Below are 57,671 nucleotides of genomic sequence, written 5' to 3' on the forward strand. Positions count from 1 at the left end.
GCATTCAACATCATGATTTACTTTACTAATTGTGATAAATCTCACATATCTAACCAATGGTAACTTTAAATATCGTTTTATACCCTGATAATGATGCGCGTAGAGTTTGTTACGGTTGAATAGGGAGCGTTCAAATAGTGATTTCTAAATTGATCTTTTTCAATTGTTGACACGATTCCGCTTGACGACTGACAAGATTTTGGTAACTTTAGAAACAACTTTTAATTCACTAAAAAATAGCTGGTGGAATACTATGACTATCAAAGTAGGTATTAACGGTTTTGGTCGTATTGGCCGTATTGTTTTCCGTGCTGCACAAGAACGTTCTGACATTGAAATCGTTGCAATCAATGACCTGTTAGATGCAGATTACATGGCTTACATGCTGAAATACGATTCAACCCACGGCCGCTTCAACGGGACTGTTGAAGTTAAAGACGGTCATCTGGTTGTTAACGGCAAAACCATCCGCGTTACATCTGAGAGAGATCCAGCTAACCTGAAGTGGGACGAAGTAGGTGTTGATGTAGTTGCTGAAGCAACTGGCATTTTCCTGACTGACGAAACTGCACGTAAGCACATCACTGCTGGCGCGAAAAAAGTTGTTCTGACTGGCCCATCTAAAGACAACACGCCAATGTTTGTTATGGGTGTCAATCACAATGCCTATGCAGGTCAGGATATCGTTTCCAACGCATCCTGCACAACCAACTGCCTTGCTCCGCTAGCTAAAGTTATCAATGATAAATTTGGTATCGTTGAAGGTTTGATGACAACTGTTCATGCAACAACTGCAACTCAGAAAACGGTTGACGGCCCTTCTGCAAAAGATTGGCGCGGTGGCCGTGGGGCGGCACAAAACATCATTCCATCTTCTACCGGTGCTGCAAAAGCAGTAGGTAAAGTTATTCCAGAACTGAACGGCAAACTGACCGGTATGTCTTTCCGTGTGCCGACTCCTAACGTTTCTGTTGTTGACCTGACTGCTCGTCTCGAAAAACCAGCGACTTATAAAGAAATCTGTGAAGCAATCAAAGAAGCGGCTGAAGGCGAACTGAAAGGCATTCTGGGCTACACTGAAGATGACGTTGTTTCTACCGATTTCAATGGCGAAAAACTCACTTCTGTATTCGATGCAAAAGCAGGTATCGCTCTGAACGACAACTTCGTAAAACTGGTTTCTTGGTATGATAACGAAACGGGTTACTCTAACAAAGTTCTGGATCTGATTGCTCATATCTATAACTAATTGAACTTTAAGAAGTTATTCAATAAGCCACCTTTACAGGTGGCTTTATTTTCCCTCTCTACCACAATAAGCTATCCTTGCCTTCACCAATTATCCAATTCAGGTTTATATAAGGTCATGTAGATGCTTGATAAAATTTTCTCATTACCGGTTGTAAAACAGATATCTCCTTATATCAGTCAAAGGAGCATTGATGGATTTCCACTGATTGTGGTTTCCCACCCCAAAATCTGTGGTGCAATCAGTATCCAGGGCGCACATCTTATGGCATGGCAACCCTGTGGTGAAAAACCTGTATTATGGTTAAGCGATAATACAAAACTCCGGGAGGGTACAGCCATTCGTGGCGGTATTCCCATCTGTTGGCCTTGGTTTGGCTCTCTGAGCACACCAAATCATGGTTTTGCCCGGATATTACCGTGGGAATTCAAGGCCCATCATGAAAATGAGAATGGTGTGATTTTGATGTTCACACTACAAGATAGCGCATACACAAAACAGTTGTGGCCACATGAATTCACACTTATTGCCCGCTTTAAATTGGGGGAGACTTGCGAAATAGAGCTGGAATCCCATGGAGATTATCAGGTCACTTGTGCCCTACACTCTTACTTCAATGTCAGTAACATCCATCAAATCCGGATCAGCGGGTTAGGTCATCACTTTATTGATACTGTTATAGACAGAGAGCAATACACTGATGAAGACCTCATTTTTCAAGGAAGAACGGATCGCATTTATACAGAGCCAGAAAATTTCAGTCTGATTAGAGATGAGTTATGGAAACGTACCATTGAAATCCATCATTATCATCATAGTGATGTGGTCTGCTGGAATCCCGGTGCTGAGCTAGCGAGTAGCATGCAAGATATCAGTAAAGAAGGTTACAAGAATATGGCCTGCGTTGAAACCGCACGTATCAATACCCCTCTATATTCTAAAAATGGAACTCCTGGCAGGCTTGCTACCGTTATTCGTTGTCGCCAAAATAAAAGTTGAGTCGGTGCTGTGCGGAGGCTGGACAGGCATTTATTTCGTACAGAGCTTCCATACAGAATGCTGTACGAAAAAATGCCTGAAAAGACAGAAAACAGCGTCATTCCACAACTACCGGAACACGTTTGGCCAAAGCACACAGTAGCTCATAACCAATTGTTCCTGCTGCTTCTGCAACTTCATCCACCGGTAATTTTTCTCCCCATAATTCGACTGAACTGCCAACTGTAGCCAGTGGGCATGGAGTCAAATCAACCGACATCATGTCCATTGATATAGCCCCCAACAAGCGAGTACGAATACCATCGACAATAATCGGCGTTCCTGTTGGCGCATGTCGTGGATAACCGTCAGCATAACCACACGCCACTGTTCCTACACGCGTGACATATTGGGTGGTATAGCGACTGCCATAACCAATGTTCTCTCCTTTGGGAAGATCATGAACCGCAATGATTTCACTTTTTAAACTCATCGCTGGTTTTAAGCCTACATCCGCAATATCACGCCACTTTCCACTGGGAGAGGCACCATACAGAATAATTCCAGGCCTGACCCAATCTCCGTGTGTTTGCGGATGCCATAAAACTGCCCCAGAATTAGCCAGACAGTGAAGGAGTGAGTTCATATTCAGCCGGTTAACAACGGTGAATTGCCCATCAACACCAATTTCATTATCGGAATTAGCGAAATGCGTCATTAAAGTGACTGAATGAATGTTTTTTATCCCATTTGTCATTGAAACTACCTGCGGATATTCGTTTGGGGTAAATCCCAGACGATTCATGCCACTATTCAGTTTCAAATAAATATCAATGGGATTATTTAATTCCGCTTCTTTTATCGCCTTGAGTTGCCAATGGCTATGCACTGTGGTTGTCAGGTCATATTGATTAATTATCTGCAAATCTTCAACATTGAAGAAACCTTCCAATAACAGGATTGGCCCCTGCCACCCCTGCTCTCTCAAATAAGTAGCTTCATTCATATCAAGCAGTGCAAATCCATCCGACTGTTTGAGTGATTGCCATATTCTGTCCAACCCATGCCCATATGCATTCGCTTTCACTACCGACCAAATTTTACTATTACCGACTTTTTGGCGGATAACCGCCAAATTATGACGAAGTGCGTTGAGATGGATGGTTGCCAAAATAGGACGTGGCATGATGGCCTCTTCTAATTTACTTTACGCAGTATGTAAACGATGCTTCATCCGAAGCACTTTTGTATTAAATCCATTGATATATCTGAATACAGAGAGATCATCTGCTGCAATTTCGGGCTTTTTACCAGAGATTAAATCAGATAATAACTTTCCTGAACCACAGGCCATCGTCCAGCCTAATGTTCCATGCCCGGTATTTAAATAAAGATTAGGATATTTGGTCGGACCAACAATGGGAGTGCCATCCGGCGTCATCGGCCGTAATCCAGCCCAGAATGAGGCTTCAGCAATATTGCCACCATTAGGGTAAAGATCCTCTACTACCATTTTGAGTGTTTCACAACGGTTTTTCAGCACATTCAGGTTAAAACCAACGACTTCTGCCATTCCTCCAACACGAATTCGATGATCAAAACGGGTAATGGCTATTTTGTAAGTTTCATCCAATACTGTTGAAACAGGTGAGCGTGTTTCATTCATTATCGGCATGGTTAGCGAATAACCTTTCATTGGATAAACCGGAATTGTGACAAGATCTTTCAATAATTCAGTAGAATAGGCGCCCATTGCTATAACATACTGATCCGCTGCCATGATGCCATTATCACACTGAATACCTGTTATCTTATCGCCATCCACCAAAATGTGTTTAACCTGCCGGTTAAACATAAATCTGACCCCGGCTTTTTCTGCCATTTTTGCCAGTTCTTTTGTGAAAATTTGGCAATCACCAGTTTCATCATTAGGAAGCTGTAATCCTCCCGTCAATTTACGAGAAACATGGGCGAGTGCAGGTTCCGCTGATGCTAATTGTTCTGAGGTGAGTAACCGATAAGGAACGCCTTCTTGCTCTAACACCGCAATATCATTAACCGCATTATCAAACTGCTTATTAGTTCTGAATAGTTGTAGCGTACCACTTTGACGCCCTTCATATTGGATGCCTGTATCCGCTCTCAATTGTTTAATGCAGTCACGACTATATTCGGCCAGACGTACCATTCTGCTTTTGTTCATAGCATAATGATCGGCATCACAATTACGCAGCATTTGCCACATCCAGCGTAACTGAAATAGTGAACCATCAGGGCGAATAGCTAATGGGGCATGTCGTTGAAACATCCACTTTATTGCTTTTAATGGGATCCCCGGTGCTCCCCAGGGTGTCGCATATCCGGGTGAGATCTGCCCGGCATTACTTGCACTCGTTTCTTCAGCCGCACTCTGCTGGCGATCGACAACGATAACTTCATGGCCTTCCTGAGCCAGATACCAGGCACTGGTGACGCCGATAACGCCGCTACCTAAAATAAGGACCTTCATTCTGCCCCCTATTGATGAGTGATATATGCAAGCATAATATGCTAAACATGAAAATCCAATACAGAATAATAGACTATAAAATGATTAGTTGAATTTTAGGATTTAAATCACAATTTAATTACAAAACAATGACAAGCAATATCTCTCAAATCATGATAAAAATACTTAAATTATTTTAAATACAACAAATTATAAAAGAATTAAATGCTATTAATTTCTTATATTAGTATCTTAAAAAGTGTTTTTTGCGGCAAAAAATAAACAATTCGTTCACATTTTGTGAATTTATTTAAATCCTTACTTTTGTTTTATTTCAGAATAAAAATCTAATTCAACATAAACTAAACAGAATAATAATTTAAAAATTTGAATTTTACAGTTTGGGTGGGTTTTCAATGCTGATTACAAGGCAAAAATACCATGATATAGGTATGGTGATAAAATCAACTAAAAAAAGAGCGGGCTGCATACAAAGCAGCCCGCCTTTAAGAATAGCTTAGACAATGAACTAGATTGATGATGGATGTGATCAGCCCTGACGGGCTTCAGTTAACTCATTGAACATGATGCCCTGCATTCCATGCCAGATAATCCCACTCTCTTTACCATAATTGCGTACACATTCCATAATCTTGTCATAGGTCTGTTCCTGACACAGTACACTCAATTGCTGATAGAAATTTAAAGCGAGCTTACGGGCATCAGGATTCGAGAAATAATAACGGCCGACACGAGTATAAAGTCCTTTCAATCCGTTAATAATCAAACCATAAATCGGGTTCCCTGACGCAAACGCCAATCCACGGAAAATATCATAATCCACAGAACTAAAAGATTCGGCAGTATCCTCTACGTTGTTCTTTTCCGCCAATACTTCCAATGATTTTTCCGGATTGTGCCTGAACGCAGTACGAATAAAAATGGCTGCAATATTAGTACGGACTGACAATAAATTATCGACTAACTGAGGCACACGATCATGATCCAGGCGCGCCAGAGTTTCCAGAATATTAAGGCCGGATGTTTCCCAGAAGTTATTGACCTTTGTTGGTTTTCCATGCTGAATAGTCAACCAACCATCACGTGCAAGGCGTTGTAACACTTCACGTAAAGTCGTTCGGGTGACACCGATTAATTCAGATAACTCACGCTCTGCTGGCAGTATGGAGCCTGGTGGAAAGCGATTATTCCATATACTTTCAATGAGATACTCTTCCGCAAAACTCGCAGGACTCTGAGCCTTAATTACCATATTTTAACTATTCCAAAGCAGTTTTCTCAGCTAATAATAGGCACTGATCATACCAGAATGCATCTGCTCGACATAGTTACATAGTAAATAAACCACGAAAGAGTGAAAGAGGTCATAAAAAAATATAATTATTATCTGATTAATTATGAGGTTAACCCCTTAAATTAGTCCTGTTTAGAGCGTACTATGAGCCTTTAGAATCGTCCATGTATCCATGAAGAGGAATATTAATAATAATGGAAATCAGTATCCGACGCGCAGTGGTGAAAAACTTTCTCGGCAATTCTCCCGACTGGTATAAGCTGGCCATCATTGTTTTTCTTATTATCAATCCACTGATCTTTTTCTTTGTCAGTCCTTTTATTGCAGGCTGGATGCTCGTTGTTGAATTTATTTTCACGCTGGCGATGGCGTTAAAATGTTATCCCCTGCAACCTGGAGGGCTACTCGCTATTGAAGCCGTTATCATCGGTATGACTTCACCAAAACAAGTAGGGCATGAGATAGCCAACAATCTGGAAGTGATCTTGCTACTGATTTTCATGGTTGCCGGCATTTACTTCATGAAACAGCTTTTATTGTTTGTCTTCACTAAGCTGCTATTAAGTATCCGTTCCAAAAAAATGCTGGCGCTGGCATTCTGTCTGGCAAGTGCATTCTTATCCGCTTTCCTTGATGCCCTGACGGTTATTGCCGTTGTTATCAGTGTATCTGTCGGTTTTTACTCCATCTATCACCGTTATCTTTCCAGCGCCAGCCAAAACGACAATACAGACCTCAACGATGACAAGTTCATTGATAATGAAGATAAAAAGCAGACGCTGGCGCAATTCCGGGCATTTTTACGCAGTCTGATGATGCATGCCGGAGTCGGTACAGCACTAGGTGGCGTAATGACCATGGTCGGTGAACCGCAAAACCTGATCATTGCCAAACACGTTGGTTGGGACTTCATGACATTCTTTATCCGTATGTCACCTGTGACTGTCCCTGTCTTTATTTGTGGCCTGTTGATCTGCCTGCTGGTTGAACATTTCAAGTTATTCGGTTATGGCGCTGAGTTACCTGAGCGCGTCCGTTCCGTTTTGGAAGACTATGCCCAGAAAGCGAGTGAAAAACGTACATACCAAGAAAAAACTCAGCTTGTAGTTCAGGCTTTAATTGGTATCTGGCTGATTGTGGCTCTGGCTTTCCATTTAGCGGAAGTGGGGCTAATTGGCTTATCAGTCATCATTCTGGCCACCGCATTTTGCGGTATCACTGAGGAGCATGCTTTAGGCAAAGCCTTCGAAGAAGCCCTACCATTTACTGCGTTATTAACTGTTTTCTTTTCTGTGGTTGCCGTTATTATTGATCAGCAACTGTTTGCGCCGTTTATTCAATTTGTGCTGCAATCTTCACCTGCTTCGCAGCTCTCACTCTTCTATCTGTTTAATGGCCTGCTCTCAGCGGTATCTGACAACGTATTTGTAGGTACGGTTTATATTAATGAAGCCTTAAGCGCTCTCAAAAATGGTCTCATTTCGCAACAGCAATATGAATTTCTGGCTGTAGCTATTAATACCGGCACTAACTTACCCTCAGTGGCAACACCGAATGGACAGGCAGCTTTCCTGTTCCTGCTGACATCAGCCCTGTCGCCATTAATTCGTTTATCTTATGGTCGCATGGTACTCATGGCATTGCCTTACACCGTTGTGATGACATTAGTGGGATTATTGTGTGTCGAATTTTTGCTACTTCCGGTGACTGAGTATCTCGTCAAAATCGGTTGGGTTATCCCACTATAATTACTGAAATTTATTAATTAATTACTGAAATTTATTTTTTTGTGATTTGAGAAGCGGCAAAATAAGCAACTAATTGTATTCAAGATATGGGAAAAGAAGCATGTTTCATTTTTTAAAACGGAGTTCCCAAGAGCGAAGTGCTTGGTTATTGATGGCGCTAACCGCTTTTATATTAGAAGCTATTGCGCTCTATTTTCAACATGTTATGCAACTACAACCTTGTGTAATGTGCATTTATGAGCGCGTTGCTCTATTGGGTATTTTGGGGGCGGCACTATTGGGCGCTATTGCCCCCGGAACTCCGCTACGTTGGTTAGCCATTTTACTGTGGCTTTATAGTGCAGGGCGCGGATTACAACTGGCATGGGATCACACTATGATGCAGTTAGACCCTGGCCCTTTTAACACTTGTGAATTTTTTGCCAGATTCCCATCTTGGTTACCACTGAATGAATGGTTACCTTCGGTATTTCAGGCCGTTGGTGATTGTTCAATGAAACAGTGGTCATTTCTGACATTAGACATGCCACAATGGTTAATTGGCATTTTTGCCGCTTATTTACTGGTCGGTATTTTAGTTCTAATCAGCCAGTTCTTCCCGGTTCAGAATAAATATGAAGGATAAAAATGATTTTCTCCCCCATGTGGGGGAGATATAAAGCATTTTTCGCTAACTCTGATTGATAATCCCTTTTCATCCGCTATCATTGTTCCCTTTTCATGTTCTCCGCCATAAAATCATCATCATTTTTAAAAGGCATTTAGCCGAACAGCTATCAGAAACAGTAAGAACAATCAGAGATGAACACTCAAAAAGAACAGTATAATTTCAATAAATTACAAAAACGTCTGCGTCGTGATGTGGGCCAAGCTATCGCAGATTTCAATATGATCGAAGAAGGTGATCGCATCATGGTCTGTCTTTCTGGTGGCAAAGACAGCTACACTCTGCTGTCCATTTTGCAGAATCTGCAAAAAAGTGCCCCCGTTAATTTTTCCCTTGTAGCCGTTAATTTGGATCAAAAACAACCCGGTTTTCCTGAACATATACTCCCGGCTTATCTGGATGAACTGGGCATTGAGTATAAGATTGTTGAAGAAAATACCTATGGTATTGTTAAAGAAAAAATCCCTGAAGGAAAAACAACCTGCTCTCTGTGCTCCCGTTTACGCCGGGGTATTTTGTACCGCACGGCGACTGAGTTGGGTGCCACCAAAATTGCATTGGGTCATCATCGCGATGATATCTTACAAACTGTCTTTTTAAATATGTTTTATGGCGGCAAATTAAAAGGTATGCCCCCAAAATTGATCAGTGATGATGGTAAGCACATTGTGATCCGCCCACTTGCTTACTGTCGGGAAAAAGATATCGAACGCTACGCTGAAGCTAAAGCATTTCCAATCATTCCTTGTAACTTGTGTGGCTCACAACCTAACCTACAACGTCAAGTCATTAAAGATATGCTGCGTGACTGGGACAAACGCTATCCGGGCCGCATTGAAACCATGTTCCGTGCCATGCAAAATGTGGTTCCATCACATCTTAGTGACTTTAATCTGTTCGATTTCAAAAGCATTAATCATGGTAGTGAAATTATTGATGGTGGAGATTTGGCTTTTGATCGGGAAGAACTACCGATACAACCTGCTATCAGCTCCGATGAACAGATTGATTTTCAGACAGAACGATTGAACGTTATCGAAATCAGATAATGATAAAAAAATGGCCGATGCTAACATTAACATCGGCACAATACGTCAATTAATCTGTATAACCTCAATATGAGAAACACTACAACTATGGATATGGAGCACAACGTTCATCGCGCAACGTTGTATTCACCTGCACAGTTATCATGCCTTAACTGTAGGTTCAGATTATTGATATATCTCAAACTGAATGAGATTAATCGTTTGATTTAGGGAAAGTGATTTTGAAACACCGCTTTCCTTATACCTTAGAGCACCCTATAACCATTTGCTGCGTCTTAACCACCAGGTGAATGCGGCGATCAATAACGACAATAACAGGCTGAATAAACTAAACCCAAACTGATATTCATTCCCTGGGATCCCGCCAAGATTAACGCCAAACAACCCAGTTAAAAAGGTACTGGGTAAGAATATCATTGTTAATAAAGACATCATGTAGATACGGCGGTTCATCGCATCTGCCATAATAGAAGTGATCTCATCCGCAAGAACAGCCGTCCTTGCAATACAGCCATCCAGATCATCTAACCCACGCCCTAAGCGATCAGCAATTTCCTGCATCAGATGACGCTCCTCGTCACTCATCCAGGGTAATTTTTCATTGGCTAAACGCATAAAGACATCGCGCTGTGGTGCCATATAACGGCGCAGAACAATTAATTGCTTACGCAATAACACTAACTCACCGCGCCCGGGAATTTTCTGTTCCAGAATGCCATCCTCAAACTCAATCAAGTTATCATGCAACGCTTCAATAAAATCGTTCACTTCATCGGTAATAGCGTCCGCTATTTCAACCAACCAATGTCCCGTATTTCTTGCGCCTATGCCATTGTGCAAATTATCTAAGACCTGATCTATCGAATAGACTTTCCGATGACGACTGGAAATAATTATTCTGTCATTAATATAGATGCGGAATGAAACCAAATGATCAGGACGAGCATTATCATTACGGTTAATTGTCCGCAATGTCATCATCGCGCCTTCTCCAGTGCGAATAAGCTTAGGCCGGACACTTTCACCTGCCAGCCCTTCTTTTACCGGAGCGGGTAACAAATTTGTATTCATAATCCATCGATAACTGGCCTGATTTTTATAATCAAGATGTTGCCAGAAAGGTTGCTCTGCCGTTGCAAGTGAATTTTCCCCAAAGCCTGTGATACCGCCCTTACCATTCAATTGACAAGCATACACAGCATTTGAATTTTTAAATGCTGAGCCATATATCGTTTCCACACCCACTCCTGTTTAACACTTGATGTTTAATTGCATAAAATAAATACAATACATACCCAACGTCATTGAAGATACTTTGTGTCTGGATCAGTATAGTCATCACTTTAGGAAAATTTTACTGTAACCAATATAGAAAAAGGCCGAACCGAAGTTCCGCCTTGAATTCAGAATGCAAATTTAGGGATTTATTTCCAGTTCAAACAAACGTGCATAGTTTTATTTTCATGTTGTCTTATCACCTCAATTAATTTTTTTGCATCATCACTAATAGAATATGAAAACAGGTAATCATAAGGCGATGGCGAGTTGTCATCCCGCTCAGATGGATGGCCGAGATTATAATGTTTGCTATCAACCGTTACCCAAAGGTCATTATTTTGAAACAGCTCTCTTACCTTTTGATAACTTTCTTTATCTTGTCTAGTCGTTATACCTAAAAAAAACATCCTATTCCAAACATATCCATATGTGGAACAAAATGCGTATGTGTTTACAATATCTAGCTTATTTGGTCTCATATTTAAATCACCAAAAGGAGCAGCACTTAAACCCGACGTTGTGTTTGCTCCCCAAAGAGCTGAGCCTACTACAACCCAAGTGTTAACTCCCACATTAAGATCAAATTCCAACATACAATCAACAGGTTTGGGTTTAGGTTTAGATTCTGATTTCAGCAGATTCCAGTCACAAGCCATTAGATCTTCTTGTGTTGGCTGCCAATGAGCCCAATAACCCTCATTATCACTCTTTTCAATATAAGCAGCTCCATCACCTGCACTCCCCGCTTCCGATTTATGGGCAAGGCGCATGTGCTCTTTAGGGGCATTCCAGCCACTACGATACACTTGTTTCCCCAAATACACATGGCTTGACGCCCAGGCGAAAGTCCCGGCGGGGACAGTTATACTGTCTTTGCCAATCTGGTATTGTTCTGGTTTGAATGGGCAGTTGAGGTCAGCTTTTTTATCTTCTGGCTTATTAATTTCAGACATAAATTCCTCACTTATTATTTGTTAAAATTCAAGGTAATTTCATCTTACTGCCAAATAGCCAGTAAATATTACTTAAGTCAGATTTTTATCTCAATCGAGAACCGTAAAGCAGTAATAGTTTAATAACTGGTCAAACGTATAAATGCGAATTGACCAGTTTGTGATGAGTTAGCTAATTCTGAAAAATCACCGTTACCAGCCTATGCAGGCTAATGCTTAATGATATACATAGTATGACTATAAGCCACATCTTCAGGATTGGTGATCGGGTATCCTTTTAACCACTTTTTGATTAACCGGCCATTGGTATATTGATAAATCGGTACAATTGGCGCTTGCTCTTCAATCATTTTTTCTGCCTGATTGTAATCCTTATTTCTGGCTGCGCTGTCTGTTTCCTGGCTGGCTGCTTTTAACAAGGCGTCATAGGCTGGATTATAGAATTTAGCCAGGTTTCCGCTATGTGTTGATGTTAAAAGAGACAGGAAACTTGATGGTTCATTATAATCGCCAGTCCAGGACGCCCTGACAACATCAAAATTGCCGGTATTACGGTTGTCAACATAAGTTTTCCATTCCTGATTAACTAATTTCACTTCAACGCCCAGTTTTTTCTTCCATTCCGAGCTTACTGCAATGGCAATACGTTGGTTATTTTCCAGATTGTTATAGAGCAAAGAAAGTTTTAATGGATTTTCAGGGCCATAACCCGCTTCTTTTAACAGTGTTTTGGCTCTCTTATCCCTTTCCTGCTGCGTCAGCCTCTCTTGTTGACTCTTTTCTGGCTGGAACCCGGCTGTAACATCAGGCGTGAAATGCCATGCGGGCTTTTCTCCCGTTCCCAGGATTTTTTCCGCAATCAGATTCTTATCGATCGTCATAGCAAGAGCTTGCCTGACCCGGATATCATTGGTCGGTGCCCGTTGAGTATTAAATGCGTAATAATAAGTACCCAATTGATCAGGAGTAAAAACTTCTGCTGGGATATCATGCAGTAACTTGTGGTACATATTTTTAGGAAAAGATTCTGTAATATCCAAATCTCCGGCCAGATAACGCTTAACCGCATGGGACTCCTGACTGACAGGTACAAAAGTGACTTTTTTCAATACCGTATTTTTGTGATCCCAATAATAAGGGTTAGGCGTCAAAACAATTTTTTCATTGACCACCCGCCCTGTAAGCATAAATGCGCCATTACCAACCAAATGACCGACTCTGGTCCAGTCATTACCGTATCTTTCAACACACTGTTTATTGACCGGATAAAGACTAAAATTAGTTGTCATACTGGGAAAATAAGCTACAGGGCGATCCAGTGTGACTTTCAGGGTATAAGCATCAAGAGCTTCAACACCTAATTTTTCGGCTGGCAGTTTACCATCAATAATAGCCTGAGCATTCTGAATACCTGATAAAGCCGCAAACCAGGCAAATGAGGAAGCATTTTTAGGATTAACCAGTCTCTGCCAGCTATAAACAAAATCAGAAGCTGTCACTTTGTCACCATTAGACCAATGGGCATTCTGTCGCAGTGTAAATATCCATGTTTTGTTGTCTGTCGTTTGCCAGTCAATAGCAACACCGGGAATAGGTTTTCCATAAGCATCCTGATTGACGAGACCTTCCAGCAAATCACGTAATACCTGTGCTTCCGTTAAGCCAAAAGATTTAATCGGATCAAGTGACGCAGGTTCATCTTTCAAATGTCGAACCAACTCCTGATGAGGATCTAATTGAGTCCCCATCGGGATCTCCGCAGCATACACAGAAAGAGGCAAAGAAAGTCCGGTCATCAGTAATACAGAAGGGAATAAGGGAAAATTATGCATAAATTTTTTTACTCTACTGGTCTAATAATCACCCTAAAATAAATTATAAGACACTGTTAATTAAACAATAGGTGAGTATTTCTAAATATTACATCTATTTTTGTGGGCAAGATCGCACTATTCCTTTACACTGGCACCGCAGTTTACTTATATAGAGGGATAAAATTATGACACAAACCGTCAAGTTCCAAGGTAGCGATATCACCGTGAGCGGAAGTTTTCCACAAGCAGGTGAAACAGTAAAAGAATTTACGCTGGTAGCCAAAGATCTCACTGATGTGGCACTGAGCCAATACGCAGGGAAACGTAAGGTACTCAATATATTTCCAAGTATTGATACCGGTGTTTGTGCAACTTCTGTTCGTAAATTCAATCAACATGCCAGCGAACTGAACAATACCGTCGTACTTTGCATTTCAGCAGACTTACCTTTCGCACAATCTCGTTTCTGTGGCTCTGAAGGCCTTTCAAATGTCGTCACTCTGTCAACACTACGCAGCGGCGAGTTTCAGGAAAATTACGGTGTCGCAATAAGCGAAGGCCCATTGAGCGGATTGACTGCGCGCGCTGTTATTGTTCTGGATGAAAATAATCAAGTCATTTATAGCCAACTCGTGGATGAAATTACCAACGAACCTGACTATGACAACGCATTATCAGTGTTAAAATAAACAGCACTATAAAAAATTCTTTATTGGAAACAATGTGTTTTCTTGCTTCCGGGCACCGTTGATACATTGTTTTATCAATAAAGCCCACCTCTGGCGGTAATTGTTGTTTGGATAATTTCCGCCAACTTTTTTATCCCTCTGCTCCCTTTCCTCACTTTTCTTAAGCACTTCTATTTTTTATGTAAAGATAATTTTTTATCTAAATCAAAATGATAAAGACTATCCTTTATTAAAAAGAGACAAATTTGTAATTTTAAATTTTTTTTTGTAAAAAAATATAAACATAGTGATAATAACATTGAGATATAGTTTCTTTTATGAAATATTGTATTTATGAATTAAATTAATAACAAGTAACGGTCAGTAATAACAAAGGGTTTAATTTTTTATCTGGTCCTTTATTGATAGGTTCATGCGGTAGCTTTTAATTTAAAAAGGTACTCTCAATGAAAAGAAATATTATTGCGCATACTTCACTGGGTGAAGAAACTTTACTTTTTAGTTCATTAAAAGGTGAAGAAAAACTATCAACTATTTATAGCTTTGATATTGAATTAATAAGTGAAAAAAAAGATATTGATATCAAATCACTACGAGGAAAATCAATTACTATTGAAATAAATAACCCGGCTAATCCGTCAGCAAACACACGTTATCTGAATGGCATAGTCCATGATGGTATAATATGTGATTTTTATGACTCTTACTTCTATAAATATAAATTCATTCTTCAACCAAAATTATCAATTCTGCAAAAAAGCAAGGGATGTCAAATATGGCAAAAGAAAACTGCCCCTGAAATTATCAAAGATATACTGAATAAACACAGTATCAAGTTTGAAAGTAAATTAAATTCTAAATATCAACAACTTGAATATTGTACACAATATCGCGAAACTGACTTCAATTTTATCAGTCGATTAATGGAGCATGAGGGAATTTATTATTATTTTCAACATACTGCCAGTGAGCACACTCTTATATTAGCGGATTCTCCCCAATCTCATTCGGCCTTATCGGGATATTCCTCTATAGAATATTATCCAAATCATTCTCCCCCAAGAAATAAAGAGAAGCTCTATTTATATGATTGGAATGTAAGTTATTCAATAGCACCAAAGATCTATGCAATGAATGATTACAATTTCCTCAAACCACGTGCTCAGTTATTGGAAACACAACAAAACCCGGATCCTTCGGTTCCGGGCACAAAAATATATGAATGGCCGGGAAATTATACTGAAGCTTCACAAGGAAAATCTTATGTTCTGGTTTTACAACAATCCTATACCGCTCATTGCCATTATATTAAAGCCAAGAGTCTTGAAATTGGTATAGCTCCGGGGCATATCTTTACGCTTTCTAAGGCATTGAGAGACGGGGATAATGGTAATTATCTGATTGTCAGTGCCACATATGAATTTTCTGAATCCAGTTATTATACTGGTGATATTAATATCAGTGATGATAGCACCATCAAAATTGAAACCAGTTTCACTGCGATCCCGGCTAAAGTAAACTGGCGAGCTCCTTGTTTAACACCATGGCCAGTCGCTGGCATAGAAACAGCGGAAGTCGTGGGTGCAAGTGGCAAAGACATCTGGACAAATGAATATGCTCAGGTCAAAGTACAATTTCATTGGGATCAAGAAGGTGCCAAAGATGATACCAGTTCTTGTTGGATACGTTGGTCCAGCACCTGGGCCAGTACCAAATTCGGTGCAGTCCAGATCCCCAGAGTTGGAGATGAAGTTTTTGTCAGCTTTATCAACGGCAACCCTGATCGGCCACTAATAATAGGCAGTACTTTTAATAAAGAGAATATGCCTCCGTGGGAATTGCCAAAAGAAGCCACAAAGATAGGCTTTATGTCACGGAGCATAAAAGGTGGAAATAATAACGCCAGTTATTTATTCATTGATGATGCGCAAGATAAAGAATCTTTTGATATACACGCAGAAAAAGATATGAATATTTCTGTAGAAAATGATCAAAAGATAGCTATTGATGGCTCCCGCACAACAGAAATAAAGAAAAAACAAACGGATACCGTAGAAAAAGATGCACGTTTTACCTATAAGGCAAAACGTGATACGACCGTTGAACAAGAAGAAACGGCAGTTTTCAAGAATAAACAGAAAACAACGGTGACTAATGGTAAAGAAGTTGAAGTCACGAGTGGTGGTATTAAATATAATATAACTGGTGATTATCAAGCAGATATCAGTGGCAATAAAAAAGAATCAATTACCGGAAACGAAGAAGGTAGTATTACAGGGAATTGGAAAAAATCTGTCACTGGATCAGCCGAGCTGAAAGCTATTTCGACTCTCACTTTAAGTGCAACAGTAAATACTGAGATTAAAGGCACTACATGCGTTACTCTCTCTGGTGCATTAATCAAGATTGGTTGATTCCCCATTTACTGTTACCCAACAAACGACATTAATAAATATTTATCAAAATACAATTGGTTAAATTAACACCTTTTCTCATAAAAAATGAATTTTATAATCTTAAAATACTTTATATAAAAAAAATAAACACATACAAAAGGAGTTAAAATAACAAAAAACAGAAACATAAAAATTAATTACATATTACATCAACGAAATGATATTCACTGATTACAAATGGTAACCATTATGCTTAACTCAGCATTAGAAAACCAGCACTATATATTCCTCTAACTACCCTATATTCCCGAACTTACCTGGAGTATGCGGTAGCTTTAAACAAAAGCGAGTAAATCTTATGGAGAGAATGTTTATCGCACACTCCTCATCCGATGAAACTTTATATTTTAAGTCACTGAATGGAATAGAAAGATTATCGGAAGCTTACAAATTTGAGGTTGAATTACTGAGCGAAAAGAGATTATCCGACCCAATATCTCTGCATAATACCGTCCTGACTGTAGAAATAAAAACCCCGTCAAAACAGACAAGATATCTAAGCGGTTATATAGAACAGATATCTTATGACCCCTTTTATAAATATGATGACAGGCTTTATTTATATACGGCCACAGTCAAACCTAAGCTATGGGAATTGAAAAAAAAACTTGGATATAGCATTTGGCAAGAAAAGACTGTACCTGAGATTATTGCGGCTGTATTGATGGATGCTGGTATCTTTTTTGAGGATCGGCTCCTTGAAAAATATCGCACATGGGAATATTGCGTTAAATATAATGAAACTGATTTTGATTTCATCCATCGGCTAATGGCGCACGAAGGGATTTATTACTATTTCAAACACGACATAGGAAGTCATACTATGATTTTAGTCGATATGCCCCAAATGCTTGGTCCCATGCCTGGATATGATACTATCAATTATTTCAATGTCGGTAAATCATCCAAAAAACCGGGTAAAGAATATATTTATAATTGGAATATTCGCAGTATCACGATACCAAACAATTTTTGTCTTGATGACTACGATTTCCGCAAACCACGGGCTAAGTTACAAGCTGCCATTCAGACATCACTCAGTTCGGTTAATAATACAGAAATATTCATGTGGCCCGGACGCTATGTAAAAAATGGACAGGGGCAATTTTATGCTCGAGTGCTTCAACAAGCCACAGAAGCACAAAGTGAACTGATTAATGGTAAAGGTAATGTGTTGGGCATGGCTCCGGGACATACTTTCACCCTGTCACTACCTAATGATATTAAAGGTGATGACTACAATGACTATTTAATTACTGGTGCTCAATATACTTTTTATGAATCATGCTACGGCTTCGCTCTTAATTGCGAATATGACGACGATGATGATTGTGACGACGATAAACCCAATAAAGATAAAAATGTTGTCCAATTTGATGCTATCCCTGCCAATGTCCATTGGAAACCACCAGCAGTAACCCCTTGGCCAAAAGCAACAGGTCTTGAAACCGCAGTTGTAACGGGTCCTAAAGATAAACCGATATGGACTGATAAGTACGGCCGGATAAAAGTGAAATTCCGTTGGGATAAAAGCGATAAAAAAGATGATACCAGTTCTTGCTGGATACGTGTGGCAACCCGTTGGGCTGGCTGGCGGTATGGCAGTATTTATGTACCCCGTGTGGGTGAAGAAGTTGTTATTAGTTTTGTCAATGGTGACCCGGATAAGCCTTTTGTTATTGGCAGCGCCTATAACAATGAAAATATGCCCCCCTGGGAGCTTCCCAAACATGAAACCCGTAGTGGTGTGATGTCAAATACAAAGGAAGGTAAACATGAACAAGCAAATTACCTCTTTATGGATGATGCTCCAGATAAAGAGTTATTTGATCTGCATGCAGAGCGTGACATGAATATCTCCGTGGAAAAGGATAAAAAAGTCACTATCGATGGGAACCGCACGACTGAAATAAAAAAACAGCAAACGGATACAGTAACAGGTAAAGCCAGTTTCACTTATGAAGATGCTCGTGACACGGTAGTTAAAGGCAAAGACACATTATCTGTTGAAAACAGCCAGCAAAGAACCATTCAGAAAGGAAGAAAAACAGAGATTAGTGATGGGGATACTTATAAACTCAAAGGGGATTTAAGTGCTAAAATTGACGGAAACTGGACACAGGATATTACTGGAACGACGCTAATCTCCAGTCCTAATCTCATTACAATAAAGAGCGATACTCATGTCGCAATAGATTGCCCACAGTCTTTTTATACATCCAAAGATTTTAGTGTTTCTTCGGTAAAAATAAGCATAAGTTCGGTTAAGATATCATTATCCCGCACAAAATTTAGTATAAGTTCAACCAATACAAGTTTCTCATCCACGATTTTATCTGTCAGCACAACTGATATATCTCTTAGTAAAACGGGAACAGAACTTTCGCAATCTAATACGAAGTTAGCTAAAGCAGTGACTTCGATCATACAGGCAAGCGCTAACATCTTAAACAGCAGCTTACATATCATCAGTTGACTAATATATCTGGCAGAGTGTCATGAAAATTATCAAACCCCTGCGGTTAAGTGTGCTTTATCGGCCTTATCGCTGGATGCAAAAAAACCATCTCGGTATCTCTATCATGGCACTGGCTGATATGAGTCCTACCCCACGCTTGCGTCCAGAACCAGAACTTTGGCAACTGGCAGAAAAAGAACTGAAAACCTGTAATGGTATTGTTGATCTCGCGATGCCTAAATCCTGTGCAGAATTTCTGGCCACAGGCTATGCCTATACGCATCACCAAACCGATAAAACAGCCTGTACAGTACGTATTCAGGTGGATCAATTGGAAAAAACATTAGTTGCTTTCGGTGATCGTTATTGGATCGGTGATACTCCCTCAAAATCTGAGGCATTTGAACAAATGCGATTGGACTGGAGCCGGGCTTTTGGGGGTGAAGGCTATGAAGAGAACCCACACGGTATCGGTTTCAGCCCGGAATTGATGGAAAATGGCGTAAAAATCCATCACCTGCCTAATATCGAAACTTTGCACAAGCAGTTGTTATCACCAGAGGATATCCCCACTCCTGCCAGTTTTTGTCCACTGGATTTTACATGTCCGCGTCGTTTTACCCGTATTGGTAAAAAATATGACAAGGAGTGGCTGGAAAATGAATTTCCGGGGTTTGCCCATGATATTGACTGGCGACTATTTAATGCAGCTCCAAAGGATCAATGGCTGGATCAGATCACTGCCCTGCCGGTTCAGGCTGCATGGCGTATTGAGAATATGCATCCTGAAAAACCGGTACAAGAAGGCATTTTGCCTGCATGGCGGGCGCGTTGTTTTATCAAGCGCTTACGTCTTGATGAGGAGATTTTTGAAGAAATAGGCATGCGCCAGACGACGGTATGGTTCTTTCCCCATTTGGAGCAAATGATCCTGATATGGCATGGACATACCCGGATTAATGAAGATGATGCAGCGGATGTATTACAAATGGTATCGGCTCTGGAATTAAATGATAACCCCCTGGCGGAAAATCATTACTTGCAAGTGCTTAACCAACGTATGGATAAAGAAAAAGGCGTTTTGTATAGCTTCCGGGAAAAAGATCTCATCCCTGAAGAAATCATTGGCCCGTGGATAGATACGGAGCAATCTGAAAACAATCCAATACAGGAAAATGTGCTTAATCGTGAAAAACGTCTCCGTGAACAACAGAAAGAACGTTTAGCTGAATATGGTTACGATATCGATACTATCATTCCTGCTCCCCCCGCAACATCTGCACCTCCTGCCACCCCCAGATTGGATGAACTGCCTGAATTTGTGGAGAAAATAGAGCAAGATGCGACCCAAAAGCGGGCGGAAGCCGAGCTAAAGCGAGAGAATATAGCAGCCAAAGCGAAACAACTGGGTATTGATATTGATCAATCAGTGACAGAAAACCAAGCCAGAGGGCCAGAAAATCTCTATAAAATGCGGGATATATTGCAAAAGCAACAACAGCAAATAGCGTTTGATGACCCGAAATTAGCACAAATTGAACAATCACTACGTGATACGTATTTTTTTTCAGTACAATCACAAAATCCGGCCTTACGTTTGACAGGAAGTTTGTCGCAAATCATCCGTAAACGGGTGCAAAAGATCATGGAGCAAGGTGGTAATTTCAGTGGCATGGATTTTACCGGAGCAGATTTGTCAAACATGGATCTGCGCGGAGCCAATTTTTCCCAGGCATTATTGGAAAGCGCCTGTTTCAATAATAGTCAACTGGACGAAGCCGATTTCAGTCGGGCTATGCTGGCCAGAACAGAGATCTGCAACGCTTCCCTGTCCGGGGTTAAATTAGATAATGCTAACTTAATACTGGCTAAATGTGAACGGAGCGATTTTTCTGACGCTCGCTTCAAAGAAACACAATTACAAGAAGCACTGTTTGATCGTTGCCAATTCAACCGTACAACATTCACGGATTTATTCCTGCAACAGGTTTTTATTACCTATTGTAATTTTCAATATTCCCAGTGGAAAGAGTGTACCTTTGCAGAACTCGAATTACCTGCACTCAAATTCAATCACGCAAACCTGAGTAAGGTGTCTTTTCTCAAGTGTAAACTGAAACAAGCCATTTTTGACCATGCACTCCTCGAAAGCTGTGCCTGGGTAGAAACTGAAGCAAACAAGATCCGATTTCGCTCCGCTAATCTGTTGACTTGTGCTTTTGCAATGAACAGCGAACTTAACCAGGCTGATTTCAGACAGGCTACTTTAACGGAATGCAATCTACGCAAAATGCCTTTGGTGCAGTCAGTATTTCACTCTGCGACTTTGAACAACTGTGACCTGAGTGAAGCTAACTGTCAGTCAGCCGATATGCAGTATTTAAATACGATAAAAAGCCTATTTATCAGAACAGATTTTCGCGGGGCTTTGTTGAACAATGCCAATCTGATGAATGCTCTGATGCAAAAATGCAGCTTTAATGGTACGGATTTACGGGAAACCAATCTATTCCGCGCCGATATGTCCCAGTCCATCGTTGATAACTCAACCTTGTTTAAAGGTGTCTACACACAGCAGACTAAAACCTTACCCAAACGAGATAAGGAAGTGATATGAATTCGCTGTCAACAGGTGAACTGATAACAAAAATAAAACAAGGGGAAATAATTGAGAAAGTCAGCTTACAAAATATGTCGCTCACCCGACAGGATTTATCTGGTGGAATTTTCAGAGAAGTCGATTTTTCTGGTGTGGATTTTTCTCATGCTCAACTGAAAGAAACTGTTTTTACTGAGTGCCAACTCGGAGAAACCGTTTTTGATTCAGCCGTGCTTGAACAGAGTACTTTTGAACAATGCCATATGATCCGCACTGTATTCGATAGAAGTAAAATAACAAACTGCGTATTTAATCAGTGTATTTTGCAGAAAGCACGTTTTACAGAAAATAAGCAAAATGAAACTCAGTTTATATCCAGTTCACTGCAATGTGTGGAATTTAGCAATAGTGACCTTGAGCGCATAACATTTATTGATTCAACACTTAATCAAGCAGAATTAACAAATAGCTGCTTGTTTCTGGTCACTTTTTTTCGACTGGATTTACGGGAAACAAGCTTTTCTGCCAATGAATATACTAAAGCTGTTTTTTTTGAATGTGATCTACGTGGTCAGGACTATCAGAAACAACAACTCAAAGAGTGTCTGTTCACAGATTGTCAACTTGAAGCAGCAAACTTCAATCATGCAAGGTTAACTAACTGTAATTTCAAGGGTGCCACTTTACAAAATGCAATGCTATCGAATGTCAATGCAACCCAGGCTTTATTCATTGAAGCAGATTTAACCCAGGCATGTTGCAGCAATAGTCTGTTTGAACAGGCGATTTTCGTCGGTGCCTGTCTTGAATCCGCTGATTTCAGGCAAAGCAAATTAATCCAGGCCATCATGCACAAAGTACATGCAGTGAATGCACGATTTACCGGTTGTGACATGTCTTATGCCGATCTTTCCTATGCCAATGTCAGCAATAGTGACTTTCGCACAGCACACTTTATGAGAACACTTTTTCATCGTGCCCAACAGGCTGAAACACTGTTTTCTGACCGTCGTGGCATACTGGAAAATGATCCTGAACTGTTTGCAGCCGAAGAGTGGAGTATGCAACGCAAGATTTAACCGGGAGAATCAAAATGTCAAAACCTTCTTATGCGCTTTCTTCACATCCTCTTACTACCGAACAACCCTTACACCAAGTTGCAGGTCAGGTTGTTAATCATCTTCAGGATGGTAGTTTAATAGTGGAAAGTAACAACCGGGGATGGCACTGCCGACGAGCTGCCAGTTGCCTGCTGACCCCCGAACAGGGAGATACCGTTTTAGTAACGACAGTCGATAGTCAACTCTGGATTTTGGCTATATTAGAGCGAGCAGAACAGCTTCATCCGGCAGAAATCAGCGTGCCCGGTGATCTGGCTATCTCTTCTCAGGGAGATTTAAGTTTAAACAGCAACGGACTGAATATTGCTGCCAGCATTGGGAACTGCCATATCAACAAAATGCAATACAGTGGTGAATCACTGTCTGCATGGGTATCCATCACTCAATTAGTTGGCAATAAATTTGAGTCTGTCTGGCAGACAGTAACACAGCTTAGCAACCGACTATTTCGTCATACAACGCAGACAGAACAGGTTCAGGCTGGCCAATTAGATATGCAGGCTGAAAGCTATATTCGATTACATGCCCAAAACACTATGATGTCTGCAAAAGCTGTCACCAAAATAGATGCTGAACAAATTCATATTGGTTAAGGAGACATTATGTTTGCCAATACTCAAGGGGGGGGAATGGATATGGCAGCCCCTGATATTTGCCTGACCCCATGTCCCTTTCCTGTACCCGTACCTTATCCCAATATGGCACAAGGGCCTACCGGCATCACTAATGCCATGAACATTTTATTTGCAGGCTCTCCTGTACATAACATAGCGACAAACTTTCCCATGACAACAGGTGATAACGCCGGAGTTAATATGGGAGTAGCTTCAGGAACAGTAATGGGACCAGCCCGACATACATTAGGGGCCAATTCGGTCTTAATCAAAGGCTCACCGGTAACACGACTGACAAGTCTCACTATGCAGAATTCAACGAATGCCGTGGGTGCCCGCATTACTCCCAGTCAGACAAAAGTGCTCATTTCAGCGGCCTGATACACTCGACTTTTTATTTTATTCAATGCTGGCTATGCCTGAATAATTAATGAACTTTATGATATTGCGTTTTTCACTGAGAAAAACAATCTTAATCAAAACGTTATATTCAATTAATTGTTGGATTAAGAGGGCATTTTTACCGTCGCTTTTATTCACACTTCTTTTAATAATGACAGTTTTAATAATGACAGGCTGTTCATCGCAACCGGAAAAATTGCCCCCTTATAAATTAATTTTCAATATCGCATCTAATGTCAATGATTCCGCACCACTGAAAATCCACGTTTTTTTATTGCAATCGAATGAAGAATTTATGTCGGCAGACTTTTTTTCACTACAAGACAAAGCGAAAGACACACTAGGCGATAAATTGGCCAATGAAGATCGATTTTTTATACTTCCTTTCGAACGTGCACATTCTTTGTTGGAAAAGAATCAGTCAGAAATCAGCCACATCGGAATTATTGCAGAGTATAAACAATTAGATGGCAAGAAATGGCGTATTTCGTTTCCAGTCCCCGTACCAGAAAAACTCCCTTTTTACGAATTCTGGCGTTCTGCCCCCGATGAACTACAAGTGTGCGTTAAGGTTACTGGTAAAGGCTTAAGTTCCACCTCAAATTGTGCCGCAGGAAACTGAAAAATCATGAATAGATCAGAGAAAGTCATTTGGACCGAAGGCATGTTTCTGCGCCCTCATCATTTCCAACAGGCTGAAAACTATCTGGAAGCTTATGTCCGCGACTGGGGAAAATCCCAAATGTCCTATTACTGGGGTTTTCTGACACTCGAACTGGATCAGGAACTCCTCAATCAGGGTAAAGTCATGCTTTCCTCAGCGAGCGGTATTTTTCCGGATGGAACTCCATTCAGTTTTGACGGTGCACATGCCCCCGCTCCTTTGCAACTCACTGAAAATCAGGTAGATGTTAATGTAGTGCTCGCCCTGCCTCTTTTTCGGCGGGGCAGAGAAGAAATCATTTTCAGTGAAAAAAAAGACTCTTTGGCACGTTTTGTCAGCTTTGAAGCCGAAGTGAATGATTTTAATGCCATGTCAGTCGGTAGTGCCGCAGTACAATTCGGCAAAATGCGCTTGCGCCTGATGCTGGAGTCTGATTTGACACCAGAATGGACTTCATTGAGCATTGTACATGTCATAAATAGAACCAGCGATAATAAAATCTATCTTGATCAACAATTTATTCCCCCCCTGCTTAATTGTTACGCCAGCCCACAAGTGGCAGGATTTATCACCGATATCCAGGGGATATTAGAGCAACGCCGCCAACAGATAAGCCAACGTTTGTTACAATTGGGACGGCATAATGATTCCGAAATCATGGATTTCCTGTTGCTGTCTCTGGTTAATCGCTATAGTGGCCAGGTCAGCCACATACGGAATATATCGTTGCTGCATCCAGAGAGGCTATTTAGTGAGTGGCTGCAATTTGTCACTGAATTGGCAACGTTCTCCCAAAACCGGGTGCCGGAAGATATCTTTCCCCTCTATGATCACGACAATTTGACACTGTGTTTCAATCAACTCATGTTTCAGTTGCGTCAAGGGTTATCAATCATTTTGGAAGAGCATGCCATCCAGCTCCCATTGACAGAATATTCTCATGGTTTGAATATCGCCACATTACCCAATGCCAGTATGGTCAATACGTTCAGCTTTATTCTGGCTGTCTACGCTGATATCGCCAATGACACATTAATGAGTCATTTCCCGGCCCAAATGAAAATTGCCCCTGTCGGACGTATACGAGAACTGGTTCAGTTGCAATTACCCGGTATTTCAATACGAGCTCTGCCATCCGTGCCGAGACAAATCCCTTGGCACTCAGGATATATCTATTTTGAACTGGAAAAAGACGGGGATTTATGGAAACAAATGGATAAATCGGGTGGCTTTGCATTGCATTTGGCTGGTGAGTTCCCCGGTTTAAATATGGAATTTTGGGCTGTCCGTGATCAGCCTAAATAGAGGTAATGACGCCTATGATAAGACAAGAAATGCAGAAGATTGAACATTCATGGTTTTCTGGTAAATCCAATGATAATCCTCTGGTTGCTGCTGCAAATCCTCTGCTGAATACGCTTCCCCAAATCCGGCATACCACTGTTCACCCGGACCCCGCAGCCTTACGTCAAAAATTGATTGATGAAATCCGACGTTTTGAAGTCGCGTGTCAGCATGCCAAACAACCCTATGAAGTCATTATTGGTGCACGCTACTGTCTATGTACCGCACTGGACGAAGCAGCCGCACTGACACCTTGGGGAAGTCGTAGTGTTTGGTCAGGTAGTGGATTACTGGTCACTTTTCATAATGAAACCTGGGGAGGTGAGAAATTCTTCCAACTGTTGGCTAAATTATCACAGAATCCTAAAGAAAATTTATTTCTCCTGGAGCTGATTAATTTTTGTCTCCAACTTGGATTTGAAGGACGTTACCGCATCATGGACAACGGACGCTCTCAGTTAGAAACGCTAAAACAACGCCTGTTTCAGTTAATCCGCTCAATTCGCGGCAACCATCCTGCCGAATTGTCTCCCGATGTACAAATCATCACAAAACCTAACAAACTCTGGAAACCTTTTTTGCCTATGTGGATTTGTATAGCATTATTGTGTTTTCTGGGATGTATCTTGTATATCGGCCTGAATTGGCGATTAAGTGATATATCTACCCCGATTTTATCATCTATCTATCAGACCAGTCTGCCAAATGTAGCCGTCGATGATCGGATATCCCCACCTGTTCCTCCGACGCTGAATCTACAAAGCAGGTTACGGGATGAAATCTCAGCCGGGCTATTAACTGTCACCGATCTGGCTGATAGAAGCATCGTCACCTTGAAAGGAGACGGTTTATTCAAATCAGCTTCAACCCAAATCAGAAACCGTTATCTGGACGTTATCAGGCGTATTGCAGAAGCGATGAACCATTATAAAGGTGAAATTTTAGTCGTCGGATATACTGATAATATCCCCATCTATTCTCGTTTCGTCTCTAACTACGCTTTATCGCTGGCCAGAGCGAAATCTGTCCAGAGAAAACTTCAGCATTATCTGAACCAGCCTGAGCGAGTTAAAACTGAGGGAAGAGGCGCAAGTGATCCGCTTGTCCCTAATGATACTCCCAGTAACCGGGCTAAAAACAGACGAGTAGAAATCACACTGTTAGTTTCTCCAGCCGATCAAATAAAGTGAGGAAACTAAGATGTTAAGTGTACTCTTTTCTATCCTTACCAGCAGATTAATGTGGAGTTTTCTCGGTATAACGGCAATTTCTGCCATTATCTGGTTCATCGGGCCCATTATTTCTGTCGGTAACTCAGTCCCTTTTGAATCGAAATTCATACGAATCTTTACCATTATTTCACTTTTCTTAGCCTGGCTCTTAAGTCAGTTAATTCCCCTGCTATATCGGACATGGCTTAACAAAAAATTAGCGAACCAATTGAATATCATTAAGGACGATGAAAAAGAACAGAAACAGGACAAAAAACACGATGATCAATACCTCACGTTGTCAGAACGCTTTTCTGACGCCGTAAAATTATTGCGAAAAGCTTATTTTTCCGGCTATTTCTCCAGTTTAAATGGCAAACCTAAACCTGGCTGGAATGGGCTGTTTAGCCGTCAATATTTATACCAATTACCCTGGTATCTCGTTATCGGTGCCCCACATTCAGGTAAAACAACAGCGCTGGCAAATTCCGGGCTGAATTTCCCACTATCAGACTATTTCGGGAAATCTGCCCTATACAGTATGGGAGATATGAATAGCTGTAACTGGTGGTTTACGAATAAAGCCGTCCTGCTTGATACCGCAGGTCGCTATACCACTCATCATAACAACTTACACGCAGCAGACAGCAGAGAGTGGCAGGCTTTTATCAGGTTGTTAAAAAAATACCGTACACGGCAACCAATCAATGGGATCATCCTTACAATCAGTGTGGAAGACTTACTGAATCCATCAACAGAAACCCGTGATCAACACGCCTATATGTTACGCAGACGCCTGTCTGAATTACGTGAAAAACTTAAGATCCAATTTCCTATTTACATTTTCATCACTAAAACGGATTTATTAAAAGGATTTAACGCCTATTTTACCCATTTTGATAAAGCATCACGTGAACAAATTTGGGGATTAACCTTCCCACAAGACAAAAAAACTGACTGGAATATCAATTCGATATTTGAGGAGCAATACAACCAGTTACAACTGCGACTGGATGCAGAATTACCCTATATTCTCTTAAACGAGCCGAACCCGCGGCAATGTGCCGAGAGTTATCTGTTTCCACAAGAATTTGCTGCCTTACGTCCACGCATTGCGCAATATCTTGAAATTGTATTCGCAAGATCAGGATTTGAAGTCCCCAGTTACCCACGAGGACTCTATTTCACCAGTGGCACACAGGGAGGGATACCATTTGATGGTGTCATGGATAAATTTAACCGCAATTTCCAATTGCCAACAGACAATGACAGTATTTCAATGTCATGGGGAAATAATAATGATGATAAAGGAATTTTATATCAACCCCAGACTCGCCAGACTTATTTTCTGAAAAATTTACTGGACAGTATTTTTCAGGAAGCAGGACTCGCCAGCTACAACCGTTGGTGGGTATACCAAAATCGCCTGCTTAATTGGTTAGGCAACATGGCATTAATAGCAATTCTGGTCTTAGTCACCACTTTATTTCTGACCAGTTACAACAATAATAAAAATTATCTGATGGAAGTTCAGGCTAAAATTCCGACCATTTTACGTCAGGGCGCTGAATTAAATAAAAATCATGATGACACCGATGAGATAAATAACACCTATAATCTATTGCCGATTTTGAACAACCTGGCTAACCTCGCTAAAAGCCAGAACTTTTCGCTGGATGATCCCCCAATATCTTACCGCATGGGATTATATAGTGGTGAACAAGTCAGTAATGCAAGCCGTACTCTGTATATGAAAGCACTGCAAACACTACTACTGCCACAAATAACCAAGTTAATCACCAGCCAACTACACAATGCTAACGACAATAATAATGACAATACAGAGGAAATCTACAATACATTAAAAGCATATCAGATGTTATATCAGCCCAAACATTATGACGGTGAGTTTCTACGTAATTGGGTGATGCAATATCTGAAAACACACTTAGATCCAGAAACAACTCAGGAACAATTACAACAAATTAACAGGCATCTCAGTCAATTACTGGATAATCAGGTTGTCACATCACCGTATATTCGTAATGACTATCTGGTTGAACAAAAACAAGCATTAATTGGCAGCATTCCCCCTGCGCAACGTGCCTACAATATCCTGAAACACAATTTGTTACTTGACCCCAATTTAGCATCAGTAAATTTAGTCACACTTGCTGGTCCTCAAGCTGAATTAGCTTTCTCACGCATTAGTGGAGCACCAATAACCAGTGGCATACCGGGAATGTTCACCCCTGCGGGTTATAAAAAAAGTATCGGCAAAGATCTCATGACTTTTCTTGTCACTTTGAATTCACAGGATAATTGGGTACTGGATTCCTATGCGAGAAAACAGTCAGTTAAAGATCTCGAATTATCTGTCCGACAGTTTTATATCAGTGACTATATTTATCAATGGGACAAATATCTGACTGATATTCGTTTGAACAATATTAATGAATTAAATCAACGTACCAGCACAGCGCGTTTGCTCTCTTCTTCAGCTTCACCGATGCGTACTCTGCTAATCAATATCAGCAAAAATGTCACACTAACTAATAACCAACTTAACAGCCTTATGAAGAAGGCTAAAGGTAAAGTCAGTAGTAACGTAACAAACAGTAAATTAACAAATTTAGTTTCAAAACAAATCTTGCCGGATAATGGTCAACCTTCACCAGAGCAAGTGTTAGCAGAACATTTTGCACAAATTACCGCTCTGGCGAAAAGCCCTGATGGAAAAAATAAAAAAATACCTTTTGACGATATACTGAAAAAAATCGGTGACTTATATCAATATCTGGCTTCAGTGCAAAATGCCGTCAATACAGGTATGACTTTTCCTCCCAACAACATTATTACCCAGTTACAAACGGCATCTGAACGCCTGCCGATACCATTCAGAGATATGATTTCTGCCCTGGCAATTGGAGCCAGTAGTGATACACAAATCAGTGATATGAAAAATGTCGGCAAACATCTCGGTGCAGAAATAGGTGGTTTTTGCCAACAGGCTATTGCCAACCGTTATCCGTTGATGCCTAAAGCGCACAAAGACATCAAACCTGATGACATGACACGGATGTTTGCTCCCGGAAAAGGCTTAATGGACAGTTTTTTCCAAAAAAATTTAGTGGGCAAAGTTGATACAACTCAGCCAGGATGGCGATTTATGCCCGGGGTAGATGGCAAGCCTTTACCCGGTGGAGAAAAATTGCTCAAACCTTTCCAGCAAGCACAGATTATTCGCGATACTCTCTTTTCCAGTGGGGCTCTCACACCGTCATTTCATATCATGGTTCGCCCAATCAGTATGGATAATGAGATATTGAGTATGGTACTGGATGTTGATGGGCAACGACTGCAATATAGTCACGGCCCTCAACTTTCGCAGCTCATTAGCTGGCCGGGCTCTGCGGGAACCAATCAGGCCCGCATTCAATTAAATTTAGAAAATGGCACAACGGCAAACTTATCAACTTCTGGCCCCTGGGCACTGAACCGGTTACTGGATCAAGCGAAGCGTATTTGGCAAAACAGAACAGGAAGTTCAACTCAAAGTGATGATACTGGCTTACAGGCAATGTTTAATATCAAAGGGCATACGGTCTTACTGGAGTTCACACCAAATAGTATTTTCAGTCCGTTTAAACTACCTGATTTCTCCTGCCCGAACCTGAAGAGTATGAAAACACCATGAATATTGATGCTTTACTTGCGCCAATCAGTGAAGAGTCTCCTTGTGGGGAAAATCTCGAATACGATGATGTATTTCTATTATTAGAACAAAGCATTATCGGAAAAGCAGAGCAACAGTTTGGTGATTTTGTTATCCCTGCGGAACCACCCGATTGGTTAGAAGTGGAAAAACAAGCTACAACGTTACTGCTATCCCGTACCAAAGATCTGCGTATTATCATCGCTCTCATGCATGCATGGGTAGAAACTCAGGGAATATGTGGCTATGCCAATGGCCTGGCGCTACTCCGACAAACACTGGAACACTATTGGGAAGAGGTATGGCCAAGACTGGAATTTGATGGTGAATACGATCCCTTATTTCGCCTTAATGCTCTGGCAGATATTGAAGATGGCGCCCCTCTCTCAATAAAAGTGCAATATTCCATTCTGCTGAAAAGTATCTCGCAAGAATTGTCATTCCGGGAAGTTTGCTCACTGCTTGATGGTTCGATAACAGAAATCAGTGGTTACACCGGAGGGCGAACCCGCCTGCAAGATGAGTTAAAACAACAAACTGACAGCCCGGAAATATCAGCATTAGCCATCATTCGCGATCATATTACTGCTCTGCTTGATATCATTCGCCAGCACTTATCCGCCGGGCATATGCCTGAACTATCGCGATTCCTAAAAAATCTGAATACCGTTATTGAATTTAGCGCATTAAGTGGCTCCTTTATTGCCGCTTCGATAACTCCCGGCAATAAAGGAGAACCTCAATCTGCATCAGTGATAAAGCAGGCAACAACGCGATCATCAATAGACCCATCGTCTATAGAGCAATCATCAACAGATATAGCAGCGATGGCTGGTTTGTCCTCATTTAATTGGTACGGAGTAGAAGTCAATAATCGTGATGAAGCACGCATGTTATTGGAAAAAGCGAAAACCTATTTTCTGACACACGAACCAAGCCACCCTGCTCCGATGATGATTGACCGTATTCAACGCCTGATTGATCGTGATTTTATCGACATTATCTATGACCTTGCACCAGAAGGATTAAATCAGCTCGCCATCATCTTTGGCCATACTGATAATTCTGACACTGATACAAATTAGTTGTCTCTTGTACTTATCCAACCAACAAAGAGGCAACTTGAAAGACGAAGGGTATATCGCCCGTTTATCTCTTAACTTACCTATTTAGCCAGTAATGGAGAAATTGTCATGAAATCCAGTGGACAAAAGTTTATCGCCCGAAATCGTGCTCCTCGAGTCCAGATTGAATACGATGTCGAGCTTTATGGCTCAGAAAAAGTTGTCCAATTACCATTTGTCATGGGCGTTATGGCTGATTTGGCAGGAAAACCCACAGAAGCCCTACCAGACGTTAGCGACCGGAAATTTCTGGAAATTGACATTGATAATTTTGACGAACGCATGAAGTCAATAAAGCCACGAGCCGCCTTTCAGGTTGATAACACCTTGACAGGTGATGGCAAACTGAATGTCGAGTTAGTTTTTGAAAAAATGGAAGACTTTCAACCTGATGCTATCGCTAAAAAGGTAGAACCTTTAGCTCAACTGTTGGAAGCACGTACCCAACTGGCGAACCTACTGTCTTATATGGATGGTAAAAGTGGCGCAGAACAACTGATCGCTGAAATACTGCAAAATCCTGCTCTGTTGAAATCACTGGCGGAAGCGCCAAAACCTGAAGATAGCACTTCAGCTTCAGATGAAGGTGCTGAAGATAAGGAGTAATTGATGAGTACAACTGAACAAGAAAACCTGGCTCAACAAGAGCAGGCACCGAAAGAATATACGGTTGATGAATTAAGTGTATTGCTCGGTAAAGAATTCCGTCCGCAAAGTGATCAAACACGTGATGCCGTTGAAAATGCAGTAAAGACCCTGGCACAGCAGGCACTGGAAAATACCCTCACCATCTCCGGCGATACTTATCGCACTATCCAGTCATTGATTGCTGAAATTGATACCAAAATATCACAACAGATGAACCATATCCTGCATCATGATGAATTCCAGACATTGGAAGGCGCATGGCGTGGTCTGCATTATCTGGTTAATAACACAGAAACCGATGAGATGCTGAAAATCCGTGTGATGTGCCTTTCCAAAAAAGAACTAAGCAACACGCTAAAACGTTTCAAAGGCGTCAGTTGGGACCAAAGCCCACTTTTTAAGAAGGTCTATGAAGCAGAATACGGTCAGTTTGGTGGTGAACCTTTCGGCTGTCTGGTAGGCGATTACTACTTTGACCATACCGCGCCGGATGTTGAACTTTTGCGTCAGCTAGCACAAATCAGTGCCGCAGCACACTGTCCATTTATTTCAGGAGCAGCCCCAAGTGTTATGCAAATGAAATCCTGGCAGGAGTTAGCTAACCCTCGTGATCTCACCAAGATTTTCCAAAATACAGAGTACGCCCCCTGGCGTAGCTTACGCGAATCAGAAGACGTACGTTACATCGGATTAGCACTGCCCCGTTTTCTGTCCCGTTTACCTTATGGCGCTCTCACTAATCCCGTTGATAATTTCAATTTTGAGGAAAATACCGAAGGCCCCACCCATGAAAACTATACCTGGGCAAATGCCGCTTATGCTATGGCGGTCAATATCAACCGTTCCTTTAAACTGTACGGCTGGTGCACCTCTATTCGCGGTGTGGAATCTGGTGGTATTGTAGAAAATTTGCCTTGCTATACTTTTCCCTCTGATGATGGCGGAGTGGATATGAAATGTCCTACCGAGATTGCCATCAGCGATCGTCGTGAGGCTGAATTAGCCAAAAATGGTTTTATTCCACTTTTACACCGTAAGAATACCGATATGGCCGCCTTTATCGGTGCCCAATCGCTGCAAAAACCATCAGAATATTATGATCCTGACGCTACAGCAAATGCCAATCTCTCCGCCCGTCTGCCTTATTTATTTGCCTGTTGTCGTTTTGCTCATTACCTGAAATGTATTGTACGCGACAAAATTGGGACTTTTCAGGAGCGTAGTGATATGGAACGTTGGTTGAATGAATGGATCACTCATTATGTTGACGGTGACCCAGTCAATTCATCACAGCTTACCAAGGCGAAGAAGCCACTGGCAGCCGCGGAGGTTCAGGTAGAAGAAATAGAGAGCAACCCAGGCTATTATCAAGCTAAGTTTTTTCTGCGTCCCCATTATCAATTGGAAGGACTAACCGTTTCTCTACGTCTGGTTTCAAAATTACCCTCACTAAAAGGAGCGTGATACTAAAAAGTCATTTTCTCTAAGTAAAATCAGAAATCATCCCGCACAGAGGGGCTTCCAGTAACAATACACATGTATTTCTAGACGTATATACGTACTCCAATATACATCCATTGGATTCAATCATCCCATTCAACTCTATTAAGGCAAAGATTATGTCTAATAACGCATATATTACTTTTACTGACATTAAAGGTGAATCAGGTGACGATGCCCATAAAGATTGGACAGCCGTTCATGTTTTTGAACTGACAATGACTAATTCTGTTTCTACAAATACTCAGTCTAGCGGATTGAGTTCAGGTATAGTTGAAATTCCTGGTATTACTGTAGGACTCTTCTTTGATAAATCATGTATAACTTTGTCTAATTATCTGACGATAGGTAAACATATCAATGAAGTTAAAATTGAAGTATTGCGACAAGGAGGCGAAAATGTACTTTGGCATACCATAGTCATGACGAACGTTATGGTAGCAAGCACATCGCTCGGATTCTCATTTGACCAATACATTTCTACTGTTAAGTTATTCTTCCAAAAACATAAAGAAAGCTACTATCCTCTGGACTTCACAGGCAAAAAAGGCGCCGAAGTCACTTATGGATGGGATTCTTTCGCTAATAAGCCACTCTAATTTCATAATTATCCACCCCGATAACCTCCCTAAAACAGGGAGGTTATTTTTACTAACCTATCCTTATCAAAAAATAGGGATCTACGCTTATGCGATTCACCATTGTTAAAAACACCGGTACAAACCAACCCACACAATTGAGTTATGACTTTTCGCCTCCGGGGGGAACTATCGGTCGCAGCAAAGACAATAACTGGATTTTGCCCGATGAAGAGCAGGCTATTGCCCGGCTTCAAGCCATCGTGTCTATTTCTGCTGATGGTGAGTGTCGGATTACCAATCGTGGCTCTGCATCTGAGCTGTTACTAAACACAATACCATTGGCTCCGGATCGTCAGGTTGAAATCCGCGATGGTGATGTATTGAATATTGGCGACTATCAGATTCAGGCAGTTGATATCAATAAAAGTGCGCCGCCGCAAACAGTCACTCGGGTTATCAATACGGAATCCCAATCGGCTGCCAACTGCTCCGGCATTCCCAATGAAATCTGGGACGGTCTGGAACAGATTTTCACTGCACCCGATACTTCGGCCTCCCCCAACAGACATCAGACAACATCAGAGGGAAATGACAATAACCCACTACTCAAACCCCAACAACAGGAAAATGATGAACGTAACCCAATTGATCCATTAGCCCAAATTGAAAACACAACCGATCTAGAGACACTACAATTACGGGCGACAGATCCTGTGACTATGTTCCATTCAGATGCCCTCTTCCAACAGGAAGATATTCTGAATAACAATACACCCACAACATTATTCCAGTACGATGACCAGAGAATTGAACATAGTGACGACAAAGAAAAAGAAATTGATCCACTGGCATTATTTTCTGACAATTCTATAAGACAGCAGAAACACGTCAAAAATGATGACCCATTAAACTTGATGTTAGATAATGCCGTACCACTAACATCACCTGATAACCCAACAATTTCTAATTCTCAGTTTGCGCCTATATCACAGCCCATATCTGCTCAGGATAAACAATCCATTGCTCAGCCACCTTCTTTACCTCCACTCTTCACAACAGAAGAGATATCTAAGGAACTCAGCAAAGATTTAACTCAAAGTCATACAGGTATAGAAGAAGCCAGAACAGAAGAAAATATTTTTCCTCCTTTTCCTCCTGCTCCTTCAAATGAATATCCTGATTATCCGGCCAGCACCAATCACCAGCCCTCTGTTAAGCACCAAGTGAGTCACGCGAATCATTCCCTGCATATCACGCATGATAATCATGCTTATGAACGGCTTGGTATTGATCCAATAAGCTACAGTTCCAATAACCATCAAACAGACGGGATCAAACTAGAGGGGAAATTACTGGCATCGCTATTAGAGGGGATGGGACTCAAAAACCTTCATCAACCACAATTTGATGAACACCGTATGTATCAATTAGGTCTGTTTATCAGCCAGTTATCTCAAGGGATTGTCGCACTCAATGCTTCACGCACAATGCTGAAACGGGAAGCTGATGCGGATATGACTCAAATGCTACTGGATGCCAATAATCCATTTAAGCTATTACCTTCTGGTCAATCTGTTTTAGTACAGATGTTTGGTGATCATATGCCTGGATTTATGCCTATTGAGCAGGCGACCCGCGATATTTTAATTGAATTACAGGCACACCAATTAGGAATGATTGCAGGAGTACGTGCCATTACGAAAGATATCCTGCAACTCTTCCATCCCGGTATTCTTGAGCAGAAAGCGCGGGATGAAGGCGGTATGCCACGTTTGTCTTTATCGTCAACCTACAAAACATCACTGTGGGAATTTCTCACCAAATACTATCAAAAAACAGCCAATGAATTTGAGCAAAATTCAGCTCTGTTTGGTGAAAACTTTCTACAAGCCTATGAAAAAGAGGTCAATAAATATAAAAGTTCTCAAAGCAAACTAAAAAAATAGGCAAATTAAAAATAGGTTCATTGCCTCAACAATCTTTCCCCTATTGCCCATTATCAACACGACCAATAGGTACTCCATGAATGACAATATAACTTTAATGTATGGTGGTTATCATCGTCGGAGTAATGCCAAGCGTATCACTGCCAGAGACAGAATGCAGCCATCCTTGCTGGATAGGCTCACTGATAACGACCCCGATAAGAAAAAAGAGGCAATCAGCAACTATCTGATATCACACAGTACATTACGACAAAATGTTCTGCGGGATTTACAGTGGTTGCTCAATAGCATCAACTGTGAATCCGAGCAAGATCTTACCCTGTATCCGGAAATACGCCGTTCTGTTTATAACTTTGGGCTGGAACCCCTGGCGGGTAAACGTATGTCTGAAATAGAGTGGGAAGATATTCAACATAAAATCATTAAGGCGATACATGTGTTTGAACCACGCATTATTGCTGATGAACTTGAAGTGCGTTGTGTTTCTGATACGCATTCCCTGAATCTATACAATACATTATCCATTGAAATTAAAGGTTTTTTGTGGTGTGTTCCCTGGCCACTCGAATTCCTGTTCCGTAGTGATATTGACCTGGAAAATGGTTATTTCACTATCAAAGAAGCAGGATAAAAACAGATACGAGAGGATATGGATACATGGATAACAAACTACTTGAATATTACAATCGTGAGCTAGTCTATTTACGTGAAATGGGCAAAGAATTTGCTGAACGTTATCCAAAAGTCGCCAACCGACTGGGTATGCATGGTATTGATGTTGCTGACCCTTATGTTGAACGACTTATGGAAGGTTTTGCTTTTCTGACTTCCCGTATTCAGTTGAAAATGGATGCTGAATTTCCAAATTTTTCCCAACAATTACTGGAGATGCTCTACCCTAATTATCTGGCTCCTACGCCATCAATGACAATCGTCGAGCTCCAGCCTGATACCAGCAAAGGGGATATCAGCCATGGATTTTTGGTGCCACGTGGAACGCTCATGCACTGTCAGACATTGAAAAAAGATGGCATCACATTCCAATACAGCACAGCACAAGACGTTATTCTGCAACCATTAAATTTGCAGAAAGTTGAACTGGGTAAGCTGCCTGCCAACATTCCTCTGGCAACGTTAAATCTTCACCAATCCGGTGCTGTCAGTGCGCTGCGCATTCATCTTTCCTGCAAAGGCAAATTTTTCCTCAACGAACTGGATCTCAACAAACTGGTATTCTTTCTTTCAGGGCCAGATATTCAATCCCAACAATTGTTAGAATTACTCATGGAACATTGCGTCGGCATGGTATGTCAGACCCTTGGTGATACTCCTCAATATCAGGTTTTACCTGATATTTCTCCACATCATGAAGGATTTGATGATGATCAGTCATTGTTACCTAATGATCCACGTACTTTCAGTGGCTATCGTCAGCTCCAGGAATATTTTGCTTTTCCGGCACGTTTCCAATTTTTCAGCATTAGTGGCATGCAATCTCTGTTGGAAAAAACACAAAAAGAGAGTGAGTTTGAACTGATCCTGCTTTTGGACAAAATAGATACGGATTTGGAGCATCTGGTTGATGTCTCTTATTTAGCCCTCAATAGTACACCCGTCATTAATTTATTCCCTAAGTTGACTGAACGTACCACGGTAAAAGAAAGTACTAATGAGTACCATTTAGTTGTCGACAATATTCGGCCTCTGGATTATGAAATCTTTTCTGTAAAACATCTGCATGGTGCAGATATTAAACACAGAGAAACGCAGATTTTCAGACCCTTCTGGTCTACTTTCAGTGATGATAAAAGCAATTACGGTGCCTATTTTTCTGTGCGCCGTGATCCCCGCATTTTATCTGAACATGCCCATCATTACGGCACCCGAACCAGTTATGTCGGTACAGAATCCTTTGTTTCTATTGTTGATGAACATCATTCCCCTTGGCCGAACGAACTCAAATTCCTGACTGCCGATGTCATGTGCACTAACCGCGATTTATCTGCAATGTTGCGTCAACAAGATCTTGATAACTTCGTTATGCTGGATTCTATCCCCATCAACCAGATTGTGTTTCTTAAAAGACCAACCATACCACGCCCTGCCTTAGCACAAGGCTCAATATCGTGGAAATTAATCAGTCACCTCCAGCTCAATTATCTGAATTTTATGGATAAAAATGATGAACAAGGGACTCAGGCATTACGGCAATTACTCAGCCTGTATGCCAATCTTTCAGAGCCAGCTATCACCCGTCAGATTAATGGTATTCGCCATTGTTCATTAAAAACGATTTATCGGAGGGTTCCTGAACCCGGCCCGATCGTTTTTGCCCGTGGAGTCAGCATTGAACTGGAAGTGGATGAGCAGGAGTTTGCCGGCAACAGCCCCTGGTTACTGGGAAGTGTTCTGGAAAAATTATTCTCGCGTCTGGTCACCATGAACTCTTTTACTGAAATGACTCTCTATAGCCAGCAACGGGGCAAGATCGGTTTTTGGCCGGCCCGGATGGGAAAAAAGAAACTGATATAGCCAGTAATTACAGACAAAAATGAATATGAGCGAAACAAGTGCTATTTCCATACATCGCATATGTCACCTGCCGGATAATTTTTGGCAACAACTCACCCAGACACCGTGGCAATTCGATCTATTTCAGACCCTGCGCCGAATAGACGCCCAGTCCGGGGAGTATTATATGCTAGGTTCAGCCCCATTGCCGCGATACGACCTGCTGCGGCTAGGTCAAAAAGCGTCAATGATATTCGCCCCATCGACCATTGCTGAAGCCAAAAAACGCGAAAACTCAAAACTGTATGACATACTGATTTACAGTTTTGGCTTGTTCGGCCCAAATGGGCCATTGCCGCTCCATATCACCGAATATACTTATGCGCGACAATATAACTATCAAGACCCAACACTGAACGCATTTGCTAATTTATTTCACCATCGGCTAATACTGCTGTTCTATCGTGCCTGGGCTAATTCCCAATCAACAGTATCGCTTGATCGTCAGGATAACCAACGCTTCTGTCATTATCTTGCTTGTCTGATAGGTATGGGGTTACCTGCTCAACAACAATCAGATTCAATTAGTGAACACGCCCGCTATTCGTTATCAGGCCATTTATCCCGACAGGGACATGGCGCGGAAGGGTTGGCAAAAATATTATTCAGTTACTTCAATATTCCGTTAAAAGTTATACAAAATATTCCCCAATGGTTGAAAATTGAAGCTCAGGATCAGGCACGGTTAAAAGCCGGACGCAATATGCCTCGTTTGGGTGAATCGGCCTTTTTGGGAACAGCATTATATGATGTTCAATATAAATTCCGCCTTGAACTCGGCCCGTTAACCCTGGCTGAGTATGAAGCGTTTTTACCAAACCAACCAAAGTCCCTACAGCTACGTGATTGGGTATATCAATATTTCGGGATCGAATACGCATGGGATATCCGCCTGATACTTGATCGAGCCGATATAAAAGGTATTCACCTGTCAGAGCCCGTAAAATTAGGATTAAGTAGCTGGCTTGGCAACATTGAACAGAAATCCCATTGTGGTGACTTAATCTACAATCCAGAATTTCACTGAACAGCAATTTCATTGAACAATAATTCCATCGAATAACAATTCCATAAACAACAATGTAATCACTCTCTACAAAACACTATCAACGATAACATCACGGATTACACGTTATGTCAGAAATCAGCCGCTCTGTACTATTTGGTAAGCTTAACCGTACATTATTCACATCGTTAGAAGGTGCCACTGCTTTTTGCAAGTTGCGGGGTAATCCTTATGTTGAGTTAGCGCATTGGCTACATCAAATCATGCAGCAACAAAACTGTGATTTACAGAAACTTCTCCATCACTTCGGGCTGGATGAATCTGCGTTGACCAAAGACATCGTTACCGCACTGGATCGCCTGCCACGTGGTGCCAGCGCCATTTCTGACCTCTCAGAACATATTGACAGTGCCGTTGAGCGGGCTTGGGTTTATGGTTCACTGAAATTCGGTGTTGATCAAATTCGCAGTGCCCATTTACTGATAGGCATATTGAAAACTTTCAATCTACGCAATGTCCTGAAAACCATTTCTCCCCTGTTTGATCGCATTAATACAGATGTCCTGATCGATAATTTTCACGCAATATTCGATGGCAGTGATGAAGCCCAGGAGATAACAACATTATCAACAGGTACACAAGGGGCAACAACACAAACTACAACAGGCTCAGCACTACAGCAATATGGTCAGGAATTAACGGCACGGGCCCGTAATGGTGAGATTGATCCTGTGTCTGGACGTGATGAAGAAATCCGCCAGATCATTGATATCCTGATGCGCCGCCGTCAAAATAACCCATTACTGACAGGTGAAGCTGGTGTCGGTAAGACTGCGGTAATTGAAGGGTTAGCACTGAGGATTGCCGCAGACGAAGTTCCACCTCCTTTACGGAATGTTCAGCTTTGGTTGCTAGATATTGGCATGTTACAGGCTGGAGCGGGTGTTAAAGGAGAATTCGAATCCCGTTTGCGCAAAGTGATTGAAGAAGTGCAATCCAGTCCAACCCCCATCATTTTGTTTATTGATGAAATCCATACTTTAATTGGTGCTGGTGGACAACAAGGAACAGGTGATGCCGCCAACTTATTAAAACCGGCCTTAGCGAGAGGTCAATTACGTACACTTGGTGCGACAACCTGGTCAGAATATAAAAAATATATCGAAAAAGATCCTGCCTTGACCCGTCGTTTTCAGGTTGTTCAGGTTCATGAACCGGACGAAACCAAAGCTCTGATAATGCTACGTAGTCTGGTCAATACACTGGAAAAACATCATCGTATTCTTTTATTAGATGAGGCAGTTGAAGCAGCCGTGCATCTCTCCCACCGCTACATCCCTGCCCGTCAGTTACCAGACAAAGCCATCGCATTACTGGACACAGCCTGTGCCAGAGTTGCTGTCAGCCAACATGCAGAGCCTCCTCAGCTAGAAAACTGCCGTCATCAGATAGATGCCCTGAATGTTGAACTGGAAATTGTGGAGCGGGAAGCAAAAGTCGGTATGGGTGACTCTCAGCGAACAGAAAATATCTTCAATCAACTCGCCACTCTGGCAGAACAAAAAGCGCAGCTAGAAGCACGCTGGCAACAAGAACTTTCCCTGACAGAGAAAATTATTCAATTACGCATCCAATTGAATGAAGACCAAAATAATGATACCGCTACTCTCCATACCGAATTAACTGATCTGCAACAACAATTGAAAACTTTACAGGGGGAAGAACCTCTCATTTTTGCGGCAGTAGACAGTAACGTTGTTTCCGCTGTTGTGTCAGATTGGACCGGCATTCCTCTAAGCCGCATGATGAAAGATGAAATTGAAGCTGTATTGCAGTTGGCTGATACACTCAGTCAGCGGGTGATTGGTCAATACCACGCATTGGAAATAATCGCAAAACGGGTACGTACTTCACGGGCAAAATTAGATGATCCCAATAAACCAGTTGGCGTTTTTCTATTATGTGGCCCTTCTGGTGTGGGTAAAACGGAAACAGCACTCGCTCTGGCTGAAACACTATATGGTGGTGAGCAAAATCTCATTACCATCAATATGAGCGAATTTCAGGAAGCACACACCGTATCAACCTTGAAAGGAGCCCCTCCCGGCTATGTTGGCTATGGTGAAGGAGGTGTATTAACTGAAGCTGTTCGCCGTCGTCCATACAGTGTTGTATTGCTGGATGAAATCGAAAAAGCGCACCCTGATGTTCATGAGATTTTCTTTCAGGTATTCGACAAAGGCTGGATGGAAGATGGTGAAGGCCGACACATTGATTTTCGTAATACCATTATTATCCTGACATCCAATGTGGGAGCCGATTTAGTCAGTTCATTATGCCGCCAGCATCCCCAACAAGATAATAGCGTACCAGAACCGGAACAGCTCAGTTCTGCATTACGTAAGCCATTATTGGACACATTCCCTGCGGCTTTATTGGGGCGTTTGTTAGTTATTCCCTACTATTCATTGAATGACGAAGTGATGACTAATATTGTCCATTTACAATTAGGACGAATTCAAAAACGCTTACTGGAGAACCATGGCATTGCTGCAACATTTGATGACGCTATGATTGAAAATATTGTCAGTCGTTGTACTGAGGTTGAATCAGGTGGTCGTACGGTGGATGCTATCTTGACTAACACTATATTGCCACAAATCAGTCAACGGCTGCTCTCTGCCAGTGCCCAGGATGAACAATATAACCGGTTACAAGTATCACTCGAACAAGGGGAGCTTGAATTCCAGTTTTCGAATGATAATCAATAGATCCTGCGTAACATCGTGTGTATACCCTATGGATTTCAAGATGCAGCCAACCAAAGAGGGAACTTGAAAAGTAAAGAGGATAAAACAGAGGTTCAAGAGGCCATCTCCGATGCAGAATTCCGACTATAGCTACTTTAATAACAGGCACCCATTATTGCAGGCATTACCTATTGGGTACTGCTTCAAGGAATTTGAAATTGAGAAAGTTGTGGGTAAAGGTGGATTTGGCATCGTATATAAGGCTTGGGATCACCGTAAAAAATGTGCTGTTGCCATTAAAGAATATCTGCCATCAGCAGTTGTGCTCCGTCGCAACGATTTAAAATTAAATCTGCGTTGCTCAAGTCTGCAAAAGAAATTCAAAATTGGTCTTCATAGTTTTATGCGTGAAGCCCATATAATGTCTTGCTTTAATCATCCATGTTTGCCCCGTTTCTTACGTTTTTGGCAACAGAATAGTACAGCTTACATTGCCACTCCGTTTTACAGGGGTATAACACTAAAACTGTTACAGCTAAAACACCCAAAGATCATTACGCAGAGCTGGCTATGTCGTATTTTGTTTCCCTTGTTTGATGCTCTTAATACGTTTCATCAAGCAGGCTATCTGCACTGCGATATTTCTCTCGATAATATTTTAATTCAGAACAATCAGTTACCAATACTGCTTGATTTGGGATCGGCCCGAAAAACAACAGAACATTTGTCTGATGATGAAGAAATCACTGTCAGGCCTGGTTTCACACCTTGCGAACAATACACCATCAATGAAGAAGGACAGCAAGGCCCCTGGACTGATATCTATGCTTTAGGGGCTGTATTACATACTTTGATTGTCGGGAGGCCACCACCCGTCAGCATTGTGCGCAATATTGAAGATCATTATCAACCTTTAACCAAACAGTGCCCTACAGGTTATTCCTTATCATTTCTGCATGTCATTGATTGTATGCTGGCAATAAAAGTGTCAGACCGCCCGCCTTCCATTTTAAAATTAGCTGCGATGATAAAACACTCTCTCATACAAGCCTGTAAAACTCCCGCATCGCACCTCCCATTCCTTTATCAGATCTCCTGACATGCCTGCTTTCAGGAGATCTGCGCCAGGAATAACAACCGAAGATACATCTCCTGAAAAACATTATCCCCCGGAAAAAACCTGTCGTTTGCACAAGCAGGTATTATTCATCATTCGAATCTGATCCCACTGTCTGTTTTTTTCCACTCAATCCATATTCACGCAGTTTATTAGCAATAGCGGTATGAGAAACACCAAGTCGTTTTGCCAACTTACGGGTACTGGGATAGTGGCGATAAAGACGGGTCAAGACAGAACGTTCAAAACGCTTACTGATTTCATCTAAAGAGCCAACCAGAATATCTTCATTGATAAAGGCGGTTTCTGTTTCTAATTCCGGTAACTGAATATCTTGTGGGCTTAATTGGTTACCTTCAAGCTGCGTTAATGCCCGGTAGATGGCATTACGCAACTGCCTCACATTTCCGGGCCAATAATAGTTACACAAGAATTGTTCCAGATCAGGTGAAAATTTGGGTTTTTCTACACCTTGCTCTCTAGCAAAACGGGTTACAAAATAATCCGTCAATGGAATGATATCAGCCCGCCGCTCCCGTAAAGGTGGCAAAGTGATTGTTAATACATTGAGCCGATAGTAGAGATCTTCCCTGAATTCCCCTTTTTGCACCAACTCAACCAAATTCTTCTGAGTAGCACAGATGATCCTGACATTCACTTTAACTTCGTTATCCTCTCCAACACGACGAAATGTTCCATCATTGAGGAAACGGAGTAATTTGATCTGCATTTGTGGCGACATTTCACCAATTTCATCTAACAGAACTGTGCCGCCATTCGCCTGCTCAAAAAAGCCTTTTTTACCTTCCAGTGCATTCGGATATGCACCCGCAGCATAACCAAACAGTTCACTTTCTACTACGTCATCCGGCATAGATGCACAATTTAGTCCAAGAAAAGGTTGTTTTCCTCTTGAACTTCTCAGATGACACGCTTTGGCAAATTCATCTTTCCCTGTTCCTGTATCACCAATAAGCAACAAAGGCAGATCCAACATAGCCATTTTACGGGCCTGTTCAACGACATGAACCATCTTCGGACTGACAGCAACAAGATCCTTAAAAGCCTGATCGTCATTCACTGTCAATTTTTTCTGCGCAGGTTCCGCATAAACGGATACACGTAGCATAATCACCGCTCCCACACATTTAACCTTCTGATTTTCATCAGTCAGTTGCATGGGTGTCATATCCATCAAATAAGATTTTCCTTTGATAGTTAACGTTGCCGAGTGAGGCTGATGATGATCGCTTTCCAACCAACGGAGGAAATTGTAATTACTGATAAGTTGGCTGATATTTTTTTGGCTGATTTTTTCTTTACTGATACCAAACAATGTCTGGGATGCCAGATTAGCCAAATCGATACTTCCTTTCATGTCAATGGACAAGATAGGCTCAGGCACAGACTCCAGTAATGTCCACATAGCTCTGTGCTCTTTTTCTGACGGCATAAAAGCCACTGTCCTCACATCTATCACGCCATTAATGCGGCGGATTTCTGCCATCAGCAAGCGAAAGGTATTGAAATCAATTTGAGTAAAACTAAGGTAAATACGACGTTCAGGAGAGATCTCAATTCCTTTCAGGTCAATATTTCTTAAAACCAATAAATCAAGTAACTCGCGAGTCAGCCCAATTCGATCCTGACAAGTAACTTCCAATCGCATTTATTCCGACCTTATTTACACGATGTTCATAACCGTCTGAAATATTACTCGTTACTGTGCAATAGATGAAGCCCCTTGTCAGCTAAAGTTGACAATAAAGCAAAGTGTCAAATTAAAGTGACAGTCGCTTCTAGTTGGTGATGGTTTCTAACTGGTTACAGTCCTGTTTTTTTAACTTCACTCTTGGACTTAGCCGCCAACGTACTTTTAATCTGGTTAATCAGCTGATAACGGAAATCTCCCAATTTGGGTTTATCGTCATCAATCCAGGGTAAAGGACGGCATAGCTCCATTGCCTTAATTCCCAGACGAGCTGTAAGTAACCCCGCACCAATACCCTGCGCAGCACGGGCTGAAAGCCGGGCAGCAATATCCTGCGATAACCAATCCATTCCCACTTCTCTGACCAAATCTGACGCACCTGCAAAGGCAATATTCAGCAATACCAGCCGAAATAAACGAATACGGCTGAAATACCCCAATTCAATTCCATATATTGCCGCAATCCGGTTAATAAGACGAATATTTCGCCATGCAATGAAGGCCATATCCACCACAGCAAGTGGACTGACAGCGATCATCAGTGCAGATTCTGCTGCTGAACGACGGATCTCTTTTTTGGCCTGTTCATCCAGAACAGGTTGAACCAGCTTACTGTATAACATGACTATCTCACGATCATTGTGAGTTTCATGCACAGCCGCCTGCCAACGTTGTAAAGCAGGATGTTGTTGCCCTATACCTGCCTGTTCTGCCAGTTTTTCACAAAATTGTCGCCCTTTGCTAATGCCATGACTTTTTAACAATGTCTTGGCGATATCACGTTCTTCTGTCCGCTGGCGTAAACGGTAAAGACGACGCCATTCACTGATTACTCCCCCTATTCCCGCAAAGATAATCAAACTACCTGCGGCAGCTATACCCAATGCAATCCAATCCTGTTGTTGCCATGACTGATATATCCATTGAATAAACTGAGCGATAACACTGACACCCAATAACAGTACTGCGCCAGAAAAAATTTTTCTCCACAAGCTATGCTTAGGCTTCAATGCTGCATTCACTGCTCCTTCAAATTCACTTTCCTGCTCTTCAGCGTTCAATTCAGACATAACCGGATAGAACTCGTTCCCCCGCTCATTGAATTCTTTTTGGGATTTCAGCGAAGGTTCTGATGATGTTGATAAAAGATCATCAAAATCCATTCTTGGTTTTAAGGAGCCAGATCCCTTTGGTTCCGTCTTCAAAGAGTCCGTCATGTCAGCTTGTCTCCTAATAAAAATTCCATCGCACTGTCCATGCGGATATGAGGTAACGGCTCATCAATATTAACTTGTCTTGGCCGGAATGATTCAAAATTGAAACCCTGCTTTTGCCAAAAAGCATTGTCAGGCAAACGTTGTGGCACTTCTCCCGGAAAAAATGTCAATAACTTGTCATCTGACAAACGGTTTCCCTTGATAGCCGGGATCTTTTCTCCCTCATGCACCACAATGCCACTTTCGGTTGCCTGAACTGACGCAAGGCCGACACAGTCCATACTGATCCCTTCAAATGCAGCATTCTGCCATGCTTCCTGTACAAGTTGCTGGAGAAGGGAAACAAGATTGGCATGTTGATCCGCTGTGACATGATCGGCTTTGCTCGCTGCAAACATTAACTTGTCAATGCAAGGCGAAAATAAACGGCGAAATAGCGTCCGCTTGCCATAATGAAAACTCTGCATTAGCTGTGTCAGCGCCAGACGCATATCGTTAAAAGCGTGGGGGCCACTGTTTAATGGCTGCAAGCAGTCAACCAAAACAATTTGCCTATCAAAACGAAGAAAGTGTTCTTTATAAAAATCTTTTACGATGTGATTGCAGTAATACGTAAACCGTTCACGCAGCATACCAATATTGGTATTTTTATCCGCCTTAAGTAGTTGAGGTTCTCCGATTCGATCAATATCCGGCCAGGGAAAAAATTGCAGCGCTGGTGCTCCCGTCAAATCTCCCGGTAAGATAAAACGCCCCGGCTGAATGAAATGTAGCCCCTCTGTTTTACACTGGTGTAAATAATCCGTATAAGCCTGTGCAATTCTGGCCAACAGATTTTCATCGGCAGGTGCCAGTGGGTCACACTGTTTACATAATGCCAACCACGGTTCAGCCCAGTTTAACCTTTCACCTTTCAACAATCCGTTCATCTGCCATGACCATGCCAAATAACTCTGTTCCAGCATAGGTAAATCCAATAACCACTCTCCCGGATAATCGACAATTTCCAGATAAAGGGTGGAGGTCTCTTTGAGATAACGAAATAGAGAATCTTCTGGACGATAACGCAGGGCAAGGCGGATTTCACTCACTCCCCGCGTCGGAACTGGCCAATAAGGCGGTGTATTATGCAATGCAGCCATGTTTTCATCATAGGTGAAACGGGGAACACCAAAATCCCGCTGCGGTACTCGTTTTACACCTAACAAACGGCCATCACGCACAGTTGAAAACAGCGGTAATCTGGCACCACTGTGAACATGCAGAAGCTGATTGACCAAAGAAGTAATAAATGCGGTTTTTCCACTACGGCTTAATCCTGTTACTGCCAGCCGTAAATGGCGATCGATTCCACGATTAACAAGTGCCGTCAGTTCATTTTGCAATCGTTTCATGTTTCTCCTGAATTGGACACCATGACATTATGTATGCTTTATGCCTGCCATATTTCAATAAAGATATTTCCAATGTCGTCCATTTTTATCATAACTTGTTTATTATGGCTTGGATTTTCCGAATAGGTGAGTTCCCTCACCCAACCAATGGGTGAGAGATAATGGGCGAGAGATTGCAACCGCAGTAACCTTATAAGCTCCTGCCAATAATTCAAGTTGCCTCCCTGAAAATCTATCCAGCCTCGCTTAAAGCTGGCGAAATCGGCTGCGCACATTATAAGTATCAGAAGTCACATAACGTTCCATTTGGCGCAAACGCTCTTCCCCTGCCCGCAATTGGTAGTCAACTTCATCCAGCATTTTTCGGGTTGATGGTGCTCTGTTTTCCTCTGCCTGATATCCCGTAGGTGCGGGATCTAACACAAAGGTCAAGATAATGTAAGCCAATACTGTTATACCAAGTAATCCAAAGAATAGTGACAATATTGTTATAGTACGGATAAGCGCAACCGGGATACCAAAATAGTGCGCTAACCCAGCACACACGCCTTTAATCACTCCCTGTTCTGGCAAACGGTAAAGTTTTCCACGGTAAGAATTGGACATTATGACTGTCTCCAGTTTGGATGTTCTGCATCAAGAATATCTTCCAGCGTTTTGATCCGCTCCTGCATACGCCGGGCGTTTTCTGCCAGTTGCTCCAAACGTTGAATTTCATTGTTCTCTAATTTACCGCGATTCTGGTGACTGTAATGCAACCATAACCAGATGGGTAATACAAAGAGCACAAACAGGATCAGCGGGATCCCCAGAAATATATAGGCCATTACCTTTCCTTAGTTATCAATGAGAGTGCGAATAACATTTGCTATCACTGTGAATCTTTAGCACTCATTCTAGCCTTGAGTGCAGCAAGTTGTGCACTGATTTCATCATCCGCTTTCAATTCTGCAAACTGCTGTTCCAGCGATTGCTTTTTCCCCAAACCAACAGCTTCCGCTTCTGCTTCCATGTGGTCAATTCTGCGCTCAAACTGCTCGAAACGTGCCATAGCTTCATCAATTTTACCGCTGTCTAACTGACGACGTACTTCACGGGAAGAGGCCGCCGCCTGATGACGTAAAGTCAAAGACTGCTGTCTTGCCCTCGCTTCTATCAATTTGTTTTCCAGTTCAGCAACTTCTCCTTTGATACGATCAAATGTTTCATCCAAAATAGACAGTTCATTTTTCAGCGTTTCAACCAATTGGCTGACTTTTTGTTTTTCAATCAAGGCAGCACGGGCCAGATCTTCTTTGTCTTTACTCAATGCCAATACGGCTTTTTCCTGCCAACCTTCAATTTGACTTTCTCCGGCGCTGATACGGCGCAGAAGCTGCTTTTTCTCAGCCAATGTACGGGCAGATGTTGAACGTATCTCCACCAGCGTATCTTCCATTTCCTGAATCATCAAGCGGATCATTTTTTGTGGATCTTCTGCTTTATCCAACAGGGAAGAGATATTAGCGTTAACGATATCAGCAAAACGAGAAAAAATACCCATAGTCATAAACCTCTTTCATTAGAATGTATGTTATGCCTGTGTACTGTTAAGTAAGATACAGAGTAAGGCATTCAGTTAAATACAAAATATGTGCCAACTTTTATTTATAAATTATCCTATTGAAATATATCGTTTAATTTCCGTTTGATTTTTTCTTACAATATTTTTTCGTAGTTAAATCAACCAATAATTGGCGAAAAATACCATCCATTAGTGGAAAAAATTATGAATCAGTTCACTGATAACCTATTAGGGGAAGCAAACAATTTTATTGAGATCTTGGAGCAAGTCTCTGAATTGGCAAAATTAAATAAACCTGTTTTGGTTTTGGGAGAACGGGGAACAGGTAAAGAGCTGATTGCCCGCCGTTTGCACTATCTTTCTCCCAGGTGGCAAGGCCCATTTATTTCACTGAACTGTGCTGCCCTCAGCGAGAATTTGCTGGATTCAGAGCTTTTTGGTCACGAAGCGGGGGCTTTTACCGGTGCCCGTTCGAAGCATCTGGGGCGTTTTGAACGAGCCGATGGCGGAACACTGTTTCTTGACGAACTTGCTACTGCTCCAATGCAAGTACAAGAAAAGCTATTAAGGGTTATTGAATATGGATATTTTGAACGTGTGGGAGGCAGTCAAGCTTTACAAGTTGATGTCCGGCTGATTTGTGCCACCAATGAAGATTTACCTGCTATGGCAGATCATGGAAAATTCAGAGCTGACCTGCTCGATAGGCTGGCATTTGATGTTATCAACATCCCTCCATTACGCCAAAGACATCAAGATATTATGTTACTGGCACAACACTTTGCCATTCAAATGTGTCAGGAATTAAACCTTCCTTTCTTTCCGGGATTTACCGAGCAAGCCAAACAGCAGTTACTCGATTATCATTGGCCCGGCAATGTTCGTGAATTGAAAAATGTCATAGAGCGCTCTATCTACCGTCATGGAGATAACCAAAATGAATTAGCTACTGTTATTATCAATCCTTTTTCAACATCACCAATATTGTCATCTGCTGCACAAACGGTGTCAGAGAAAACCTCTGGCCATAACACCGCCAGTGACTATTTTCTTCCTGATTTACCTCTCGATTTAAGACAATGGCAAAACGATTGTGAAAAGCGACTGATTATACGAGCAATAACAGAAAGCCAATACAGCCAGAAAAAAGCGGCTGAAAAACTCAACCTGACGTACCATCAATTACGTGGATTAATCAAAAAACATCACATCAATATTCATGTCATGGATTAAAAATTATGGGTTATTGATAGGTTAGTTATGGGCTAAAAAAAGAAAAAATGCAGAAGGTTACACAGATAAAAAAATAGCCAGCACCCGAGCTGGCTAATAATAAAAATACTGGAAGCAATGTGAGCAATGTCATGCATATTGAGACAACAGACTGGGGTCACGAAACACATCTCAACAGCACGATGCGAATGATAATGCTTATCAATAGTGATTGTAAAGTCTTTTATTGAGAATTTTTCTCACTATAGTGATCCACCCGTTGTTTTTGAGCAAGAAGGGTTAGTTAAGTTACAATAGCCAGACTTTTTTCTATAACTGATGTCTTATATGCGCTATTTGATCTACTGGATCATATTATTGTTTTCAGCATCCACTCTGGCTGCTGAGACAGCTATTCCAGAAACGACTAAAGCTACTGTCAAAGTGGCTCATGGACATATATCAGAAGGTATATCTTATGTTCCGGCTACTCTGCGGCAGAATGGCTTTATTTATTGCGTCAATGGTAACCTGAATACTTTTAACCCCCAAATGGCTATTAGCGGTCTGACTGTAGATACTCTGGCCGCCCAGATTTATGATCGTCTGCTGGGGGTAGACCCTCTAACTTATCGTTTAATGCCAGAATTAGCTTCTCGCTGGGAAGTAAAGGATAACGGCGCAACATACCGTTTTTACTTGCGTCATAACGTTGCTTTTCAATCAACCGCTTGGTTTACGCCGACCCGTACGATGAACGCTGATGATGTTATCTTCAGCTTCCGCCGTTTATTCGACAAAACGCACTATTATCATTATGTCAATGGCGGGCATTACCCCTATTTTGATAGCTTACAGTTTGGCGATTCCGTTCAGGATATCCGAAAAATCGATAAATATACTGTCGAGTTCCGCCTGAATGCTCCTGATGCTTCTTTTCTCTGGCATTTAGCCACTCATTATTCTCCTATATTATCTGCCGAATACGGGCAGAAACTGCATCACATAAACAGGGAGGAACAAATTGACTGGCAACCCGTCGGGACAGGGCCATTCATGCTGGAAGATTATCAGATGGGACAATATATCCGTCTTGTCCGGCATGATAACTATTGGAAAGGTAAGCCATTGATGGAACAATTCGTTGTAGATACCGGAGCGGGTGGTACAGGCAGGATATCCAAATTACTCACTGGTGAATGTGACGTATTGGCCTACCCAACGGCTAACCAATGGAGCTTACTCCATAGTGATCAGAACCTGCGCCTGACTTTACGTCCAGGGATGAACATTGCCTATCTTGCATTCAATACCAGTAAACCGCCATTAGATAAACTGGAAGTGCGTCAGGCCATTGCGTATGCCATCAATAATCAAAGGTTGATGCAAGCTATCTATTATGGCACGGCTGAAACTGCCGCATCTATTTTACCAAGAGCATCGTGGGCTTATGATAATCGTGCTGAAATCACCGAATATAATCCGGCAGAAGCCCGCAAGATACTCCATAAATTGGGTTTAAATGGGCTGGAACTGACATTGTGGGTGCCAATCACTTCACAGTCTTATAACCCAAGCCCTTTGAAAATGGCAGAGTTGATTCAGGCAGATTTGGCGCATGTCGGTATTAACATGTCTATCCGCTCTGTTGAAGGCCGTTTTCAGGAAAACCAATTAATGGACAAAACCCATGATATGACGTTAGCGGGTTGGTCTACTGACAGTAACGATCCTGATAGTTTTTTCCGCCCGCTTCTCAGTTGTGCAGCTATCGCATCTCAAACAAATTTGAGCCGTTGGTGTGATCCGACGTTTGATAAGGCAATCCACCAGGCACTGTTAGATCAGCAACTCGCGTCACGTATCAAAAGTTATCATATAGCACAACAAATCCTTGCTCAACAATTACCTGTATTACCACTAGCGTATCCAATGAGATCGCAGATATTTCGCTATGACATTAAAGGATTAGTTCTGAGTCCTTTTGGCAATAGCTCTTTTGCCGGAGTTTACCGAGAGCAGGAACGCTATATATCTACAGGACAGATATCTACTGAGCATATATCCACTGAACTTACGCCTGCTAAAAACGAAAAGGAAAGCAAATGATTATTTATATTCTGCGTCGTTTGCTATTGCTGGTTGTGACGTTATTTTTTCTCTCATTAATCAGCTTTAGTCTGATGTATTTTACTCCTCATGGACCTTTGAGCGGTGCATCACTGATTGATGCCTATCTGTTCTATTTTCACGGCTTGCTACAGTGGGATTTTGGTATTTCCAGCATTAATGGTGAGAGAATTGTTGAACAACTGTACGATGTATTCCCGGCAACCCTTGAACTTTGCCTGCTTTCGTTCACTCTGGCGTTATTAATGGGTATCCCTTTAGGGATTATTGCTGGTGTATGGCGAAATAAAAAGGCAGATAAAATTATCAGCACGCTTGCACTGTTTGGTTTTTCTATTCCTGGGTTCTGGCTGGCTTTGCTACTCACTCTCTTATTTTCACTGCACTTAGGTTGGTTACCAGTATCAGGAAGGATTGATTTACTGTACCGAATGGAACCCGTAACAGGTTCCGCACTGATTGATGCCTGGTTATCAGAAAGCCCTCATCGTAATGACATGATTATGAATGTCATCCTGCATATGATCTTACCTGTTATCACGCTGTCAGTTGCGCCGATGACTGATGTTATTCGCCTGATGCGTAATAGTGCGGAAGAGGTTTCAGCATCCAACTATATAAGATCTGCTTCCATTCGTGGCTTATCGAGACTGACGATTATCCGTCGTCATTTACTGCATAATGCCCTGCCCCCCATTATCCCTAAACTAGGATTACAATTCTCAACCATGCTCACATTAGCTATGGTCACGGAACAAGTCTTCAATTGGCCGGGATTGGGGCGTTGGCTTATCAGTGCCATTCGTCAGCAGGACTATTCGACTATCTCTGCGGGTGTGATGGTGATAGGCACTTTAGTTATTTCAGTTAACGTGCTGACAAATATTATTGGCGCGATGGCTAATCCCTTAAAACATAAGGAATGGTATGCCCTTAGATAATTTTTACCGTGAAAAGAAAACGCCTTCGCCCCTAAAAGTTATCTGGCGTTTTTTCTATGCTGACGCACTGGCAATGACGGGTTTTTATGGCGTACTGATTTTGATTGTCTTAAGTCTTTTCGGTAGCCATATTGCTCCATATCAGCTTGATCAGCAACTTATCGACCAGCTAATGCCCCCTTCATGGTCACATTACGGTAATGTTGCCTTTTTTCTTGGCACAGATGATCTTGGGCGGGATATTTTCAGCCGATTATTGATTGGCACTTCTTCTACTTTTGGTGCGGCGCTGATTGTGACTACGGCAGCAGCCATTGTCGGATTATTTATCGGCAGCCTTGCTGGCATTACACATGGGTTGAAATCTGCAATTCTGAACCACATTCTTGACACCTTACTTTCTATTCCCTCACTGTTATTGGCTATCATTGTGGTTGCTTTTGTGGGAGCCAGTTTGCAACATGCGATGATTGCTATCTGGCTGGCCTTATTACCAAGGATCGTACGAACCGTTTACACCGCTGTACACGACGAGTTGGATAAAGAATATACTATTTCTGCCCGTTTGGATGGCGCTTCAAATTATCATATTCTACGTTATGCCATTTTTCCGAATATTACTGCTGTGATAGTCAGTGAATTAACGCGTACTTTCTCTATTGCCATCCTTGATATTGCAGCCTTAGGTTTTCTCAATCTTGGTGCACAATTGCCATCACCTGAATGGGGAGCTATGCTCGGAGGATCGCTGGAATTAATCTACACTGCCCCCTGGACAGTGATGTTGCCGGGTGCGGCGATTATGCTCAGCGTCCTGCTGGTTAACTTACTTGGTGATGGCTTGCACCGCGCTATTAATGCAGGAGTCGAATAATGCCGTTACTCGATATCCGTAATCTTACAATTGAATTCATGACGGCAGAAGGCCCTGTCAAAGCCGTTGACAGGATGAGTATTTCGTTAACCGAAGGTGAAATACTTGGACTGGCTGGTGAATCAGGTTCTGGTAAAAGCTTAATCGCCAAAGCTATCTGTGGTGTCACAAAAGATAACCTTACAGTTACCGCAGATCGTTTCCGCTTTAATGATATTGATTTATTGCGCCTGACACCAAAACAGCGTCGTAAAGTTATTGGTCACAATATTTCAATGATATTTCAAGAACCCCAATCATGCCTCGATCCATCGGAAGGTATTGGTAAACAACTTATTCAATCTATTCCCGGCTGGACATTTAAAGGTCGCTGGTGGCAACGATTCAACTGGAAAAAACGCCGTGCTATTGAATTGCTCCATCGGGTGGGTATCAAAGATCATCATGACATTATGAACTCTTATCCCTATGAGTTAACCGATGGAGAATGTCAAAAAGTGATGATTGCCATTGCACTTGCCAATCAACCAAGATTGCTGATTGCCGATGAACCAACCAATGCAATGGAACCAACAACGCAGGCCCAAATATTCCGTTTACTATCGAGCCTGAATCAAAACAACAACATGACGATTTTGTTAATTAGCCATGATCTGCAAATGATGAGTAAATTGGTAAAACGCATCAACGTGTTATATTGTGGTCAAACGGTGGAAAGTACTACACCTGATGAGTTGCTGGTCACTCCTCGCCATCCTTATACACAGGCATTGATCCGTTCGATTCCTGACTTCGGTAGCCCGCTACCCCATAAAAGTCGCCTGAACACCCTACCCGGTGTGATTCCATCATTGGAGCATTTGCCGATTGGATGCCGTCTTGGGCCTCGTTGTCCTTATGCCCAAAAGACCTGTATTGAAACGCCACGATTGCGGGGAATCAAAAGTCATACTTTTGCCTGTCATTTCCCCCTAAACATGGAGGAACAATAAGTGGTCGAGACATTATTGGAAGTTAAAAACCTGACGAAAACATTCCGCTATCGTACCGGATTTTTCCGTCGCCATTATCTTGATGCCGTAAAGCCCGTAAGTTTTACTTTGCAGCCCAGAAAAACACTGGCGATTATCGGGGAAAATGGCTCAGGCAAATCTACGCTGGCCAGAATGCTGTCAGGGGTTATCGAACCTACATCAGGTGAAATCTTGATTAAAAACCATAAACTGATTTATGGGGACTATAGTTACCGCAGCCAGCTCATCCGTATGATTTTTCAAGATCCCAGTACGTCATTAAATCCCCGTCAACGGATTGGTCAAATTCTGGATATGCCTTTGATCCTGAATACAAAACTTTCTCCTTCTGAGCGGGAAAAACGCATCAATCAGACATTACGCCAAGTCGGACTGCTGCCCGATCATGCCAATTATTACCCACATATGCTGGCTTCAGGTCAGAAGCAGCGTGTAGCACTAGCACGGGCACTAATATTACAACCTCAAATTATTGTTGCTGATGAAGCATTGGCTTCTCTTGATATGTCTATGCGTTCCCAGATTATTAATCTGATGCTGGAATTACAGGAGAAACATGGTATTGCCTATATATATGTTACCCAACACCTCGGTATGATGAAACATATCAGTGATCAGGTATTGGTCATGCATCAGGGGGAGGTCGTCGAGCGCGGTAATACAGCCGAAGTGCTGGCCTCTCCATTACATGATATTACACGCAAGCTGATAGCCAGCCATTTTGGCGAACCGCTGTCCGCCGAAGCATGGAGACAAGATATCACTTGATTTTATTGGGTAGATTTCATCACTGATCGGAACAGCAGTGGAAACTCACCACATTTTTTTCCAGCGTGGTAGAATCATACCCGTTTATTAACAATGAATACCCTAGTTATAGTGAGTATATTATTATTCTATAATATTAACTTTGGTATTTTGAACACTAAGAACAATAAGGAACTGCTATGGGTTTCATGACCGGCAAGCGCATTCTAATCACTGGCGTCGCCAGTAAACTGTCTATTGCCTATGGAATTGCTAAGGCAATGCACGATCAAGGTGCTGAACTGGCTTTTACCTACCAAAATGACAAATTGAAACCTCGTGTCGAAGAATTCGCTGCTTCATTGAATTCGAATATCGTTCTGCCATGCGACGTGGCTAAAGATGAAAGTATCGACACATTGTTCGCTGAACTAGGTAAAGTATGGTCTAAATTCGACGGTTTTGTTCACTCTATCGGCTATGCACCTGCTGAACAACTTGACGGTGATTATGTCAATGCCGTCAATCGCGAAGGCTTCAAAATTGCACATGATATCAGTGCATACAGCTTTGTTGCGTTGGCAAAAGCCTGTCGCAGCATGCTGAACCCTGACTCGGCCCTGCTTACCTTAAGCTATTTAGGTGCAGAGCGTGCAATCCCTAACTACAACGTTATGGGATTAGCAAAAGCATCTCTGGAAGCAAACGTACGTTACATGGCAAACGCTATGGGTGCTGAAGGTGTTCGTGTTAATGGTATTTCCGCAGGCCCAATCCGCACTCTGGCCGCGT

Annotated in this window: 45 protein-coding genes (1 of these 45 cut by a window edge); 33 read left to right on the plus strand and 12 right to left on the minus strand. The window is 41.8% G+C overall.

Translation table 11 applies throughout. The features are described from left to right. Positions 1-253: 253 nt before the first annotated feature. Together gapA and Xind_RS00920 are read left to right on the plus strand one after the other, a co-directional pair. A complete protein-coding gene (gene gapA / locus Xind_RS00915) occupies positions 254-1,249 on the plus strand; it encodes a glyceraldehyde-3-phosphate dehydrogenase (protein ID WP_187649274.1) in 996 nt (331 codons plus the stop codon). Positions 1,250-1,372: 123 nt separating this feature from the next. After that, positions 1,373-2,248, plus strand: a complete 876-nt coding sequence (locus Xind_RS00920) for a D-hexose-6-phosphate mutarotase (RefSeq protein WP_047682528.1) — start codon at positions 1,373-1,375, stop codon at positions 2,246-2,248. 97 nt (positions 2,249-2,345) lie between these two features. On the opposite strand, the gene alr is transcribed toward Xind_RS00920, so the two are convergent. The 3 genes from alr to fadR all read right to left on the minus strand — a co-directional run bounded on the left by alr (position 2,346) and on the right by fadR (position 5,988). Beyond that, positions 2,346-3,413, minus strand: a complete 1,068-nt coding sequence (alr, locus tag Xind_RS00925) for an alanine racemase (protein ID WP_187649275.1) — start codon at positions 3,411-3,413, stop codon at positions 2,346-2,348. Positions 3,414-3,434: 21 nt separating this feature from the next. Continuing rightward, on the minus strand, positions 3,435-4,736 hold the full coding sequence (locus Xind_RS00930) for a D-amino acid dehydrogenase (protein ID WP_047682524.1): 1,302 nt from the start codon (positions 4,734-4,736) through the stop codon (positions 3,435-3,437). A 529-nt stretch (positions 4,737-5,265) separates the two neighbouring features. After that, positions 5,266-5,988, minus strand: coding sequence for a fatty acid metabolism transcriptional regulator FadR (gene fadR, locus Xind_RS00935; protein WP_187649276.1), 723 nt, complete (start codon positions 5,986-5,988; stop codon positions 5,266-5,268). Between the two features lie 236 nt (positions 5,989-6,224). Between fadR and nhaB the strand changes: the two genes are divergently transcribed. The 3 genes from nhaB (at position 6,225) to ttcA (ending at position 9,494) form a co-directional block, all read left to right on the plus strand. Next, a complete protein-coding gene (gene nhaB, locus Xind_RS00940; RefSeq protein WP_047682520.1) occupies positions 6,225-7,778 on the plus strand; it encodes a sodium/proton antiporter NhaB in 1,554 nt (517 codons plus the stop codon). 100 nt (positions 7,779-7,878) lie between these two features. Further along, positions 7,879-8,403, plus strand: a complete 525-nt coding sequence (dsbB, locus tag Xind_RS00945) for a disulfide bond formation protein DsbB (RefSeq protein WP_047682518.1) — start codon at positions 7,879-7,881, stop codon at positions 8,401-8,403. 176 nt (positions 8,404-8,579) lie between these two features. Continuing rightward, positions 8,580-9,494 (plus strand): tRNA 2-thiocytidine(32) synthetase TtcA, encoded by a 915-nt coding sequence (gene ttcA / locus Xind_RS00950; RefSeq protein ID WP_047682516.1) that lies wholly within the window; start codon positions 8,580-8,582, stop codon positions 9,492-9,494. A gap of 255 nt (positions 9,495-9,749) precedes the next feature. On the opposite strand, the gene zntB is transcribed toward ttcA, so the two are convergent. The 3 genes from zntB to Xind_RS00965 form a co-directional block, all read right to left on the minus strand. After that, positions 9,750-10,733, minus strand: a complete 984-nt coding sequence (gene zntB / locus Xind_RS00955) for a zinc transporter ZntB (RefSeq protein ID WP_187649277.1) — start codon at positions 10,731-10,733, stop codon at positions 9,750-9,752. Positions 10,734-10,918: 185 nt separating this feature from the next. Next, positions 10,919-11,725, minus strand: a complete 807-nt coding sequence (locus Xind_RS00960) for a Thoeris anti-defense Tad2 family protein (protein WP_187649278.1) — start codon at positions 11,723-11,725, stop codon at positions 10,919-10,921. Positions 11,726-11,934: 209 nt separating this feature from the next. Next, positions 11,935-13,557 (minus strand): peptide ABC transporter substrate-binding protein, encoded by a 1,623-nt coding sequence (locus Xind_RS00965; protein WP_047682510.1) that lies wholly within the window; start codon positions 13,555-13,557, stop codon positions 11,935-11,937. A gap of 167 nt (positions 13,558-13,724) precedes the next feature. Between Xind_RS00965 and tpx the strand changes: the two genes are divergently transcribed. The 21 genes from tpx (at position 13,725) to Xind_RS01070 (ending at position 44,037) form a co-directional block, all read left to right on the plus strand. Further along, a complete protein-coding gene (tpx, locus tag Xind_RS00970) occupies positions 13,725-14,228 on the plus strand; it encodes a thiol peroxidase (protein WP_047682508.1) in 504 nt (167 codons plus the stop codon). A 446-nt stretch (positions 14,229-14,674) separates the two neighbouring features. Beyond that, positions 14,675-16,642 (plus strand): type VI secretion system Vgr family protein, encoded by a 1,968-nt coding sequence (locus Xind_RS00975; protein WP_187649279.1) that lies wholly within the window; start codon positions 14,675-14,677, stop codon positions 16,640-16,642. A gap of 349 nt (positions 16,643-16,991) precedes the next feature. Continuing rightward, positions 16,992-19,160, plus strand: coding sequence for a type VI secretion system Vgr family protein (locus tag Xind_RS00980; RefSeq protein WP_246432436.1), 2,169 nt, complete (start codon positions 16,992-16,994; stop codon positions 19,158-19,160). A gap of 22 nt (positions 19,161-19,182) precedes the next feature. Beyond that, positions 19,183-21,759: a DUF2169 family type VI secretion system accessory protein gene (locus Xind_RS00985; protein WP_187649281.1), complete on the plus strand. Its 2,577-nt coding sequence runs from the start codon at positions 19,183-19,185 to the stop codon at positions 21,757-21,759. Next, the gene (locus tag Xind_RS00990; RefSeq protein WP_047682502.1) at positions 21,756-22,820 is read left to right on the plus strand and encodes a pentapeptide repeat-containing protein; all 1,065 of its coding nucleotides are present in this window, start codon (positions 21,756-21,758) and stop codon (positions 22,818-22,820) included. Before Xind_RS00985 ends, Xind_RS00990 begins: the two co-directional genes overlap by 4 nt. 14 nt (positions 22,821-22,834) lie before the next feature. Then, the gene (locus tag Xind_RS00995) at positions 22,835-23,455 is read left to right on the plus strand and encodes a DUF3540 domain-containing protein (RefSeq protein ID WP_047682500.1); all 621 of its coding nucleotides are present in this window, start codon (positions 22,835-22,837) and stop codon (positions 23,453-23,455) included. Positions 23,456-23,464: 9 nt separating this feature from the next. Further along, positions 23,465-23,857 carry a DUF4150 domain-containing protein gene (locus tag Xind_RS01000; RefSeq protein WP_047682498.1) on the plus strand — a complete coding sequence of 131 codons (393 nt, stop codon included), beginning with the start codon at positions 23,465-23,467 and terminating at the stop codon, positions 23,855-23,857. A gap of 49 nt (positions 23,858-23,906) precedes the next feature. Further along, positions 23,907-24,500, plus strand: coding sequence for a type VI secretion system lipoprotein TssJ (tssJ, locus tag Xind_RS01005; RefSeq protein WP_246432437.1), 594 nt, complete (start codon positions 23,907-23,909; stop codon positions 24,498-24,500). Positions 24,501-24,506: 6 nt separating this feature from the next. Beyond that, positions 24,507-25,847 (plus strand): type VI secretion system baseplate subunit TssK, encoded by a 1,341-nt coding sequence (gene tssK, locus Xind_RS01010; RefSeq protein ID WP_187649282.1) that lies wholly within the window; start codon positions 24,507-24,509, stop codon positions 25,845-25,847. 14 nt (positions 25,848-25,861) lie between these two features. Beyond that, a complete protein-coding gene (locus tag Xind_RS01015; protein ID WP_187649283.1) occupies positions 25,862-27,076 on the plus strand; it encodes a DotU family type VI secretion system protein in 1,215 nt (404 codons plus the stop codon). Between the two features lie 10 nt (positions 27,077-27,086). Then, positions 27,087-30,794 carry a type VI secretion system membrane subunit TssM gene (gene tssM / locus Xind_RS01020; protein ID WP_187649284.1) on the plus strand — a complete coding sequence of 1,236 codons (3,708 nt, stop codon included), beginning with the start codon at positions 27,087-27,089 and terminating at the stop codon, positions 30,792-30,794. Next, a complete protein-coding gene (gene tssA / locus Xind_RS01025) occupies positions 30,791-31,897 on the plus strand; it encodes a type VI secretion system protein TssA (protein WP_047682492.1) in 1,107 nt (368 codons plus the stop codon). The genes tssM and tssA overlap by 4 nt, the downstream gene beginning before the upstream one ends. 108 nt (positions 31,898-32,005) lie before the next feature. After that, positions 32,006-32,542 carry a type VI secretion system contractile sheath small subunit gene (gene tssB, locus Xind_RS01030; RefSeq protein WP_047682490.1) on the plus strand — a complete coding sequence of 179 codons (537 nt, stop codon included), beginning with the start codon at positions 32,006-32,008 and terminating at the stop codon, positions 32,540-32,542. A gap of 3 nt (positions 32,543-32,545) precedes the next feature. Next, positions 32,546-34,048 carry a type VI secretion system contractile sheath large subunit gene (gene tssC, locus Xind_RS01035; protein WP_047682488.1) on the plus strand — a complete coding sequence of 501 codons (1,503 nt, stop codon included), beginning with the start codon at positions 32,546-32,548 and terminating at the stop codon, positions 34,046-34,048. Positions 34,049-34,203: 155 nt separating this feature from the next. Further along, positions 34,204-34,683, plus strand: coding sequence for an Hcp family type VI secretion system effector (locus tag Xind_RS01040; RefSeq protein WP_047682486.1), 480 nt, complete (start codon positions 34,204-34,206; stop codon positions 34,681-34,683). An 89-nt stretch (positions 34,684-34,772) separates the two neighbouring features. Continuing rightward, the gene (locus Xind_RS20780; RefSeq protein WP_246432438.1) at positions 34,773-36,611 is read left to right on the plus strand and encodes a type VI secretion system-associated FHA domain protein; all 1,839 of its coding nucleotides are present in this window, start codon (positions 34,773-34,775) and stop codon (positions 36,609-36,611) included. Between the two features lie 76 nt (positions 36,612-36,687). Continuing rightward, entirely contained in the window at positions 36,688-37,242 is a 555-nt protein-coding gene (tssE, locus tag Xind_RS01050; protein WP_047682482.1) for a type VI secretion system baseplate subunit TssE, read from the plus strand. Positions 37,243-37,268: 26 nt separating this feature from the next. Then, positions 37,269-39,143 (plus strand): type VI secretion system baseplate subunit TssF, encoded by a 1,875-nt coding sequence (gene tssF, locus Xind_RS01055; RefSeq protein WP_047682480.1) that lies wholly within the window; start codon positions 37,269-37,271, stop codon positions 39,141-39,143. Positions 39,144-39,168: 25 nt separating this feature from the next. Then, positions 39,169-40,209, plus strand: coding sequence for a type VI secretion system baseplate subunit TssG (gene tssG, locus Xind_RS01060; RefSeq protein ID WP_047682554.1), 1,041 nt, complete (start codon positions 39,169-39,171; stop codon positions 40,207-40,209). A 107-nt stretch (positions 40,210-40,316) separates the two neighbouring features. After that, the gene (gene tssH / locus Xind_RS01065; protein WP_047682478.1) at positions 40,317-42,959 is read left to right on the plus strand and encodes a type VI secretion system ATPase TssH; all 2,643 of its coding nucleotides are present in this window, start codon (positions 40,317-40,319) and stop codon (positions 42,957-42,959) included. Between the two features lie 109 nt (positions 42,960-43,068). Continuing rightward, the gene (locus Xind_RS01070; protein ID WP_052189572.1) at positions 43,069-44,037 is read left to right on the plus strand and encodes a serine/threonine protein kinase; all 969 of its coding nucleotides are present in this window, start codon (positions 43,069-43,071) and stop codon (positions 44,035-44,037) included. Positions 44,038-44,140: 103 nt separating this feature from the next. Here the strand turns inward: Xind_RS01070 and tyrR are convergent, their stop codons facing one another. The 6 genes from tyrR to pspA all read right to left on the minus strand — a co-directional run bounded on the left by tyrR (position 44,141) and on the right by pspA (position 49,920). Beyond that, entirely contained in the window at positions 44,141-45,724 is a 1,584-nt protein-coding gene (tyrR, locus tag Xind_RS01075) for a transcriptional regulator TyrR (protein ID WP_047682476.1), read from the minus strand. 155 nt (positions 45,725-45,879) lie between these two features. Then, on the minus strand, positions 45,880-46,983 hold the full coding sequence (locus Xind_RS01080; protein ID WP_187649285.1) for a YcjF family protein: 1,104 nt from the start codon (positions 46,981-46,983) through the stop codon (positions 45,880-45,882). Continuing rightward, the gene (locus tag Xind_RS01085) at positions 46,980-48,377 is read right to left on the minus strand and encodes a YcjX family GTP-binding protein (protein WP_047682474.1); all 1,398 of its coding nucleotides are present in this window, start codon (positions 48,375-48,377) and stop codon (positions 46,980-46,982) included. Before Xind_RS01085 ends, Xind_RS01080 begins: the two co-directional genes overlap by 4 nt. Before the next feature lie 246 nt (positions 48,378-48,623). Continuing rightward, on the minus strand, positions 48,624-48,983 hold the full coding sequence (pspC, locus tag Xind_RS01090; protein ID WP_047682470.1) for an envelope stress response membrane protein PspC: 360 nt from the start codon (positions 48,981-48,983) through the stop codon (positions 48,624-48,626). After that, positions 48,983-49,204: an envelope stress response membrane protein PspB gene (gene pspB, locus Xind_RS01095; RefSeq protein ID WP_038270282.1), complete on the minus strand. Its 222-nt coding sequence runs from the start codon at positions 49,202-49,204 to the stop codon at positions 48,983-48,985. The genes pspC and pspB overlap by 1 nt, the downstream gene beginning before the upstream one ends. A gap of 44 nt (positions 49,205-49,248) precedes the next feature. Continuing rightward, positions 49,249-49,920 carry a phage shock protein PspA gene (gene pspA, locus Xind_RS01100; RefSeq protein WP_047682468.1) on the minus strand — a complete coding sequence of 224 codons (672 nt, stop codon included), beginning with the start codon at positions 49,918-49,920 and terminating at the stop codon, positions 49,249-49,251. 225 nt (positions 49,921-50,145) lie between these two features. Here pspA and pspF point away from each other — a divergent pair, with 225 nt between their 5' ends. From pspF to fabI, 7 genes are all read left to right on the plus strand, one after another. Next, positions 50,146-51,174: a phage shock protein operon transcriptional activator gene (gene pspF, locus Xind_RS01105; protein ID WP_187649286.1), complete on the plus strand. Its 1,029-nt coding sequence runs from the start codon at positions 50,146-50,148 to the stop codon at positions 51,172-51,174. A 327-nt stretch (positions 51,175-51,501) separates the two neighbouring features. After that, positions 51,502-53,262, plus strand: a complete 1,761-nt coding sequence (gene sapA, locus Xind_RS01110) for an ABC transporter substrate-binding protein SapA (RefSeq protein WP_187649287.1) — start codon at positions 51,502-51,504, stop codon at positions 53,260-53,262. Continuing rightward, positions 53,259-54,224, plus strand: a complete 966-nt coding sequence (gene sapB / locus Xind_RS01115; protein ID WP_047682464.1) for a putrescine export ABC transporter permease SapB — start codon at positions 53,259-53,261, stop codon at positions 54,222-54,224. The genes sapA and sapB overlap by 4 nt, the downstream gene beginning before the upstream one ends. Then, positions 54,211-55,098, plus strand: a complete 888-nt coding sequence (gene sapC / locus Xind_RS01120) for a putrescine export ABC transporter permease SapC (RefSeq protein ID WP_187649288.1) — start codon at positions 54,211-54,213, stop codon at positions 55,096-55,098. The genes sapB and sapC overlap by 14 nt, the downstream gene beginning before the upstream one ends. After that, the gene (sapD, locus tag Xind_RS01125; RefSeq protein ID WP_187649289.1) at positions 55,098-56,090 is read left to right on the plus strand and encodes a putrescine export ABC transporter ATP-binding protein SapD; all 993 of its coding nucleotides are present in this window, start codon (positions 55,098-55,100) and stop codon (positions 56,088-56,090) included. Before sapC ends, sapD begins: the two co-directional genes overlap by 1 nt. Continuing rightward, a complete protein-coding gene (gene sapF, locus Xind_RS01130) occupies positions 56,091-56,900 on the plus strand; it encodes a putrescine export ABC transporter ATP-binding protein SapF (protein WP_047682458.1) in 810 nt (269 codons plus the stop codon). It begins immediately after the preceding gene. Positions 56,901-57,079: 179 nt separating this feature from the next. After that, positions 57,080-57,671: the 5' portion of an enoyl-ACP reductase FabI gene (fabI, locus tag Xind_RS01135; RefSeq protein ID WP_187649290.1), read on the plus strand. Its footprint extends 197 nt past the window's final position; 592 of the gene's 789 nt are visible here — the first part of the coding sequence; its start codon is at positions 57,080-57,082; its stop codon lies beyond the right edge, outside the window.

Source organism: Xenorhabdus indica (assembly GCF_014467235.1).
Classification (GTDB): Bacteria; Pseudomonadota; Gammaproteobacteria; order Enterobacterales; family Enterobacteriaceae; genus Xenorhabdus; species Xenorhabdus indica.

What these genes read in the sequence shown, in the direction of transcription:
- gapA (WP_187649274.1), top strand. Translation starts at nt 254, where the DNA reads ATGACTATCAAAGTAGGTATTAACGGTTTTGGTCGTATTGGCCGTATT.
- Xind_RS00920 (WP_047682528.1), top strand. Translation starts at nt 1,373, where the DNA reads ATGCTTGATAAAATTTTCTCATTACCGGTTGTAAAACAGATATCTCCT.
- alr (WP_187649275.1), bottom strand. Translation starts at nt 3,413, where the DNA reads ATGCCACGTCCTATTTTGGCAACCATCCATCTCAACGCACTTCGTCAT.
- Xind_RS00930 (WP_047682524.1), bottom strand. Translation starts at nt 4,736, where the DNA reads ATGAAGGTCCTTATTTTAGGTAGCGGCGTTATCGGCGTCACCAGTGCC.
- fadR (WP_187649276.1), bottom strand. Translation starts at nt 5,988, where the DNA reads ATGGTAATTAAGGCTCAGAGTCCTGCGAGTTTTGCGGAAGAGTATCTC.
- nhaB (WP_047682520.1), top strand. Translation starts at nt 6,225, where the DNA reads ATGGAAATCAGTATCCGACGCGCAGTGGTGAAAAACTTTCTCGGCAAT.
- dsbB (WP_047682518.1), top strand. Translation starts at nt 7,879, where the DNA reads ATGTTTCATTTTTTAAAACGGAGTTCCCAAGAGCGAAGTGCTTGGTTA.
- ttcA (WP_047682516.1), top strand. Translation starts at nt 8,580, where the DNA reads ATGAACACTCAAAAAGAACAGTATAATTTCAATAAATTACAAAAACGT.
- Xind_RS00960 (WP_187649278.1), bottom strand. Translation starts at nt 11,725, where the DNA reads ATGTCTGAAATTAATAAGCCAGAAGATAAAAAAGCTGACCTCAACTGC.
- Xind_RS00965 (WP_047682510.1), bottom strand. Translation starts at nt 13,557, where the DNA reads ATGCATAATTTTCCCTTATTCCCTTCTGTATTACTGATGACCGGACTT.
- tpx (WP_047682508.1), top strand. Translation starts at nt 13,725, where the DNA reads ATGACACAAACCGTCAAGTTCCAAGGTAGCGATATCACCGTGAGCGGA.
- Xind_RS00975 (WP_187649279.1), top strand. Translation starts at nt 14,675, where the DNA reads ATGAAAAGAAATATTATTGCGCATACTTCACTGGGTGAAGAAACTTTA.
- Xind_RS00980 (WP_246432436.1), top strand. Translation starts at nt 16,992, where the DNA reads ATGTTTATCGCACACTCCTCATCCGATGAAACTTTATATTTTAAGTCA.
- Xind_RS00985 (WP_187649281.1), top strand. Translation starts at nt 19,183, where the DNA reads ATGAAAATTATCAAACCCCTGCGGTTAAGTGTGCTTTATCGGCCTTAT.
- Xind_RS00990 (WP_047682502.1), top strand. Translation starts at nt 21,756, where the DNA reads ATGAATTCGCTGTCAACAGGTGAACTGATAACAAAAATAAAACAAGGG.
- Xind_RS00995 (WP_047682500.1), top strand. Translation starts at nt 22,835, where the DNA reads ATGTCAAAACCTTCTTATGCGCTTTCTTCACATCCTCTTACTACCGAA.
- Xind_RS01000 (WP_047682498.1), top strand. Translation starts at nt 23,465, where the DNA reads ATGTTTGCCAATACTCAAGGGGGGGGAATGGATATGGCAGCCCCTGAT.
- tssJ (WP_246432437.1), top strand. Translation starts at nt 23,907, where the DNA reads ATGAACTTTATGATATTGCGTTTTTCACTGAGAAAAACAATCTTAATC.
- tssK (WP_187649282.1), top strand. Translation starts at nt 24,507, where the DNA reads ATGAATAGATCAGAGAAAGTCATTTGGACCGAAGGCATGTTTCTGCGC.
- Xind_RS01015 (WP_187649283.1), top strand. Translation starts at nt 25,862, where the DNA reads ATGATAAGACAAGAAATGCAGAAGATTGAACATTCATGGTTTTCTGGT.
- tssM (WP_187649284.1), top strand. Translation starts at nt 27,087, where the DNA reads ATGTTAAGTGTACTCTTTTCTATCCTTACCAGCAGATTAATGTGGAGT.
- tssA (WP_047682492.1), top strand. Translation starts at nt 30,791, where the DNA reads ATGAATATTGATGCTTTACTTGCGCCAATCAGTGAAGAGTCTCCTTGT.
- tssB (WP_047682490.1), top strand. Translation starts at nt 32,006, where the DNA reads ATGAAATCCAGTGGACAAAAGTTTATCGCCCGAAATCGTGCTCCTCGA.
- tssC (WP_047682488.1), top strand. Translation starts at nt 32,546, where the DNA reads ATGAGTACAACTGAACAAGAAAACCTGGCTCAACAAGAGCAGGCACCG.
- Xind_RS01040 (WP_047682486.1), top strand. Translation starts at nt 34,204, where the DNA reads ATGTCTAATAACGCATATATTACTTTTACTGACATTAAAGGTGAATCA.
- Xind_RS20780 (WP_246432438.1), top strand. Translation starts at nt 34,773, where the DNA reads ATGCGATTCACCATTGTTAAAAACACCGGTACAAACCAACCCACACAA.
- tssE (WP_047682482.1), top strand. Translation starts at nt 36,688, where the DNA reads ATGAATGACAATATAACTTTAATGTATGGTGGTTATCATCGTCGGAGT.
- tssF (WP_047682480.1), top strand. Translation starts at nt 37,269, where the DNA reads ATGGATAACAAACTACTTGAATATTACAATCGTGAGCTAGTCTATTTA.
- tssG (WP_047682554.1), top strand. Translation starts at nt 39,169, where the DNA reads ATGAGCGAAACAAGTGCTATTTCCATACATCGCATATGTCACCTGCCG.
- tssH (WP_047682478.1), top strand. Translation starts at nt 40,317, where the DNA reads ATGTCAGAAATCAGCCGCTCTGTACTATTTGGTAAGCTTAACCGTACA.
- Xind_RS01070 (WP_052189572.1), top strand. Translation starts at nt 43,069, where the DNA reads ATGCAGAATTCCGACTATAGCTACTTTAATAACAGGCACCCATTATTG.
- tyrR (WP_047682476.1), bottom strand. Translation starts at nt 45,724, where the DNA reads ATGCGATTGGAAGTTACTTGTCAGGATCGAATTGGGCTGACTCGCGAG.
- Xind_RS01080 (WP_187649285.1), bottom strand. Translation starts at nt 46,983, where the DNA reads ATGACGGACTCTTTGAAGACGGAACCAAAGGGATCTGGCTCCTTAAAA.
- Xind_RS01085 (WP_047682474.1), bottom strand. Translation starts at nt 48,377, where the DNA reads ATGAAACGATTGCAAAATGAACTGACGGCACTTGTTAATCGTGGAATC.
- pspC (WP_047682470.1), bottom strand. Translation starts at nt 48,983, where the DNA reads ATGTCCAATTCTTACCGTGGAAAACTTTACCGTTTGCCAGAACAGGGA.
- pspB (WP_038270282.1), bottom strand. Translation starts at nt 49,204, where the DNA reads ATGGCCTATATATTTCTGGGGATCCCGCTGATCCTGTTTGTGCTCTTT.
- pspA (WP_047682468.1), bottom strand. Translation starts at nt 49,920, where the DNA reads ATGGGTATTTTTTCTCGTTTTGCTGATATCGTTAACGCTAATATCTCT.
- pspF (WP_187649286.1), top strand. Translation starts at nt 50,146, where the DNA reads ATGAATCAGTTCACTGATAACCTATTAGGGGAAGCAAACAATTTTATT.
- sapA (WP_187649287.1), top strand. Translation starts at nt 51,502, where the DNA reads ATGCGCTATTTGATCTACTGGATCATATTATTGTTTTCAGCATCCACT.
- sapB (WP_047682464.1), top strand. Translation starts at nt 53,259, where the DNA reads ATGATTATTTATATTCTGCGTCGTTTGCTATTGCTGGTTGTGACGTTA.
- sapC (WP_187649288.1), top strand. Translation starts at nt 54,211, where the DNA reads ATGCCCTTAGATAATTTTTACCGTGAAAAGAAAACGCCTTCGCCCCTA.
- sapD (WP_187649289.1), top strand. Translation starts at nt 55,098, where the DNA reads ATGCCGTTACTCGATATCCGTAATCTTACAATTGAATTCATGACGGCA.